This window comes from Ruminococcus sp. YE71 (assembly GCF_900119155.1).
In the GTDB taxonomy this organism is placed as follows: Bacteria; Bacillota; Clostridia; order Oscillospirales; family Ruminococcaceae; genus YE71.
Genome location: NZ_FPIR01000009.1, coordinates 1 through 57,671, shown reverse-complemented (window position 1 = coordinate 57,671; position 57,671 = coordinate 1). Strand labels below are relative to the sequence as shown.

The window sequence follows — 57,671 nt, the reverse complement described above, 5'->3', positions numbered from 1 at the left end:
GCCCCGCATATCAGCATCGGCATCGCGCAGGGCGTTATGCCGCTTATCGGGTACAGCTACGGCGCGAAGAACCACAGGCGCGTCCATGAGGTTTGCAGGCTGTCGTTCATCATCCTCATGATCTTCTCGGTGGGGTTCCTCGCAGTGGTTCATCTTATGCCCGAGACCATCGTAAGAATGTTCATCGACCATGACGAGACCGTCCGCGTTGGCGGCGATTTCATCCGCTGCTGGTCATGGTGCGTGATCGGCATGAGCCTGTTCAATATGTACAACTCGATCTTTCAGGCGGTCGGCAGGTGGAAGACCTCGCTGCTGCTTGCGGTGCTGAGACTCGGCGTGATCTTCACGGCGCTGACGATCATCTTCGACGCTATGTTCGGCGTGAGGGGTCTGATGTGGGTGCAGGCTGTCACCGACACCGCCGCCTGCGTCCTTGCGGCATTCATGTATGAACAGTTCAAGAGGTCGATCTTCAGAGAGTTCACAGCCGAGACCGCGACCCCGTCGGCAGTCATCGGCAGCCGTATCATCACCATCAGCCGTGAGTTCGGCAGCGGCGGCCGCACGATCGGCAGGCAGGTGGCGGAAGCGTTGGGCATACCCTGCTATGACGGCGAGATGATCGGGAGGATAGCCGAGGAGAGCGGTCTTGCGAAGGAGTATGTCGCCTCGAAGGACGAGAGCGTTTCGGTCATGAACCTCTACGACAGCACCGAGGGCGCGATGACCGACAAGATGTGGTTCGCGCAGAAAAAGGTCATCACAGGTCTTGCCGAAAAGGGCGCCTGCGTCATCGTCGGGCGGTGTGCCGACCATATCCTCCGCGGCAGCGCCGACTGCCTGACAGTGTTCGTTCACGCTTCCGACGAAAAGCGTGCCGAGCGTATCGTGAACGAATACGGTCAGCGCGAGGCGGAGCCCTCAAAACGCCTCGCCGACAAGGACAAGGTCAGAAAAGCCTATTACGAGCTGTACACGGGCAGCAAGTGGGGTTCGAGCGATAATTACGATCTCTGCCTTGACAGCGGACGCATCGGCATCGCAGAGTGCACCAAGACGATCACCTCGCTGTATCTCAGTAAAAATTCGGCAGCGGGCGAAACGGCATAATAACCGAAACAGGCAGATACCTCATTTGAAGTATCTGCCTGTTTGTTTTGCCGATAGCTGCATAAAAGTTTATCATGTTCACGTTTTCGGGATAAATGATTGAAAAACCGCACGGAATATGATATAATGGAACAGGAAGGTTCTGATAAACAGGGAGTTGATGATCTGTCCATGACTGCGGCTTTGTCAATTTATCGGAAAATGAAGATGATTCGGGGCTCGGAGAGCTTGTTGAGACCGAGGAATATACGTCCTGCACAAAAACGTGCTCATCAATTCAATAAGTGAGGGGAAAATATGCTGAGATCAGGAAAACTTAATATCGACCGAAAAAAACACATCAGTTACAGCAGGCGTGCCGAAAAGAAGCTCAGAGAGCGGCTTGCCGAAAGGTATGGAAGGGAAGAACAGCAAGCGATATGGAATAAAGCCGTGTCGGTCTACGAAAGCTATCTGACCGACCTGCCCTATATCGGCGGAAAGAAAAACCCGATGGCTTCGCAGCTTTACGATTCGCTGATATGCTTTGCTTACTGGGAAGCGCTCCCTGTCAAAGAATCGGTCGGCGAATTCAAGCTCACGGTCGATCGTGTGTTCTTCGGGCAGGATATAAAGACATTCCCGCGCTGGTTCTCGGTGCAGAACCAGAAGCTGCTGGATATCGCCGCTTTTCTCGTGGGGGCGTTTGCTGAGTATACCATGAACCGCCATGTGCGTTCGGGCGAGTGGAACAACGCGTGGAAGCTGCTCGTAAACCCGAAGAAGAGACCGAAGGAAGGGCTTCGTGCGGTGCTCGTCGGCTGTCCGATATATGATTTTGCTAAGGCTCACGATCTGCTTTTCCTCATGCCTGCGATGTGCAACGGCGACTACGGCAGTATGCCCCACCTCCGTGCCGATACGATACGTCCGAAGACCGTATCGCGGGGATACAGGTGCTGTGATAATTATATCGTGAACAACGAGAGCGCAGTGTACGACAAATATCCCGTCAAAAGAGACAAGAATGGCTTCCTGTACAATGACGAGCCTGCGGACTTGAAATGACGGAGAATGACGCATCGCGAAACAATGTTATCGGCATATTCATCTGAAACTGCCGCTGTGATAAGTACAGCGGCAGTTTTTTTGCGCTGTCACCGTCTTGCCCGAACGGTCACAGCTGTTCGGACAAGTGTACGCTTTTTCGGACTGACGCGATACCTGACTTCAAGATACCCATATTTAGTATTGAAAAACTTTTCAAAAACAGCACCATGCTGATACGAAACTCGCAAAGCTATTTTTGAGCAAATTCTATCTTTTCCATATTATCTGTCTGTTCCATAATTAACCTCCATATAGAACACAATTTCCGCGAGAAAGCCACTTTCCGAAATCGCCGTCATCAAGAACGATCCCGATATGTCAGTGAAAAGGCACTCATGTGCGAGAGGGCGTGACTTTACGCGGAGAATGGGCAGCATGATATAAAACGTATAATTTTCTGTCTGTCTTATTTCGATTTATTATAGGAAATCGAAAAAAATACTTTACAGGTATTGACAAATCGGAAATAATATGATATATTTGCAACAGTGTTGTGCAACGCTGTTGCAAATATGGGAGGTGTATTATGGCTAACAGAGTTGAGGGCGTTACCGAAAAGCTGCTTGAATGTGCTATGCAGGAATTTCTTGCGAACGGTTATAACGGCGCTTCGATGCGTACTATCGCCGAAAATGCAGGGACTACCCCTCGTTCGATCTATACTCGGTACGAGGACAAGGAGGGGCTTTTCTGTGCGCTGGTCGAGGGATCGGCTGTCGAACTGAAAGATTATTTCGAGAAGCATATGCAGGCATACAGTCAGCGTCCCGTAGAGGAACAGAGGGAGCTTTTCCATGACGAGGAGTTCGACCGTGAGCATAAGGGATATATGCAGGAAATAATTGACCTTATGTATCGCAAGCATGACGAATTCAAGCTGCTTATCTGCTGCTCCGAGGGTACGAGATATGCGGATTTCGTCGAGGATATCGCCGAGCTTGATGAAAAGTATACCCTGAAATATATCGAGGATACAGGCAACGATGTGATAACCTCGGGGCGTGCGGGAACACGGCTGATCCATCTTTTGTGCAGCTCGTATATGTACGGTTTTTTCGAGGTGATACGCCACGATATGAGCAAAGCCGAAGCAGGGGTGCATATATCTCAGCTTCAGGACTTTTTCTCCCACGGCTGGGATAAGCTGTTCAATCCGTAACAAACAGGCAGTGCTTTCGGGCATTGCCTGTTAAAATGAAATATAGTTAGCCGTATCTAACTATTTGAGAGGTGTTTTGATTGGAAAAGAAACGATCGCCGTTTGCCATGATAATGCAGTATGCAGGCGCACACAAAAGCAAATATGTATGTTCGGTAATACTTGCCGTTATATCGGTAGTGTGCGGAATGGTGCCGTATTTCGCAGTTGCGAAAATGGTGACGGCTATGATAGGACATGAGGAAAAAGATATGTCTTTCTTTGCGGTATGGTGTATAGCCGCGGCGGCAGGATATATCGCAAAAGGGATATTCAACGGTATCTCAACGAGCGTATCACATACGGCAACTTATCTCACGATGAAAGAGATACGTCAGAAGCTGATCGCCAAGCTGACCCGTATGCCGATGGGAACGATACTTGAATCGCCGTCGGGATACTACAAGGACGTTATCGTTGACAGGGTCGAAGGCATCGAAGTTCCGCTGGCGCACCTGCTCCCCGAAATGACAGCAAACGTGCTTGCACCCGTGCTGATGCTGATATATCTGTTCACGCTCGACTGGCGGCTGGCGCTTCTTTCGCTGATAACCATCCCTGTCGGCATGGCTGTCATGAGCACCACCATGAAAAGCTACGGCGAGAATTACGGCAAGTCGGTGGAGATAGGCGGCAAAATGACAAACGCTATCGTTGAGTATATGGGCGGTATCGAGGTCATAAAGGCATTCAGCCAAAGCAAAAACTCCTATGAGAAATACGAATCAGCTGTCAACGAAAATGCGGCTTTTTTTACGGCTGGATGAAAAGCGCCCAATGGGCGATGTCAGCATACAATGCGATAACTCCCTCCGTTCTGCTGACAGTGCTGCCCTTTGGATTCCTGTTCTATTCATCGGGAAGTCTGACAGCAAGCGCATTTGTCACGGTGATAATTCTCTCACTCGGTCTGCTTGAACCACTGATAGCCGCAATGAATTATACCGACAACATAGCAAGAGTCGGCACGGTCATGGGGCAGATAAATGAAGTGCTTGCAAGTTCCGAGATAAACAGAACAAATAAAAAAACAGATATAAACGGAAATTCGATAGAATTCAGAAACGTGACTTTCAGCTACGATAACGAAAAAGAGGCTCTCAAAAATATCAGCCTGACTATTCCCGAGGGCAAAGTTACAGCTCTTGTCGGGCATTCGGGTAGCGGCAAATCGACAGTCGCAAAGCTCATTGCAGGCTTCTGGGACGTGACCGATGGAGAACTGCTGATCGGCAGCAGTAATGTCCGTGATATTCCTCTTGAAGTTCAGGCTGAGAGGATAGCCTACGTTGAGCAGAACAATTTCCTGTTCGATGAAACTGTTATGGAGAATATCCGCAAGGGCAGGTCGGGTGCGACCGATGAAGAAGTGACTGCCGCCGCAAAAGCCGCAGGCTGTGACGAGTTTATCAGAGGTTTGGACAAGGGCTATCAGACAGTCGTCGGCAGTGCAGGCGGACATCTTTCGGGCGGTGAAAGACAGCGTATCGCTATTGCAAGGGCTATGCTTAAAGATGCGCCGATCGTCATACTCGATGAAGCAACAGCATATATCGACCCCGAAAACGAGGCTGTTATCCAGAATGCTATTGCAAAGCTCGTGCAGGGTAAGACGGTCATAGTCATCGCCCACAGGCTTTCGACCATTACCGATGCGGATAACATTATCGTCATGAATGACGGAACAGTTGCCGCACACGGAACTCATAAGAAGTTGCTTGACAGCTCACAGCTTTACCGCAGTATGTGGCAGGCGCACACTGGTACAAAGGGAGGTGCGGTATCATGATAAGCGCGTTCAGAAAGATATGGGATTTCGCAGGAAACAAACAGAAAAATATTAAGACTTCGATAGTGCTGGCACTTCTGCACTCGATATTTTACGCGTTGCAGTTTGCGGCGGTGTTTGTGATACTCAAAACACTGACGGGCGGGGACAAGTCGAAAATAAACGCATTGTACGCATTCGGCATTATGGCTGCAAGCGTTATCGGGCGGATAATCCTCAACACCTACTCGCAGTTACAGCGTGTCCACGCAGGCTATTTCATGGTGGCGAACAAGCGTATTTCCATCGGCAACAAGCTGAGGACTGTCCCGATGGGTTATTTCAACAAGAACAATCTAGGGCAGATGACGGCGATAACCACCACAACTCTCACAGACGTTGAAAATACGGCACCCGTTGTGCTTGTGACGGTGCTGGGAGGGTTCATCAACTCGGTGGTGTTCGCGCTGTCGGTTCTGTTATTTGACTGGCGTATCGGCATCATCGTTTTCATCGGCATGGCGGCGTTCATCTGGACGACCTCCTTGCAGGAAAAGCGCTCTCGCAAAGGCGCTCCCGAAAGACAGCGTGCACAGGAAACGCTCGTTGAGAAGGTGCTTGAAGCGGTGCAGGGCATCAGCGTCATCAAGAGCTTTCACCTCGGCGAAAGCTCGTCAAGTGCGGTAAATTCCGCAATTGAGCAGAGCTGTGACAAAAACCTTGCCATCGAAAAGCAGATGACCCCTTATCAGATATTCCAGCAGATAGTGCTGAACCTGTTTGCGGTTATCATCATGATCGTGACGGCGGCGCTTTATCTGAACGGCTCGATGGAGCTTGCCAATGCGGTGATGATGTTCGTGGCGTCGTTTATGGTGTTCGAGCAGATGAAAAGCGCAGGCATCAGCATTGCAACCCTTCGTATCGCCGAAAGCTCGATCGACAAGGCGAACGAGACAGACAATGTTCCCGTTATGGACGAGGGCGGTAAAGACATATCCCTCGAAAACCATGACATATCCTTTAAAAATGTGGATTTCTCCTACGGTGAAAGAAAAATACTTGACAATATATCCTTTGAGATAAAAGAAAAGACCACAACTGCCATAGTCGGTCCGTCAGGCTCGGGAAAGACGACCATGTGCAGTCTCATCGCCCGTTTCTGGGACGTGAACAGCGGCAAAGTGACCATAGGCGGAAACGATGTCCGCGAGTTCACCCTCGACAGCCTGATGAGGAATATCAGCATGGTGTTCCAGAATGTGTATCTTTTCAGCGACACGGTGGAGAACAACATCAAGTTCGGCTTCCCGAATGCCACTCATGAACAGGTAGTCGAAGCCGCAAAAAAGGCTTGCTGTCACGATTTCATCATGCAGCTGCCGAACGGCTACGACACGGTGCTTGAGGAGGGCGGCTCGTCCCTTTCGGGCGGCGAACGTCAGCGGCTTTCCATTGCAAGAGCGATACTCAAAGACTCCCCGATCATCATACTTGACGAAGCCACCGCCAACGTTGATCCCGAAAACGAAGACAGGCTGCAAGCAGCGATCGAAGCGCTGATGAAGGACAAGACCATCATCATGATAGCCCACAGGCTGAAAACCGTCCGCCGCGCAGATCAGATACTTGTGCTTGACGGCGGTCACATCGTTCAGCGGGGAACTCACAGTCAGCTTGCAGCGCAGGACGGTATCTATTCGAGATTCATAAGTCAGCGTGAGCAGGCGGAAAGCTGGCACATAGCAGGGCAGAACGCATGATAAAACGCATCATATCAAGGCTTGCTGTTCTGTTGGTGGTGCTGTTCGGTGTGACCTTGCTGACGTTCTTTTATACGAGCCTTTCGCCAGTTGACGCAGGGCAGGCGCTCGCAGTGCGGCGGTACACACGTCCCACCGCCGAGCAGGTCACCGAGGTCAGGCATGAACTGGGGCTTGACAAACCTTTCGGGGAGCAGTATATCAGCTGGCTCGGCAAAGCTGTCAAAGGCGATTTCGGGAACTCCTACAATACGGGAAAACCGATCATTGACGAGCTGACAGCTTCACTGAAGCCTACGGTCACGCTGGCGTTCATTTCCTTGCTGTTCACAGCTCTGCTGAGTATACCTCTCGGGGTTCTTTCAGCCTCACGCAAGGGCGGATTTGCGGACAAGACGATATATCTTTTCGGGATAGTTTGTATGTCCGTGCCGAATTACTGGATAGGATTTATGCTGATGATCGCATTTGTGGTGCAGCTTCCGTGGTTCAGCATCATGGGTGCGGAGAATATCAAAGATTTTGTTCTTCCGTCACTTGCGATAGCGATACCGACAGCCTCGGCAAATATACGGGTGTTCCGCTCATCGCTCCTTGACGGCTACAACAGCGATTTTGTCATGTACGCAAGGGCGAGAGGCATTTTCGAGAGAAAGATCGCAGGAATGGTCAGCAGATATGCACTTCCACCGCTGGTGACATTACTCGGGCAGAGCTTCGGCTTCACGATAGCGGGAAGTGCCATGATAGAATTTGTGTTCTCTATCCCGGGTGTCGGCTCGATGCTCGTCACGGCGCTCGGTTCGAGGGATACGGTGACAGTCAACGCCTGCGTGCTTGTGATCGCTGTCATATTGGTTGCTGTGAATTTCCTCGCTGAGGTCATCAATACTGTTCTGGACCCGAAGGAGCAGGCTAAGGAGCGTGCGTATGACAGGTAAAATACTTCGTAAACCGCAGGCGGTCATCGGACTGCTGATGATGCTTGCAGTATTATTTGCTATGATATATGCGCCGCACCTTACACCGAACGATCCGAACAAAGTGAATATCATGCAGAAATTCGCCGAGCCGTCGGAGCAGTATCCTCTCGGCACGGACGATATGGGGAGATGTATCGCTTCAAGGCTCATTTACGGTTCGAGAGTGTCGATGGCGATAGCACTTCCGACGATAGCAGCGATTGCGGTCATAAGCGTCCTGCTTGCGACTGTGTGCGCATATATCGGCGGTATCGTTGATAAAGCGTTTGTTATCATATCGAATATTTTCATGGCGCTGCCGCCATTTCTTGTGGCGATGATGCTTGTGGGACTGTTTGAATCGAAGGCTCTCAGCATAGTTGTCTCAATAGTTATCGCGATGTGGGTATGGAACGCGCAGGTGGTTCGCACCTATGTGCTGCGTGAAAAATCAAAGCCGTATATCATCGCCTGCCGTATGTCGGGCTGTTCGGAACTTCGCATCATCATGAAGCATATCATACCGTATATCTTTCCGCATCTGCTGGTGCTGTACAGCACGGGGCTTTCGGGGGTCATCATCATGATATCGAGCTACGCATTTCTCGGGCTGGGGCTTGAAACGGGTACTGCGGAATGGGGCGCTATGCTCGTTAATGCCAACAAGCTGATATTCAGCCACCCCGAGCTGATACTTTATCCAGGGCTTTGTATCCTGTTTGCGGCAGCAGGCTTCAACCTTTTCGGAGAAGCGCTCCGTGACATCTGTGACCCGAGGGAGGGCTGATATGCTGAAAGTAAACGATCTTGAGATAACGGCTCGTTCCACAAAGGAACAGCTGGTAAAGGGTATCAGCTTTGAGGTCGGCAAGGGTGAAACTCTCGGTCTTATAGGCGAAAGCGGCAGCGGAAAAAGTCTGACAAGCAAGGCTGTCATGAGGCTGCTGAACAGTCGGATATTCAGAGTGAACGGCAGTATAAGATGGAAGGATCGGGAGATGCTCGGCAGAAATGCGAAGCTCCCGAAAGGCTATCGGGGACGGCAGATCGCCATGATAACACAAAACCCCATGACGGCATTTGCGCCGATGATAAAACTTGGCAGGCAGATAGAAATGGGCTTTGAGCTTAAAGGCAGCAGGGCGAAGCGGGAGTTTTACGAGCGGCTTGACAGCGCCCTGAAAAGCGTCAATCTTACCGATCTGAGAAAGATCACGGACAGCTATCCCGACGAGCTTTCGGGCGGTATGCTTCAGCGTGTGATGATCGCGGTCACGATAATGCAAAGCCCCGAGCGAATACATGATACTCGGTGAGCTTGAGCGGCTGAGGAAAGAGGGAATGTCCATGATAGTTGTCACTCACGATTTCGGAGTTGCGTCAAGGCTTTGTGATAAAGTCGCTGTCATGGAGTCGGGCAGTATCATCGAGCAGGGAAGAACCCTCGATGTGTTCAAAGATCCTCGGCAGGACTACACAAAACAGCTTGCGGAAGCAAGTCTGCTGTTTCGGGAGGGTCCATCGCGCTGAACGACGATGTAAAGGGGCTTGACGATGTGAACGTCCGCACCGCTATCCAGATGTCGCTCGACAAGGCGGCGGTCGCCGAGAATATCTATTCGGGACTGCGTACCCCTGCCGATTCGGTCATGCCCTCGGATATGCCGTTCTGCAAGTATGATACCAGAACTCCCGAATATAACTTTGATGAAGCCGTGAAGCTCCTCGAAGACAACGGCTGGAAGGACTCAAACGGCGACGGTGTCCGTGACAAGAACGGCACGGAACTTTCCTACACGATAACCTATCCCGCAACGGGTGTTTATGATGATGTGGTGCTCTACTATCAGCAGACGATGCAGGAGCTCGGCATCGAGGTCAAGACCGACCCTCTCGATCTGATGACCTTCTTTGACAAGGTATTCTCGCAGGTGAACTATGAGATGACCGCCTACATGAGCTACTGGTTCCCGTATAACCCCTACACCTTCGTGGCGAATATGTACCCCTCCACCGACTACACGGCGACAGACGGCATCTACTCCACCGACCCGCAGGTGGCAAAAGCGCTTGCTTCCATGTCGGACAACGAGGCTAAAGAGCTTATCAAGGGGCTTTATACCTACGATGACAACGCAAAAATACAGGAGATATATACCAAGGCTCTGAACTCTGCCAACGAGAGCAGTGTTATCATTCCGCTGAATTACCGCAACGAATATGCGGTCTATAACAGCGATAAGATCGCTTCGTACACCTTCAACAGTATCCCTAATCATGTTGATGTAGCTGCGATCAAATTGAAGTAAACCGATATTTGTGCAGCAAAACAAGCTCCGAGCGCGGTTCAGTGAACAGCGTATCGGAGCTTGTTTGTTATTCTGTCCAATAGGGTATCTGTCGGTCGCGGTATGCTCCGCAATTCCGATCATGACTTGTGCGGAACGGTTTATAGGTGCGCCGAGTCACATAAAAGCCATTGATATATGCCCGATCTTACTTTATACGGTAAATATAATTCTCTTTTCTTGGCGGAGCATCCTTTGCAGGCTCAGCGGCATAGCCCAGAGCACAGTGACCGATACCCTCGTAATCGCCGCTGATACCGAGGCTTTTAAGTATTTCCTTACCGAACTCGGACTCGAATTTCTCCTTTGCTCTGTGTATCCAGATGCTTGCCACGCCAAGGCTCTCAGCGGCATTCATCAGATTCCCGAGTACCAGCGAGCCGTCATAAACATAGGTGGGAACACTCTTATCCGCAAGCACGATCAGGATCACGGGTGCGCCGTAGAACGGGTCAAATCCTTCGTTCCAGCCGCCTGTCTTTCTGTTGGCGTCCGATATTGCATCTCTGCACTTTTTGTCCGTCACAGCGATTATGACAGGGCTGCCTTTTCCGTATCCGCTCTCTGCGGATATCGCTCCGCCGTGAGCATCAATTATTGCCTTTGCGACCGCGAGCCCCACGCCCGAGCCGCCTGTGCTGCGGTTTCGTGACTTGTCTGCACGGTAAAATCGCTCGAAGATATGCGGCAGATCATCGGGCATGATGCCGATACCCGTGTCATTTACTGTCAGTCGGAAAGAATTGTCAGCATTTCCGCAATGATATGGATATGTCCGCCCTTTTCGGAATATTTCACCGCATTGGACAGCAGATTCGTCACGACCTGTGCTATCCTGTCATGGTCGGCACAGACCGTGATATCACCGCAGTTTATACTCACGGTCAGCCCTTTTGCGGCCGTTTCGTTCTCAAACAGCGACACTGTGTTCTCAATAAGCGGCTTTATGCCGAATACCGTCTTATTCAGAATGAGCTGCTCGGCATCTATCCTGTGCAGCTTTTCCATATCGTCCACAAGTCCCGAAATGCGCTGTATTTCCTCATAGCAGCCTGTCAGCCGTTCGGGTGTCGGCTCCCATATCCCTTCGCACATCATCTCTAAATGCGATGCGATATTCGTCAGGGGAGTGCGCAGCTCGTGAGCCACATCGCCCGTCAGACGAGTACTCAGCTTTTCCTGACGTTCAAGCGTTTCCGACATTGTCGTGACAGCCCTTGACAGCTCGTAAAGCTCGGCGGAATTGACGCTGTTTTCATCGGGTGAGCTGAAATCGCCCTCCGCTATTTTTTGCGTATGCCAGATCACATCATGTATCGGTGCGGTGATGCGCCTTGCAAACAGTATACCCGTGAAGACCGCCGCAAGGACAGAAACAATGCCTGTCAGCGGAAGTATGATGTTCAGCGAATCCATAAACTGAAACGCATTCTCATTCATATAATACGGCGTGTAATACATGATCTCGGCATATCCCACAAGCATCTGACTGCTGTACATATGATATTCATGAGAAACAAAGCTTCCGCCCGAATCTCTCAGACGCTCCATATCCGCCCGGATCGTCTGCATCATGTCCTCACAGCAAGCCATATCGTGCTGCTCGATATCCCACAGCACATTTTTCTGGCTGTCGAGAATTTTCAGAAAATAACCGTCATTCACCGCATACATTCCCACGCCGTGGATATCATGTTCAATTCTCTCACCGTGTCCTTTCGGGGTCTGTCATTTTTTGTATCAAATATTTTCGCAAGGTTGAGCCTGAGTGCGTTCGTCACCACCGAAACGCTTGACAAGCTCATCGCTGCTGCCCCGAACATGGGTTTGAGCTCCCAGCCGAACAGCCTGATATAAGCACCCGCCGCAAGAGGTATACCGATGACATTGTAAATGAACGCCCAGAACAGATTCTGCCTGATATTGCGCATAGTCCTGCGGCTGAGTCTGAGCGCTGCGGCAGCGTCGGTCAAACGACTTTTCATCAGCACAACATCTGCGGCATCAATTGCAATGTCAGTTCCTGCGCCGATAGCGATACCGATGTCAGCCCTTGTCAGCGCGGGGGTATCGTTGATGCCGTCACCGATCATTGCCACCTTGCCCTGTTCTTGCAGTCGGCGCACAACGCTCTCCTTCTCATTCGGCAGAACGCCTGCGATGACCATATCCACGCCGACTTGTCTGCCTATCGCATTTGCCGTGCGCTCGTTGTCACCCGTCAGCATTACGGTTTTCAGCCCCATTTTTCTGAACTGAGCGATCGCTTCGGGAGAATCCTCCTTGATCGTATCGGCAACGGCGATCATGCCGAAAAGCCGCCTCTCGTCCGCAAAGAACAGCGGCGTTTTGCCCTCGTCCGCAAGTTTTTGAGCTGTCTCTTTCACTTCATCGGAGATCGTTACCTTGCTTCCGATAAACTCCGCGTTTCCGCCGAAATATGCGGTGTTCCCGAGCCTTGCGGTCAGTCCGCTGCCGTAGAGTGCCTTGAAATCCGTGACATTTGACAGCACAGTTTCATGCCCCTCTGCATATGTGACGATCGCTTTCGCAAGTGGGTGTTCGCTTTTCTGTTCAAGTGCGTACGCCGTTTCGATAAGCGTTTTTTCGTCAGTATTTAACGGGATAATGTCCGTGACAGAAGGCTCACCTTTCGTGATCGTACCTGTCTTGTCGAGAACAACGATCTGCGCCTTGCCTGTTTCTTCGAGGGAAACCGCAGTCTTGAAAAGAATACCGTTCTTTGCACCAACTCCGCTGCCCACCATTATCGAAACAGGTGTTGCAAGTCCGAGGGCGCACGGACAGCTGATGACAAGAACAGAGATCGCACGGGCGAGCGCATAGCCGACCGTCTGCCCGACGGCAAGCCAGATCACCAGCGTCACAAGCGAAATGCCGATGACCGCAGGCACGAATACCCCCGACACTCTGTCTGCAAGTTTGGCGACAGGTGCTTTTGTTGCGGCGGCATCGCTGACCATTCTGATGATCTGTGAAAGCGTTGTGTTCTCACCCACCTTGACCGCCCTACACCGCAGAGATCCCGACTGATTGACCGTGCCTGCCGAAACGCAGCCGCCCGTGATTTTGTCTGCGGGTATGCTCTCTCCTGTCAGTGCCGATTCATCCACCGCACTGGTGCCGTCAATGACCACGCCGTCAACAGGGATATGCTCCCCGGGGCGCACCACAAACACATCGCCGATCTGTACCTGCTCCGCAGGGATCGTCTGCTCCCTGCCGTTACGCTCGACCACCGCCGTTTTCGGGGAAAGCTCCATAAGCCCTCTGAGCGCGTTTGTGGTCTTTCCCTTGGAGTAGGCTTCAAGGGTTTTACCGACTGTGATGAGCGTAAGTATCATCGCCGCCGCTTCAAAGTAGAAGTTCATCATATCGCTCATGACGGCTTCTTCATCTCCTGCGGCGACTGCCCCCGTCATGTGGAACAGCACATATACGCTCCGGAGAAACGAAATTCCCGAGCCCGTCGCCACAAGTGTATCCATATTCGGGCTTCTGTGGATAACAGCCTTAAATCCGCTGATGAAGAATTTCTGGTTTATTACCATGATAACCGCTGTCAGCAGAAGCTGCACAAGCCCCATTGCCACGTGATTTCCGTCAAAAAACGGCGGTAATTTCCAGCCCAACATCATGTGTCCCATGGAAAGATACATCAGCGGCAGCAGCACGATGACCGATGCGATGAGGCGCTTTATCATCATGGGCGTTTCCTTGTCGTCAAGCTCGTCAGCGCTCTTTGCCGATCTTTCTCTGCCTTTTACTGATGCACCGTAGCCGGCATTTTCCACGGCTCTGATGATCTCAGACGGACTTGCCGTACCCTCAACGCCCATTGAATTTGCCAGAAGACTCACCGACACAGAGGAGACTCCTTCCACCGCCGAGACTGCCTTTTCGACTCTTGTGCTGCAAGCGGCACAGCTCATTCCCGTTACATTATACTGTTCCATTTATCCTCACTCCGTAACGTGTATTTTTCCGTATACCATTCCCATCCGGCAGGAATAAGTGAAATCGCCTTTGCTTTTCGGGACAAATTCTATTATATTATTGCCCTCATGAAATTCATATTCCAGACCGAGGTCTTTACAGACGATCATGTAGTTGCAGCCGTTGATGCTGCTTTTTTCGGCGTGGATATTCCAGCGGACGGGAACCCCTGCCTGAACGGTTATCTCGGGATATTTGCCCGATGTCAGCTCGCTTTCGGCTATCTGCACGCCGCCGATGTTCACCGCTGTGTCGGCAGCCCTGCCTGCCGATACAAGCGCTGTCGGCAGAACACCGCTCAATACGCCGCCCTGTGTCAGCAGTGCAAGTCCCATACCTGCTACGGTCACCGCTCCAACGCTCTGTACTGCGTGAGCAAACTTCTTTCCGAGAGCCGTCACAAGAGAGCCAAGCCCCAGCATCAGCGGCAAAGTCCCGAGACTGAACAGCAGCATTGACAGCGCCCCCTTTAAGGGACTTCCGCTTGCAAGAGCGATCAGCCACATCGCCTGCAACGGTCCGCAGGGCATAATTCCGTTCAGCAGTCCGATCAGAAAAGGGGTCTTTGCTTTTGCCGAGGCTCTGCCGAACATTCTGATGAATGTCTTCGGCAGCGGCAGAGAAAATCTTTGCAGCCATGAAAACGCACCGACCAGCCGAAGCCCCACGATAAGCAGCATGGCTCCTGCAATAATTTTGATTAGTCCTTGAACCGTCAGCGGAACCGATACCGCCGCCCCTCCGCCGATGAAATATCCCGCCGTGCCGAGGACTGCTCCTATTGCCGTATATGACACGACCCGTCCGAGGTTGTACAGAAGCGGTCGGGAGAAGGAGCTTTTTCTGTCTTCTTCATCGGGTATGCTCTGGGAAAGGCTGATGCCGCCGCACATGGCGATACAATGCACCGAGGTCACAGCGCCTATGAGAAACAGCGTCCCGTAGCCCATTCCCGACTGTGCAAGCTGTGAGGGGGCGAGTTTGTTCAGCAGCCCTGTATATTGCAGCAGCACATAGAGTACCAATATCGCCGCAAGTGATAATAGTCCTTTGAGCGGCAAGCCGCTGTCCGCCGTGCCTGCGACCTTGTATCCCTCATCTTCGATCACTTTTACGATGCTGTCATAGGTGACGGAATCGTCGCTTTCAAAGTCTGCTTTTGCCTTTTTGTAGCTGACGTTGATATTATGGACGCCCCGAATATTCTGCAAGGCTTTGGCTATCCTATGCTCGCACTGAATGCAGTACATCCCCGATATTTTCAAATGACAGGCTGTTCTTTCTGCCATAGACCTCACCTCACGATATATCATTACAGGCAATTATGTGTTTTTTATGTGCATATCGGATTCGGAAAATTTTTTATTGACACACTTGATCTTTTGCAAAACCCTCTTCCGAGCTCAGGCGTCACATAACACGATAAAAAGGCTATGTCATCCGTGGTTTCGCGGAAGACATAGCCTTTTATTTCGGAAATTTGCGTTTTTGACGGCAGTGTGGTATAATAACAGAAGACCTGTACGATCCCGAACAACCTGACGGAGCATCTCCGACAGCTCCGCAAACGTCGGGAAAAGAGAAAAGGGCGGTGAAAACATGATAATCAACACGGGCATGAGGACGGATATCCCTGCATTTTATTCCGAGTGGTTCATGAACAGGATACGGGCAGGTTTCGTGCTGGTGCGCAACCCTTACCGCCCCGATTGGGTCACGCGGTACGAGCTTGACCCCGAAGTGGTGGACTGCCTTGCGTTCTGCACGAAGAACCCCGCGCCGATGCTGAAACACCTTGACGAGCTGAAAGCGTTTCATCAGTATTGGTTCGTCACCATCACGCCCTACGGCAGGGATGTCGAGCCGAACGTTCCGCCGAAGGAAACGGTCATGCAGGACTTCATCGCGCTTTCAAAGGCGGTCGGAATTGACTGCGTGGGCTGGCGTTACGACCCGATATTCATCGACAGCACCTACAACCTTGAACGCCACATCGCCGACTTCGGGCAGATGTGCCGCACCCTTTCGGGCTTCACGAATGTCTGCGTCATCAGCTTCATCGACCTCTACGAAAAGGTAAAGCGGAACTTTCCGCAGGCTCGGACGGTGGCACCTCAGGAGCGTATCACCATCGGCAGGACGTTTGCGGAGATCGGCAGACGTTACGGCATCACCATCAAAGCCTGCGCCGAGGGCACCGAACTTGCGCCCTGCGGCGTGGACTGCGGCGGCTGTATGACACAGCAGACCTTTGAAACTGCGATAGGCTCCCGCCTGAACGTGCCGAAGAAAAAGTCGCAGAGAGCCGAATGTGCCTGCGTCCTCGGGACGGACATCGGCGCATACGACACCTGCGGACATCTTTGCCGCTATTGCTACGCAAACTACAACATCGGGAACGTTCGGCGGAATATGCGGCTTCATGACCCGAAGTCGCCCCTGCTTGCGGGGAATTTGCAGGAGGGCGAGGTCATTCATCGGGCTGTTCAGGAGCGCTGGACGGACGACCAGCTTTCATTCTTTTAGGCGTCAGACAGGTCTGTTCGTCACTTGATTATCTTGAAGCACACGGTCTTTGCGTTTATCAGCGGACTGTTGTAGGCAAAATATACCGTCCCCGAAACGGGCGTTCTGATCTCGGCGACAAGCTCACCGTCGAGCGGGTCGTATATCATGCCCAGCACATCACCGTGCTCAACAGTTTTGCCGATCTCTGCCGTTCTGAAAAACAGCCCCGCCGCTTCGGATTGTATCTGCTTCGTTTTCCCCTCTTTCAGTATCTCGGTGATATATCCGGGGGGCGTTTTGGCAGTGACGATGCCGCGGTTGTTCATGAAGCGGAGTATCGCATTTACCGCCTCATCTGCGGCCTTTACGTCTATCTCGTCGGTGGCGTTGGCGTAGACCGAGAACGCCTTGGTCTCCCACACCTGCCAGTTGTAGTTGAGGGTGGTGGTGTCGTAGGGACGGGGCTTGCGGACGATGCCGAACTCCAGCCCGAAATCCTTCATTATCTCGGGGTCGGTGAAGCCCGTGTCCATCATCTTGACGTGGGGCAGGAAAATACCCGGCTGGTAGAAACTCGCCAGCTGAATGCCGTACTCATACCCCTGCAATTTGCTGAAAACGCCGTCGGCAATGCGCTGTGTAGTCTCGCCGAGGTCATAGCCGGGGAACATCCTGTTGATGTCGGTGTTGTCCATCGCCCAGAAGCGCTTGCCGATATTCATGGAGTAGTAATTCACGCAGGGCACCACAAGTATCTCGGTGTCCTCAGTGAGCCTGCCCTCGCTTTCGAGCTTTTTGAGCGCCTGCACCATCCGTGAGCAGACATACATCTGCTGGACTTCGTTTCCTCGCATGGCACCCACTATCGCAAGCGCCTTTTTGCCGTGTCCGAAACAGAAGCCGATAATGTCGAGCTGTTCGCGATAAGGCGATCTGAGCGAAAAAAGAATCTTCTTTTTCATTCGGTATCACCTCCTGCGGGCTGTAATATCCTTGCGAGGAGTGAGCCGCCGTAGACCACGGGATATTCACGGAGCGTGAATATCATCCCGTCGCAGACAGCCTGAACCTTCTCGACCACTTTTGAGGTGAGCGGATCGACCACATCGCCGATATGATCCCCCTGCTTCACGGTGTCGCCGAAATTCGCACAGGGCACAAATATCCCTGCCGCATCGGAGTTGACGAAGCCGACCTCGCGCCCTTCCGAGATAACGGGTTCGCGCACGGGCGCAGTCTCGCCCTTCCACATCCCGAGCTCCTTCATAAGGTTGAGCACGCCGCCGAAAAGCTGCTGACAGTACTCCTTCGTGATGCGCATACCCACGCCCATCTCCACCACAAGGGTCTTTGTGCCCCTGCTGTTGAGGGTGTGGGCGAGGGTCGATTCAAGCACCGTTGCGGCGTCGTGTATCCACACAAAATCCACGTTCAGCATTTTTGCGTAAGGGACGAGCGTTTCCGCAGTCGGCACGCTGATGCGTATCTGCGGTATCTCTTTGAGGAAGATGTTGCTCGAATGGACATCGACGCACACGTCCGAGCCCGACAGGTCGTCAACGATCGACGAGCATATCACCTCGACCATGGTGCCGTTTTTCGTACCGGGGAAGACCCTGTTCATGTCCAGGTCGAACATGGGTATGCCGCGGGTTATGCTGTCGATGCCCATCGGGTTCAGGGCAGGGTAGATGTCGAGGATGCCGTCGAGCAGGTCGATGTGCTCGTCGATGTAGCTGCCCACCATGTATGTGAGATACTGCCCCTCAAGCTCATCACCGTGAGTGCCTGTCACAAGACTGAGGCGGGTCTTGCTGCTGCCGTTCTGTATGCGGCGCTTTTGTATGTTGAGATCTTCGTTCACTGCAAGCGGAATGCTTGCCACACGTTCTGTCATTGGTCACACCCCATTATGTCAGCACCGAGCGCACGAGCTGGAGCTGCTTCGTATATTTTCCGAACATCACGCCTCTGTCGATGGCGCAGTCACGGAAGTCTCTGCCCTGAGAGATCACAAGGTAATCGTCGCTGACAGGACAGTTGTTCGCAGGGTCGATGCCCTCCCAGTGGTCTCCTGTCCAAAATTCTACCCAGGAATGTGTCTCGCCGTCGCAGAAAGCAAGCCCCGCGATGTATCTTGCGGCTATGCCGTCCAGTCTCAGAAGCGAGATAAGGATGTGCGAAAAGTCCTGACATACGCCTTTTTTCAGTTCAAACGCCTGCGCCGCAGTGGTCGTCGTGGAGGTGAAGCCCTTCTCGTACTCTATCACGTCGGAGAGACAGTCGCAGAGATATGCGGCTCTGTCCTGCACCGTGCCCGTGCATTTGCCCCTGATGCTGTCATAGAACGTTTTCAGCTCATCATCGGGCTTGGTGTACTGGGACTGATAGAGATAGCAGGGCATATAGTCGGTGCGGTGCTTTGTGTGATCCACCTCTGCCGAGCCCTTTATCTCGAAATCGAGAAAGCGGTGGTCGCCCTTCAGATAGCCCGTCGTCACGTTGTTCCCGAAGGCATCGGCCGTCTGCTGTGTGGAAACATAAGGCGAGATGTTCAGGCTGCACGACAGGATATGCTGCGTTTCGGTCTCGGGCGGAATGATGCGCAGGGCGAAGCTGTGGCCGTGAACATAATCGTCAAAGGTCAGCTTGGTCGAGTAGTAGAAATTCACGTGCTTCATGCAAATACCTCCTGCCTTTCAAACAGGTGCCCGAGACTGTCGATCGCCTTTTCGGTCTCACGCTTGTAATCTTCTTCCGTGCCGAGTATCTCGACCAGATCGGAGAGATACTTAGTGTTGTAGCGGTAGGGGGTCCCCTTCGGCACGCGGTTCAGGTTTTTCATCAGCCTGACGAACTCCTTCTCGACCGTGGAAAAGGGATATTTCATGCGCATGAACAGGTCGAGCCGTTCGACGGTCTTGCCGATGTAGATGATGTTTCTGATCTCATCGTCGTAGATATGCTCGTTGACGCTCCCCCAGAAGCTGTAGACGATGTCCTCCAGCGGCAGCAGCGCCAGCCTGACATTACCGCTCTGTTCCGCCTTTGAGAGGGTGTCCTTCGCCATTTGCAGGAAGGACAGCGAGTCGGTGGAGATCTCCTCGCGAAGGACGATGCCGTTGTCGTAGGCGCGTTCTAAGCTGTACGCCGCGGAGTGAGCGTTGTTCGTATCAAAAAGCAGACTGCGAATGAAGTCCCTGTTGTCCGTGTAGATGTCGGTCAGCCCGAAGCATTCGAGATATTCGGTGTAGCCGTGCTGTTTGCCGAGCATCCTGTCATACTGCCTGCCCAGCGCTTTTAATGTTGTGAAAAATCTTTCGGTATAGCGGCCCAGCCAGTAAAGGCGGTCGCTGTGTTCTAACGAGATAGTACCCATGTGTCTTTGAATCCTCCTCCTTGTGATGAGTTGACGACGAATGAATCGGGGTTGCGCGAGAACCTTGTGAGTCCCGAAGCCCAGACCCTTGTTGTTTCTCCCGAAAGCACGAAGGCCCTCAGGTCTGCCTTGCGCATGACGGTCTCGCCGTTGTCGAGTATAGGCAGGTCGAGGAAGTCGATGACCTCCTGCGCAATAAAACGGCGGGGCTCTGCGATGATCGTTCTGCGGAATTCCTCCAGTTTTTCTTTTGTAAGGTCGCTGCCGAACACGACCCCGTAGCCGCCTGCTTCCGCAACGTCCTTGATGACCAGCGTGTCGAGATGCTCCATGACATATTTCATATCCTCCTCGTAGAAGGGCAGGTAGGTCGGCGCGTTCTTGAGTATCGGTTCCTCGCCGAGATAATATTTTATCATCTTCGGCACGAAATAGTATATGCCCTTGTCGTCCGCCACGCCGTTTCCTGGAGCGTTGATGATGCCGACGTTTCCGCTTCGGTAGGCTTCCATCAGGTTCGGGATGCCGATGAGCGACTCGGGATAGAATGTCAGCGGGTCGAGATATTCGTCCGCGATACGGCGGTACAGCACGCCTATCCTCGTTTTCCCGCCAGAATATGTGCGGTGGTAGAGGATGTTGTCCTCAACGAACAGCTCGTCGTTCTGAACCAGCACCGAGTCGGTGTGTTCGGCAAGGTAGGAATGCTCGAAATACGCCGCGTTGTACCGCCCGGGGGTGAGGATCGCCCTGATGCCGCCGCAGTTTGCATTTTCCATGGTTTCCTTTAACAGCTCAGCATAGCCGCGGTTATCGACCACGGCATTTTCCTCAAATGCCTGAGGCGCGGCGATACGGGTCAGCTCCCTCGCGATAAGCGGATAGGACGCCCCCGAAGGGATGCGCAGATTATCCTCTAAAATGTACCACTCGCCGTCCTTTGCCTGCACGAGGTCGATGCCCGAGATGTGGCTGTAGACTTTGTTTTTCGGCGTGATGCCCTCACATTCGGCAAGATAGCCCTTCGAAATGTAGATGAAATCCTCGGGGATCACCCCGTCGCGCACGATATTTTTTTCGTGGTAAATATCAAAAAGGAACTCATTCAGGGCGTTTACACGCTGAACAAGTCCCTTTTCAATACCCTGAAAATCCTCTGCCGAAATGACTCGGGGGATAGGATCGAACGGAAAAAACTGCTCATTGAACACGCCGTTTTTGTATATGCCGAACTTCACACCATATCTTCTGAGAAGCTCATTGATCTCATTTGCATTGCCCACTGCCTTTGTGAACTGCTTTGTCTGTGTCATTTTTTATCACTCCTATCGTCAATAGTTTATCGGATAAAACAAAAAAGGCGCTTGCTCCGATCACGGAGAAGCGCCATTGCTTTTTGCTTTTTGATGTTATTATTGTATCACTTGTTCTCTGATTTGTCAAGCAATTTTTATGGATAAGTCTAATATTTATGGGATTTGCGAGTATCGATGTCATCATCGTGAGGCTTACAAATCGCGGAGAAATATGCTGCGAACGGTATACTTACAGGTTGATTATGTTATCTCCGATCGATTTGAGTTCCTCATCATGAGTCACCATTATAACGGTTTTACCGTCTTTATTCATTTTTTTCAGAAGCCGTATCACTATTTCGGCGTTTTCTTTGTCTAAAGAACCCGTAGGTTCATCCGCAAAAACTATCTCACATTTTTTAAACAGAAGACGTGCAAGTGCGACCCGCTGCTGTTCGCCGCCCGATAAAGTGTAGACCATCGAATCTCTTTTGTCGAGCATGGAAACTTCATTGAGAACATCATCCACAGTTTTGTCAGTACGATTCTTTCGGGCGATGATCTCAAGGTTTTTCTTTACAGTCTTGTTATCGATAAGAGCGAAATTCTGAAACAGAAAACCCGTTTTTTGTCTGAGATATTCGATCTTTCTCTTGTTTTTTGTGATATCCGTGCCGTCTACTATGATATGACCCGATGTGGGCTTTTCCAGACCGCCTATCATATTGAGCATTGTGGTTTTACCGCAGCCGCTTTTGCCCGAAAATACAACAAAACTGCCGTTTTCGATATTGAATGATACATTGTTGAAGATAATATTATCACCATATACCTTTGTTAAATTTCTGACTTCTATCATAGCGCACCGCCTTTAAGTATCTTTATTGTATTTCTTTTCTCGTTCATATATGCGATGAATGAGAGCATCAGCAAGTCTGTAAGGATGACCTCAGCCATTATAACTGCGATCATACCCGCTCTGAACTGATGTATATTGTACAGGATATATAACGATATTGCCCCCGAAAGTATCGCCGAACCCGTGAGCTTTAATATAATATCGGCATATCGGCTGAAGATGCTGTTTCCAACTGAGTATGAAATAGCTCTTTCTTTTTTGTTCAGCTTTATATCAAGAAATACCAATGATAACGAAGATGTCAGATAATAAAACGCACACGATATGAGCAATATCAGATATGTTGTTATTTCTGAATACTGCTTTCTCATATAGCCGTTTGATAGCGTTTCGACAGTCGATATATCGGTAAATAAAGATGCAAGACCTTCATTTTTTATCAGCTGATTTGAGTCATTCTTGCTCATATTCGTCTGTATCGACTGATAATAAAAAAAGCCGTATTCTGCCGCTTTCGGGAAATATATGATTATAGGCGAATCGACCGAGCTTATAATATAATCGTCCTTTATGAGCGAATCGCCTGATATATATTCAAACGATATGAACCTGGCTGACGAGTAGTGTTTCTCATCGACCGTCAGGTTTTTATTATTTTCTTTATTGATATACTTCACCCATTTTTTCGCAGCGTGAAGATCTCCAAGGTTATAGCTGGCGGGGATAAGGATCGTTATATCTTTGTCTGAAAGGTCGATATCTGTGCATGAAGATATATATTTATCCGCACAGTCGGACGCAATAATGATCTTTCGTCCTCTGCTGCCTGTCTCAAAATTATATCCGTTCATAAGAAAGATATCGCTCTGTTCATCGGTGAGCTGAAAGAATCTCAGCTGTTCTTCAAACTCCTGATCGATAAGTTTGGTTACATTATTTGAACCTCTGTCAGGTGTGTCGGTGATATATGAATCTATCTTACGGACCCATAACGGACTTTCACTCAGCTCGACCCTTGAATATCCGCTGAAGTATTTATTGAATTTCTCAGCACATTCATATTGGCTTTTAAGTGTCTTTATCTTTCCCGAAAATATAATAAGGATCATCAGCGTACAGCAGGATATAACTTTTAGAGTATAATTGATCGGCATTATCGTATCGGAATCATTTTCATTCTTTATAGATGAAGATATATTTGTAAAATAATACGATAAATATAAAGCTGTATTCGCGGCGAACAATACCGCAAGATATATGCATATCTTATCTTTTATAAGAACTACAGCGGTATATCCTGACAACACCCATATCAGTAATGCACCTGTCGCAGTATATATGATGATATCCCTGACCGCTTCCTTGAATATTATACCGCAAAGCGAATTTCCGACTGAGACCGATATACATACATTACGTTTCTTATTGATGATATCATATATATCAAGAAGCAGTATCAGAAGTATACATATCGCACCGACATATATACATTTATCCGAGTTTTTCGTTGTGCCTTCCCATGATACCTCATATTTACTATCCAGTTCCTTATATAGCGAATATATATCATTTACATCTCCGTCGATCAGTATTTGCTGAATAATACAGTCGTTTTCGGTATATTTTTCTATATCGCTCATATCCGCAAATACCAGCTTATATGAACCGTTTAATATCGTATTGAATGAGCAGTTATCGGCTCCGAGCTTTTTCTTTATTCTTTCCGTATCACCTTCGGAACAGCAGTATATTTCGCTATATCCGTCAGAGTAGTCATATATCGTCAGATATCCATAACAATCGTGTTTTTTTGTCAGAGCGGCGAAATCTTCGATGATCTCGTCATTTTCATATACTTTTTCAAAATATATAGAATTAAACTCATCAAATGCTTTGTCAATAAAGCTTGTATATGCTGTTTCGCCGCAGAAAACAAGAAATATCAAAAATAATATAGCTGCGGCCGAATACTTTATTCCTTTTATCAAATCAAGTCCACCTTCTTAAAAAAAGACGTGAACACAATATCGCTCACGTCTTAAATCTCTCTGAAATCCCTGCGCTAAAATATTTATATATTTTGCGGGATCATTATGCCGATATCCGAGATATGATACGAATACATTATGATAAGATCTTATCTATCTCGGCTTTGAGGTCAAGAATATCTTTCCTGAAATATTCAACGATCTTACGTTGTTCGTCGGTGATCTCGGGTGAATCTTTATCATCGTATACAAAAGTACCGTCTTCCTTCAGAACAACACCGAAGGTATCATATGACCAATCCGGATTATCCAAATACTCCCATAGATTAAAGAAATACTTTCTATTACCGAAACGATCAATAAAACAACTCATTCCATATTCATATCGGTATTCACTGAGCGGAGTTTCCAAATAAACAGGTTTTAACTTTGCCAAAGAATATCCGCCTGATCGCAATCTTACCTTAAAATTGTATTTATTTTTTTGCGGCTCATCAAACTCTAGCGTAAAGTCATAACCATGATATTTATATACAAGATATCCTATCCTTAATCTTTGATCCATACAAGACTCGTCCACATTGAATTTATTCACAAAATGCAGATAATATTTTTTGTTATAGTTGTTCCACATTATGCTGTTGATTATATGGCTCAAAAGTACAAGAGCAACGATTATCGGGAAAATATATTTTCCAAACTTGGAAAAGAACTTTCTCGTTTTGCCCTTGATAGCTCCGCCACCGCTGCTCAATGCCAAGATAGATGTTTCTTTCATATCCTTATATTTCAACCCATCCTTCAAGTCTTGCCTTGTTATTTTTCAGGGGGATATAGCCTGTTTCGACCGCTATACCTTTACTTCTTCTGGATTCTTTGTATTTTCCACCGGAGCCAACTCTGGCATAATGCTTAAAAGGACAATAACCGCACCAAGCTTTTACTCCATTGCTATTATAAGCTCCGCCATATTCTGTAAAGCCATTAATTTCACCGACACTTTCAGAAAGAGAACCATTATGAATTTCATTTTTTTTCAGCCATTTTCCACCGCAATACTCTATTGCACTTGTACCGATAGAAGCCACAGAAAGCGCCATTACCATAGCAGCACCAAAAGCTGCAATTCTTTTTTCATTTTCATAAAAAGATCATCTCCAATTTTTGCTTTTTAAGCTGATAAAATATTTATAGCATACTGTTTATTATTTCACGCGCTTTCATAAACAGAAACTATCAGAATAATATTTCCAAACCGGGTATCATCAGCCTGATTCTATAGATAGTGAAACCATAAGTTTAGATATATTTTGTATAACTTAATCCTTATAACATAATCATTATAACATGATGGCATTTTCTTGTCAATACTTATGCTCTGCTAATTCCGCATTTATATATGATATATAACAATTTGTATGTGATTTGATGAACTATTCCCATTCCATTATTGGATGACATGACTTGCAAAACGGTCGTGACTGCCTGTCATTTCCAGGATCCATGAACTTCGCAAATGATAAAAGTCTGATATATGCGAAAATATTGTCTCTTTACATCGGGAGAGATATATGCTATAATTTCAGTGAAAGCGGCTCTTCCTCCGCTTATCTCAGGGAGTGATATGAAAATATTATAAGGTGTGATTTTTTATGATGGAAACTATCGCAAAGAAAAATGTACACGTTACGGGCGGTATCTTCCGTGAACGTATGAACGTTGACAAGGCTTATCTGCTGGAGCTTGACACTCAGTGCCTGCTTCAGAATTTCTACCTCGAAGCAGGTGTCATCCTTCCCGAGCTTCAGGTGCTTTCCGACCCCACGAGTGCGAAACTGCACTGGGGCTGGGAATCGCCTACCTGTCAGCTCAGGGGGCATTTTCTCGGTCACTGGCTGTCGGCTGCCGCCGCTTTTATCGCATCTGATGGCGACACTGAGCTTAAAGTCAAGCTTGACAAGATCGTATCCGAGCTTGCGAGATGTCAGAAGCTGAACGGCGGCGAGTGGGTCGGCTCTATTCCCGAAAAATACCTCAACAGGCTTTCGGGCAGCGAGTACATCTGGTCGCCCCAGTACACCATGCACAAGACGATAATGGGGCTTGTTGACGCCTACCGTTTCGCAGGCAGCGAGCAGGCACTTGAGATCGCCGATCATCTTGCCGACTGGTATATCAGGTGGATAAAAGCCGCTTCAGATCGTGACCCGTATATCGCGTACAAGGGCGAACAGGGCGGAATGCTCGAACAGTGGGCGGAGCTCTATTCGATAACGAATGACAAAAAATATCTCTGGCTGATAGATGCCTATATGCACAACGGGCTTTTCCAAAAGCTCGCGGAGGGCGGCGATGCGCTCTCCAACGATCACGCCAACGCAAGCATTCCCGTTTCTCACGGTTCGGCAAGGCTTTATGAAGTGCTCGAAAATGACGACGACAAGCGTTTCTACAAGCAGCTGACCGAGAAATTCTGGAAGAATGCCGTCACCGACAGAGGTATGTATGCGACGACAGGCGCCAACGCGGGCGAGTTCTGGATACCGCCGCACAAGATGGCGCAGTACATCGGGGATAACGATCAGGAGTTCTGCACCGTATATAATATGGTAAGGACTGCCGACTATCTCTACAGGTGGTCGGGCGACACAAAGTACGCCGATTACATCGAACGCGCCCTGTACAACGGTTTTCTCGCACAGCAGAACAAGGACAGCGGTATGCCGACCTATTTTCTGCCGCTCAGGTCGGGCGCGAAAAAGAAGTGGGGCAGCAAGCGTCATGATTTCTGGTGCTGTCACGGTACGATGGTGCAGAGTCAGTCGCTGTACCCGAGCCTTATCTATTACACTGATGAGAACAGCATCACCGCGGCGCAGTATATCCCCTCCGAAGCCGTGGTCGGCATTGGGGACAGCACCGTCAATATCTCCCAGACCACCGATATGCTGAGCTACGGCAATCAGGTGTACTTTGACGAACACTCGGACGGCGAGAAGTCGCGCTGGTCGGTCAAATTCGTCATCTCCTGCGATGATCCCGCGCGTTTTGCGTTAAGGCTCAGGATACCCTGCTGGTGCGTTGGAAAGCCGAAGCTGATAATCAACGGCAGTGAATCGGGATACGCCGTTTCGGACAACTACATAGTCCTTGAAAACGAGTGGACAGGACGCACGGAGATAAATCTCGTGTTCGGCTCAAAGGTCGTCGCCGAGCCGCTGAAAGACCGTCCCGAGCTCTGCGCCCTGGTTGACGGCCCGATAGTGCTTGCAGGTCTGACCGCGAACGACTGCGGCATAGTATGCGGCGGCAACATCGAAAAAGCGCTGTATCAGAGGACCGAGCATACCTATGGCACCTATGTGTGGAAGCAGAACTGCTACACCACGGTGAACCAGCCCGTGAATTTTGAGTTTAAGCCGCTTTACGACGTTACCGATGAGCAGTACACGGTATATTATTCGCTGAAGTGACCCATACAGCATATCAAAACACCTCGACCGCATCTGCATCGGGGTGCTTTTTGTATAAAAACGGCATAACGTATGTTCGCTAGTGTTCTCTCCGTATTTTCGGTGAAGGTCAATCACTTATATGATGATAAAAATTCAACCAAAGTGATAAGTCGGTACTTTCGCACAAAATTGACATATGCAAAAATATGGTGTATAATATAATGTATGAACATCAGGGAGGAAAAAATATATGTACAAAATTTTGATTGCAGATGATGAACCCGACGTGGTCAGCCTTGTGCAGGACTACTTCGAGCTGAACGGCTATCATGTCATGACGGCGTCTGACGGACTTTCGGCTGTGGAGCAGGCTTCAAAAAAGCCCGATATAATACTGCTCGACATCAATATGCCCCACGCGGACGGCATAGAGGTCTGCAAACGTATCCGCGACCACGTTTCGTGCCCGATAGTTTTCCTGACAGCCCGAATCGAGGACAGCGACAAGATAGCGGGTTTTGCGGCAGGGGGCGACGATTACATAATAAAGCCCTTTTCGCTCGATGAGCTCGGCGCAAGAGTTGCGGCACACATCAGGCGCGACCAAAGAGACAGCGCAAAGCACGACGTACTGATGAACGGCAACTTAACAATCGACTACAGCACAAAGACCGTGACTGTCGGCGGAAAGACGGTGGATCTGGCAAAGAAGGAATTTCAGATACTTGAACTTCTGTCGGTGAACGCGGGGCAGATCTACGACAAGGAACGCATTTACGAGAAGATATGGGGCTTCGACGCAGAAGGTGACAGCTCTGTAGTGGCTGAGCATATCAGGAGACTTCGCTCAAAGCTCGCAAAGGTCGGCGAGGACAAGCATATCGAGACAGTGTGGGGCATAGGCTATAAATGGGTAACTTAAAGAACAGTATGAAGTCGCTGAAAATGGCGCTTCTGAAATATCTTCCGCTCTGCCTTGCGGCGTCGCTGCTGGGTATCAGCCTTATCAGCAAATTTACAAGCGCGGCTGCCGAAAGATACCGCTCCGTACACCCTATCACCGCAGTGAATGTCAACGGCAGTGCAGTCACATGGGAAAGCACGGGCAGCCCGACTATACTTTTTCTGATAGAAAAGGCGGACTATCTTCTGATACCGCTCTGGGTGATATTCTGTGTGGCGGCGGCAGGCTTCATTTTCTACAGCCGCGAACTGAAAGAGCCGATAGGGATACTCATGAAGGCTTCAAAGAAGATAGCGGATAACGAACTGGATTTTCATGTTCAGTACCATAAGGATAACGAGCTCGGCATCCTCTGCACCGCTTTCGAGGATATGCGCGGAAAACTCTTTGACAGCAATCTTGAGATATGGCATCATATCGAGGAGCGCAGGCGGCTCTCGGCGGCATTCTCGCATGACCTGCGCACGCCGCTCACCGTGCTTTCGGGGTATGTCGAGCTGATGCAGAACTACGGCGACAGACTCACTGCGGAAAAGCGCGATGACATCCTGAACAAAATGCAGCAGCAGGTGTCACGGCTGACCCACTATACCGAAAAGATGAACGCCGTGCAGAAGCTCGAAGACATCTCACCCATGCCGAAGGAGGTCGGGCTTGAGGAGTTGTGTTCAGCCCTCGGAGAAACGGGCAGGCTCGTGGCGGCGGATAAGGAGTTTTCTATATCGCGCTTCGGGAATGGCGCGGTGTATACCGATACCGAACTGCTCATGCAGGTCTATGAGAATATGGTCTCGAATGCGGTGCGCTATGCCGAAAGCAGGATAGATGTGACAGTCAGCACTTCGGACTATAAGCTGTGCATTAGCGTGTGCGACGACGGCAGGGGATTTTCGGAGGAAGCTGTCGAAAAGGCTTCAAAGCCGTTTTTCCGTGATGAGCAGAATTCGGATATGCATTTCGGACTCGGGCTGTATATCTGTAAGATACTCTGCGGCAAACTTGGGGGCGATCTCATTATAGAAAACGGCGAAAACGGCGGCGGAAAAGTTACCGCAGAAATTTTTTTGCAAAAGTTGATAAAAAGTTGATAATTATGCTTTATTATAAGATCACAGCGGGAGAGACCGCTGTGATCTTTTATTACAGCCCTCTCACGCCGAATTTTTACAAAGTGTTCCCACGATAATCAGAAAAAAAGACAAACGAGACGCTCAACCGAACATTCCGAGCTCAAAATAAAAGCCCCGCACAAACAAAGCTGCGATATAGGCGGTCCGGCTGCCGAAGCTGGTCAGAGTCCTGAGGCGGAAGCCTTTGGTCAAAAGCGCGAGAGTGAAACTCTCGTATTGCCGTAAGGCAATCAAAAACGAGGGAAGTTAACAAACAACCCGTAAGCGCACAAATATAAAATCGGCAAATCCAAGCCCCACATCCCGAAAGGCACAAATTTGGCGCAAGCCAGATCTTTATCCACAGCAGGTTCACTTTTTGTAAAAGTAAAAGGAAAAAAATAAAAGCAGGTGATACTATGAAAGAAAAAAGAAAGGCAGACGACAAAATAATCATCAAGAACGTGAGCAAATTCTACGGTCAGAAAAAAGCGCTCGACAGTGTTGACCTCACGATAGAGAAGGGTATGTTCGGGCTTCTCGGAAGAAACGGCGCGGGCAAGACGACGCTTATGAAGACAATCGCCACCCTGCACCCGAAAAGCAGCGGCGAGATAAGCGTATGCGGTGTGCCGATAGAAAAGGCGAAGGATATCCGCAGTATGACGGGCTATCTTCCGCAGGAATTCTCCATGTACCCCTCGATGAAGGTGGACGAATGTCTCGATTACCTCGGCGTGCTTTCGGGCATGGACAAAAAGCTGAGACAGGAACGCACGGATATGCTGCTCAAAAAAGTAAACCTACAGAAACACCGCAAAAAGAAGGTCAGGCAGCTTTCGGGCGGTATGCTCAGAAGGCTCGGCATCGCACAGGCGCTTCTCCACGACCCGAAGGTGCTGATTGTCGATGAGCCCACAGCAGGCCTCGACCCCGAGGAACGCATTCGTTTCAGGAATCTGCTGGGCGAGGTCGCAGAGGAAAGGATAGTCATCCTCTCGACTCACATCGTCGGGGATATCGAAGCCTCCTGCAAAAAACTTGCGATACTTAATGACGGAAAAATTCTCTGGAATGGCAAGGTCCGCGACCTTGTGGATGAAGCCGACGGCAAGGTTTGGTCGGCTGTGGTGGACAGCCGCTTTCTCCCGCAGGTGAAAAGCGCCTGCACCGTAACGGGCATGGTGATGCAGGGCAGCAGCACTCAGGTCAGGATAGTTTCCGAGAGCAAGCCCGATATAGGCGGCGCAAGACGCGAAGAGCCGAATATCGAGGACGCCTATATCTACTGCCTTTACAGGAACAACTGCATCGCAGAAGGGGGTGGGGAATGATGCTTTATACCAAGGAATGCAAAAAGATATCGCGCTCCGTCATATATTGGATATTCTGCGCGATAATGGTCTTGTTTCTGGTTTCACAGTTTCTCGGCGAAGAACTGCGGGATGACAGACTTGTGTTGAATGAGCCTCAGCAGGGCTGGCAGGATTACGGCACAGCATACACCGATGACCCCGAAATAATAATGCCTGCGGCAGCAAATGCCCTTGTACGCTGTTATCTCATCAATGAGTATCGTACATACCCTCTGGGCTTTATCCATATCGTTCATCTGAAAACGGCGGAAAAAGAGAAGATGTGCATGATATGTGAGAAGATAACAGGCATGGACGAAAACGAGCTGAAGGATATACTGAATTCCGTTGAGAACGGTAATGATATGTATCACGATCAGCCCGACTACGATATACAGTCAAGACTTACCTATGAGGAGTTCAAAGCCTTTATGACAGAGGCGGACAGCATCCTCGGCGGCGGCTCTTCGTTTGCACCCGAACAGCTGAGCCTTCAATTCGGAGGCGTCCCCAAGACCTACGAGCAGGCAAAGGCCGAATACGATGAGCTTGCCGAAAAAGACAGGTTCACAAACGGCTACGCGAGACTCTTCTGCGATTACGGCGGTATCTTTCTTTCGCTTCTGCCCGTGTTCGTGGCGGCGGCACTCTGCACCTCAGACAAGCGGAGCAGGATGTATCAGCTCATCTATTCAAGAGAGGTATCCTCGTCAAAGATCGTCCTTTCAAGATTTGCGGCGCTTGTCACCATGCTTATGCTGCCCGTGCTCGTCATGGCTCTGTGGTCACATATCAAGATAGCCATGTTCTACACGGTGAGCAGGGTAGACAACCTTGCGTTCTTAAAATACACGTTCATCTGGCTCCTGCCTACCGTCATCGCCGCAACAGGCATGGGTATGCTCGTGACCGAGTTCTTCTCGGGTATCGCGGCGGTGTTTGCGCAGTTCGTCTGGTGGTTCGCAAGCGTTATGACTACTCCGATAGCAGGAAAGATAAGCACGTTCGGATTTGTAGTCCGTCATAATACCATCGGTGAAAGGGATGTCTTTATGGGACAGATGCATCAGTTCACGGTGAACCGTCTGTTCTTCACCGCGGTCGGACTGGTCTGCGCACTTCTTACAGCCTTCGTATACGATCTCAGGAGGGGAGGAAAGTTCAATGGCATCAGAATGTCTGAGAAGATGCTTCGCCATCAATCTCAAAGCTAATTCACTTCCGCACATCATAGTGATGGTGCTGCTGACTGTGATGACCCCCGTTGTGTTCGGGCTGTCATCCCTCACAAGGGAGAATGCGGCACAGCCCCTTGAAATGTACCTCGTCCTGACGGGAACAGTCCTCATGACCCCTGTTTTCCTGCCCGAACAGAACGAGAACATCCGCGACACGGTACGCGTCCGCAGGATGTCCTACCTCAGCGTATGTATGATGCGCATCGCATATCTTGCCCTGCTGACAGTTGTCCCCTACGCGGTGATAACGGCGGTCATGCATCTCAGCGAGAGCGCAGTCACCGCAGGCATGATGTTCGGCGGCATCGCTACAGCGTTGTTTCTCGGAAGCATCGGTCTTGCCGCGGCAGGTATCAGCGGGAATGTTTTCATAGGCTATATGGCGTCCCTGATATACTATGTGCTGAATTTCTTCGGCAAGGATAAGCTCGGTGTGTTCTATATGTTCTCCATGTCATCAAGGGAAGACATCAGCAAGCTGTGGATGCTTGCCGGCGCACTGATACTGACGGCAGGCACATTCCTGTATCTCAGGCTCGTAAAAAAACAGTAACGCGAGCCCGCTTTCAGACAGATAAAGAGACATATTACGGATAATGATAAAAGCCCGAGAACACGCAGTTTTCGGGCTTTTTTTAAATTCGGTGTATCAACAGCATGACGTTCCCGACAGGCTGTAATTATCTGATCTCTTCGATAAGATCGGCAATTACCTTCGCACATTCCTCGGGTTTTCGTGGTTTCCATCGTAAATACAATTATAGCACTTGATGCAACGTCAATGTCAAGCTTCTGAACGCGGAATGTTCGACAATAATTCGTCTCGGCATTTGTGCAGGATGACTATTCGGGCGCAGAAAGCCCTCATGGGCGAAAAAATCCCTGCGGCGCTCATTTATCCCGATTGACAGAAATGTCATAGTGTGGTAAAATAAATATAATGAACATCAAGATGGAGGTGGGTGCGATGCGCCGCAGGAAAATAGCGTTCATTACTTCTAATCCCAACAGTATTTTTGCACAGCGACTGCTGAAGGGCGTTTTCAGTCAGAGCCGTGTCTATGGATTTGACGTACTGGTGTTCACCTCGATGGTGCAGGTCTGCCATTTTTTGAAGAACTATCTTGTGGGTGAGCTGAACATCTACGAACTTATCAGAAGTCCCGAGATCGACGGCATAATCGTGGATACCGTCTCGCTGACCGAGGATCATATCGAAACGGTCAGGGATAAACTGCTGGACATCGTGAAGGATATCCCCGATAAGCCCATCGTGTCCATAGATATGAGTTTCGGAGATCATGAGATCGCGCTTACGAACGATACCGCCGCTTTTGAGCAGATCACCCGTCACATCATCGGGACTCACGGCTGCAAGGATATCTGCTTTCTTGCGGGCCCGAAGGACGAGGATGTTTCGTTCAATCGTCTTGAGGGCTTCCGCAGTGCGATGCGGAACTGCGGACTCACCGTGAACGAGGACAGGATATTCTACGGCATATTCTGGTACAGCTTCGGTGAGGAGATAGCGGAAAAGGTCGCAAACGGCGAGATAGCCCTGCCCGAGGCGTTCATCTGCTCGACCGATTACATAGCTATCGGGCTTGTGAACAGGCTCGCGAAGCACGGCATCAGAGTTCCCGAGGACGTGCTGGTGACAGGCTATGATGCTTCGGCTGAGGCGGCTTTCAACGCCCCGACGATAACGACTTTCATCCCGCTGACCTCTCATACGGCGGCGGATGCGGTCAATATCATCGCTCAGAAGATAGCACCCGAGTCGGGTAAAAGACCTGTCGCACTCTCATCGGGCGAGAACCTCATCACCTGCCGAAGCTGCGGCTGCAAGGACAACAAGGACGATATCATAAACCAGTTCGACCTGTCGCTGATGATGAAAAACCCGAACTTCGGGGAGGAGCGCGTCAAGAACGAGATAACCCTGAACCGTCTGCTGAGCAGCTATATGTCCGAGCAGATAAACAGCGCCGAGACTCCCGACCGCTGCCTTGAAAACATTAGCCACCAGATATATCTTCTCAGACCGTATGAGCGCTTCTGCATCTGCCTGCGCGAAGACTGGGGCGACCATGAGAGCCTGCTCGAAAACGGCTATCCCGAGAGGATGAAGCTGGTTTTCGACACAAAAGAAGACAGCATCGTCTGTTCCGATACGAGCGGTGTTTTCTTCGACACCGATAAACTGCTGCCGTATCTTGACGGCGGCGATGACGAGCCTATGGTCTACTATTTCACGCCCGTGCATTACATCCAAAACGCGCTGGGCTATGCGGTGCTGAAAAGGCGGCTGACCGAAAAGAAGGGGCTTGATGAGGTCTTCTCCCTGTGGCTGAGAAATATCGAGACTGGTCTTGAAATGATAAGGGTGCGCAACAAGCTGATGAGCTTTTCTGAAAAGGACGCGCTGACGGGTCTTTTCAACCGCCGCGGCATGGACAGATGGATAAAGGAAAAGCTCAGGACTGACGAGGGCTCAGCGGTCACGGTCTATATCATCGACCTGGACGGGCTGAAATTCGTCAACGACAATTTCGGGCACAAAGAGGGGGATATAGCCATAAGAACGATCGGCGCTGCTCTTCAGAGCGTCGAGAGCGATGCCGAGATAGCTGCTCGTATCGGCGGTGACGAGTTCTGTATGATAAGCGTCTGCGGTGTCCCTGCCGATGAAAAGCAGCAGAAGATCGCACAGATGATAGAAAAAGCAAACGCTCTTGCGGACAAGCCGTATCCCATTTCCGCAAGCATAGGTCACGCAAGCGGAAAGCTGCTCCCCGATACGCTGGACGCGCTCATCTCAAAGGCCGACGAGGATATGTATTGTAACAAGAAGCTGAAAAAACAGCACAGAAGCTGAAACGCGAAGTTGAAAACGAGTGAGGAGGACAGACTATGTTAGACGCAGGCACAAAAGCTCCCGATTTTTCACTTCCCGACCAGAACGGGGAAGTGCGCAGGCTCTCGGACTACAGAGGGCAGAAGGTGATACTCTATTTCTATCCGAAGGACAACACCTCGGGCTGTACAGGACAGGCCTGCGGTTTCCGCGACCGCTATCCGCAGATACGCGAAAAAGGCGCGGTGGTGCTGGGCGTGAGCAAGGACAGCGTGGCGTCGCACAAGCGTTTCGAGGAAAAGAACGGCCTGCCGTTCCCTCTGCTGTCAGACACGGAGCTTGAGGTAATCACGGCGTATGATGTTCGCAGGAAGGACAAGGACGGACAGCCGCTCAGCGGACTGATACGCTCCACCTACCTCATCGACGAGGAAGGGGTTATCGTTAAGGCTTTCGGCGCTGTGAAGGCGAAAGAAAATCCCGAGCAGATGATGAACGAATTGTAAGAAAAAAGATGATGGTTTCTCGGCGTGCCTTCGGGTGCGCCGAAATTTTTATCTGTTTTTTGGGGAATGTGCAACACTTTCGGTTTTTTTCTGACTATAATAGTGAAAGGCTCATGAACCTTCGGAAAGAAAAGAGGTGAACGGCATGGACGACAAGGAGCTGATCGGGCTATACTTCGGACGCGATGAACGTGCTGTCGCGGAAACTATGAAGAAATACGGCACTCAGCTCGGGTATCTGGCAGGCAGACTGCTTTCGGATAAGAGCGATGTTGAGGAATGTCTGAACGATACCTATTTCAAGGTCTGGAACGCTATTCCGCCGCATCGTCCCGACAGTCTGTATGCTTTTTGTGCGGCAGTTTGCAGACGTACCGCTATAAACATGATAGAAAAAAGAACGGCAGACCGCCGAAACGCCTGTGTTGTCGAACTGACCGCCGAAATGGAGCAGTGCATCCCCGATGATTCGGATACGCGTTCGGAAGATGACGAGCGGCTCGAAAAACTGATGAACGATTTTCTCGGAACGCTCGATGACGAAAAGCGCTCAGTATTCATCTTGCGTTACTGGTATGGCGAAAGCTCGGCTTCGATAGCACAAAAGTACGGTTATACGGAAACGAAGATCAGGTCGATGCTGTTCAGAACAAGAAAACAGCTGAAAAAATATCTGAAAGGAAAGGACGTGGAGTTATGAACGGATTTGAATTATTCAAGGCAATGAACGGAACGGATGAGAAATATTTAGAGACAGCAAGGAACTATGCTCCCGCGAAAAAAAGAGCGGCTGTTAAACCGTTCAAACTGATGATCGGTTTTGCGGCAGCGGCAGCGATGATGATACCTGTGGGGTCGTATGCGTACGATCATCTTCGGCTTACTCATCGAGAAAAGGTCAGCATATACTACACCGAGGATGGCGCTCAGAAGCTGGAGGAAAACGGACTTGTGAACGGACGAACGGTGGAAAACGGACAGATACGCCTGACAGTTGATACCGAGATGTGTGACGGCAATTTTACACAAGGTGTACTGACTCTGACTGCTCTGACCGAAGATGCTAAAGCGCATCTTGAATCGGGCGGGTCGAAACTCGTATATGCAGATACGGGTGAGGTAATATCTCCCACAGGGGGTGGATTCGAGGGCTGGAACGGCGAGGCTCATACTGAATTTGAGTTGACGAGAACATTCACATTTCCTGTGAAGAACTCTTACATCGACAGTTCCAGACCTATACGACTGGAGTTTTATGAATTTGTCGAGACAGGCGAAACTGACGATTACGGCGGCAGAGTTGTTGTTGAGGACTATACCTATTTTCACGATATAAGCTTCGACCTGCTGACCACGCCCAACGTTCCGACAAAAATGCTGTATTCCGATAACGGTGGTCAGCTTACTCTCAGCGCTTACGGCGTCAGTGAGCAGGACGAAAACTGGGCATATCCCGAGGACGGTCACGAAGAAGTCGTGTATTTGAATTCTTTTGTCATCATCTCAACTGACGGCGAGAGAATAGATATTGAGGATACCATCAAGGATTCAGATAGTGTGACTCGTGAATATTCGGGCGCACCAGGTACAGGCAGCTTCACTTACCGCTTCGGAACGATACTTGATATCGACAACATCAGCGGCGTTGAAATAAACGGCGTAGAATATATGGCAGAATGATACTTTCTCGGCGTGCCTTCGGGTGCGCCGATTTTCGTTATGCCGTCGGGATCGCAGAAAATATAGAAGCGCGGAAAATACATTTTACTCTGATTTTTATACCGTTTGCTCCGAAACGGTAGTATTTGAACAAGTGCAGGATTATAATAACAACTGTCAGGTATGCGGATCAGAGTTATCATCAATGAGATGCGCGCGGTTCGGAGATGACGGGCTTTGATACAGAATAATGACCGCGGTCGTTATCGGCATATCGGCGAAAGAAGAACATTATTCAGGAGGAAATAATCATGAACGCAAATTTTAAGAAGAAGATCGCAGCAACTCTCGGCGCTGTAATGCTCAGCACATCTTTACTTACCGTAAGCGCATCTGCAAGAAGCATCGCAGACGGCGACCTGGACTACTCCGGCGGACAGACCGACAGCTATGTATACTCCGAGGTTTCCCGCAGACAGAATGTAAGAGACTATATGGTTAAGGCTACTGTTAAGGTAGGCGGCAATACATATACCTCGGGCTGGAAGAAGAACTACGCATACAAGCAGGCTGATCGTAAGTGGTATGCTAACGAGACATCTTACTACGATTACTACCGCATCTGATAAAAGATCGGGCTCGAAGCAAAGACGGATGTAAGATCAGCTGACCCTATATCCGCGGCAGAGAGATCAAAACCGCGTTTCCTGCCGATATTACGGCAGGAACTGCGGTAATTTTTTTTAGATATGATATTGCAGCATTAAGATATCTTTAAGATTTATGTTTATCAGAAGTTAAGGATCATATGATATCATATCTTCAAACAAAAAAACTGCTGTGTGCAGACTTACATTTTCCCATAAAGAATGAGGACAACATATGAAACATTTTCTTAAAATATTTATTCTCATCGAAGTATTGCTTTTTTCCTATATCTTCGTAACGTCGATATACAACATATATGAAAAGAATCATGTTGTGAGCGGCAGTATGCAGGGATATGCGATACAGGAAAACGATCCCGAACGGTTCGGAAAGTTTTACGATGAGATAGCGGCTTCTGCTGAAGGTCACAAAGTCAGGATGTTCGTAAATACCGTTACAGAGACCAAAAAAACGGAGTATGACATCTACTGCCTGCCTTTCGACAGCTCTGACAATAAACAGCCTGTGACGTCATCTATGAGATATAATTATAAAGAGCTTACCAAGGATGACTTTACAGACAGCACGGGTCTGTTCTATACCGATATGCCCGAGGACGAGATAAACAAGCTGGCGGCAGACGCGGGTCTTACTCTGAAACAAATATTTGAAGAAAGTATTTCATACTCGGTTTTCTTTAAGCTGTTCCTGATAGATTTTATCGTGCTTCTGGCGGTTATCGAGATAGTCTACTGCATCTACACCTCGTACAGCCTGAAAAAAATAGGCATCAAGAAAAGCATGGGCTTTTCAAACGGCAAGATACTCAAAGAACAGATAGAGAGCGCGGTATTCTGGCTTACTGCCTGCTCGCTGGCGACGACCGCGGTCATGTTGGTATATCTTCTGATACGCAACAGAATGTCGCTGACATTCGTAGGTTTCATCCTCGTTTATTTTGCGGCTGTCATAGTCGTGAATGTGCTGTGCATACTCAGCACCTCCTTCCTTGTGGGTCTGGTATCGCTGGAAGCGATGGTGAAAAACAAGAGCATGAACCGCTCCATGAACATCACGGCGCAGTTCATAAAAGTGCTGTTCACAATACTTATCTCGGTGACGGTGATACTTGTTCTTGACAATGCGAAGGACTACAGGGAGAGCAATCAGAAGATACTCGATTACAAACAGCTCGACAGCTACTACACCTCAAATGGCTTCTACTCGACCGCCTATGAAAAGGTGGCGAGAACGCCCGAAATGCTGGAAAGCTCGGCACTGGGCGTCAAGAAGATGTATTCCGAGAATGATGCCATGCTCTGCGATGCTTCGTCCCTCGACCTGAAACACATCGAGGGTATCGAAGACCAGCTCGCCGAATACGAGCTCAATAAAATAATAATAAACAAGAACTACTTCGATGAATTCACCGACATCACAAGCGGCGGCAATAAGATAGCCCTCAAAGACGGTGTGTATACTGCGCTCGTTTCGGAAAAATACAAGAATATTGACGCGCAGATAAAGGAATTCCTGGACTTTGAATTCCGCAGTCTCAGCACCTATGACGAACTATACGGCTTAAAGACAGACAACAGCGAAACTCCCGAATTTGAGGTGATATACACAGACACAAGCTCCACGATAAAATGCTGTACCGAGAACGGCTTTGAGAGCTTTGAAGCTCAGATGGTGCTCATCGACAACGGAAATTCTGGAAACACCTTCTACTTTGACAATCTGGGCGGCACTCACATCTTTTTCAGACTGGGTTCGCGCGAGGAATTTTCCGCTCTGCTGGCAAGAAACGACCTCGACGGGCTCGTTTCCCCGGGAACTCTGCTGACTCCCTTCTACTCCAGAATGGAAAACGTAGAATTCACACTGAAAACCCTTTCCGTATTCGCAGGCGTGTTCGTTGTATCCCTCGCATTCATAATCTATATCTCGTGCTATATCGACATCATAGTAAATAAGTCAAGATACGCGATAAAGGAGACCTCGGGCTTTTCACACGGAAAGATACTGAAAAAAAGATATATGCTGCTTGCAGCCGAACTTTTGCTGATACTGGTGCTGAGCATCTTCAAGCAGGCGATACTCTGTTCGGCGCTGGCGGTACTGATGGACGTCATGCTTTATGAGGTGCTTTACCGCGCATTCATCAGCAATAAGATATACGAGATAGTGAAGGGAGCTTAGTACCATGCCAATCATCAGTTTGAAAAACGTAAGTAAGAAATATAAAAACGAGAAACAGATATTCGATAACTTTAATCTTCGGATAGAGCGGGGCGAATTCGTCGGTCTGGTAGGCAAGAGCGGCGCAGGAAAGACCACTCTGCTGAATATGATCGGTCTTATCACGGACGTTTCGGGCGGAACGGTCAATATCGCAGGCAGAAAGGGGCTCACCCCGAAAAGCAGGTCGGCGATGATGCTGAGAAGGAACACCATAGGCTATCTTTTTCAGAATTACGGTCTGATAGAGGATGAGACAGTTGAATGGAACCTGTCTCTCGCCCTCGAATACAAAAAGCTGAGAAGATCGGAAAAGCAGGAAAAAATAAATCAGCTTCTTTGCAAATTCGGGCTGGACGGCTACGAGAAGAAATATGTATACCAGCTCAGCGGCGGCGAACAGCAGCGTATCGCCATAGTCAAGCTAATATTGCAGGAAAGCAGCATCATCCTTGCCGATGAGCCGACTTCGGGACTCGACAAGGCGAATGCACAGCTTGTAATGGATCATCTGACAAGACTCAACAAGCAGGGCGCGACCATCGTTATGGTGACTCATGACCTGGGTCTGTGCGAATACTTTACAAGAGTGATCGAAGTAAACGGTGCAAGACCCGAGCCTGCCCGAGCATAAAACGTTCAGAGAAAGCCAAAGACCGACAGTTTCCAAAGAAGCTGTCGGTCTTTTTGAAAAAGATCAATTATGAAAATGATAGGGGGTAGTATGAATTATCGAAAATAGAAGGGAGTCGGTGATCTCAGATCACTTTACCGTAACGGTGAACGATCTGCTGCTGAGGTTGCTGGTATCCCAGGTACCGTTGACCTTCGCGCCGATGACCAGTCTGAGGGTCTGTCCCGCGGTGAGCTTGGGCGAAGTGAAGGATGTCGTGTCGGCAGGGATGGACTGGGTAACTATCTTCCATTTGCCCGATATGTAGACCGCGATGGCGTACTTCTCTGCACCTTCAACAGCGCTCCAGTTCAGCCTGAACTGATGAGTAGCCGAGCTGTACTGTATCGAAGTCACGGTAGGATATATGCTCTGGGTCTCGGGCTCTTCGGGTTCGGTAGGATCGGGATCCTGAGTTTCTTCTTTCTCGACTGCCGTGCCCGTGAGGGTCGCAGTTGCGGTACTCTGACCGTTCACATAGAGCGTGTAGGTCTCACCCGACTTGAGCGAATCGGACGCGAGCACAATGTGATTTGCGTTCTTGACCGCAGTAGTCTCATAAACGGTGTTGCCGCTGCTGTCCTTGACCGCGATAGACGCGCCGCTGCTGATGCTGATGGACGTGCCGCTCTGTCCGCCCTGATCTCCGAATCCGCCGAATCCGCCGTGTCCGCCGGGACCGCCGCCGGGGCCTCCCATGCCGCTGCCCGCACCGAACGAAATGTAAGTGCCTGCGGTCGGAACTACTGCCATTCCGCTCATGCCTACCGCCGCGATGGTGCCGCCGCTGTAGGTCAGCGAGCAGCCGTAGTCACCGATGTCGAGCGCTCCGTTGCCGTTGTCCGCTGAACCGAATACCTGAGTGTATCCGCCCGAAACGGTCATGTTGCCGTTGGAGTCGAGACCGTCGCCGCTGGCGTTGACGTACCACTCGCCGCCAGTGATCTTCAGCTCGTAGGAGTAATTCTTGAGCTCGCTGTTAGCCGCGTTCATGCCGTCATCCGAGGAGAGGATGGTGCCCTTGCCTCCGCGCAGAGCGATGGTGGCACCCTCAAAACCTTCATAGGACTTCTTGACATTTATCTCGGGGCCTGTGCCGTTTGTCTTGCCGACAGTCAGCGCATATTCTGCCTTGAGTGCGTCGTCGCCTGCGGTGATGGTCAGGTCACCGCCGAGAACGTTCACCTGCTCGCCGTGAACAGCGTCATCGGAAGCGGTGACGTTGATCTTGCCGCCGTTGATCGTGATGACGCCCTTGGATTCGGTGTCATCGTCGTCGGGGGAAGCCTTGATGCCGTCGTCGGAAGAGTTGACGTTGATATTACCGCCGTTGATTATCAGCTCGCCGTCAGCTGCGAGAGCGTTGTTTGCGGCATTGACGTTCAGCGTGAAGCTGTCATTTGCGCTTTCGCCGACGGTCACGGTCGAAGTCGCGCCGCCCTTGATGCCGTTCTTGCAGGAACTGCCGTTGACGTTGAGCGTTCCGCTGCCCGTGAGAGTGAGCGACGAGCCGCTCTTCACCTTGATGCCAGCGCCCTCAAAAGCGTCTGCGATGGTCTCATCGGTGGAAGTCTCGTTCGCGGGATCCTCCGAGTCGGTGAGGGTATTGGTGCCCTTGATGACGATCTCAGCCTCTGCGCCCTTGTTCACCGATACGGGTGCAGTTGAGGAGCAGGTCAGGGTCAGCGTGTCAAGGATAAGGACAACGCCTGTCGTGCCTTTCTTCACGGTGATGCTTCCTTCAACGCATTCGCCGCTGACAACGTATGTACCCGCAGCGTTTATGGTGAGGTCGGTGCCGCTGATCTTGAAGCCTGAGCCTGCTTCGTCCGAAGCACTGATACCGCTGTTGGTGAAGGTAAAGGTGTTGTCATACGAGCCGCTGTCGGTGTAAGCAAAAGCCCCGAACGGAACCATTCCGCTCACCATAGATACCGCAGCTGCCGCCGCCGTGATCTTCCTCATCGTAAGTCTTGCCTTCATAATTGATACACTCCTGTCATTGATTTATTGACCTGCCGCTTAAAAGGTCTTGGATTTTTGCCGCGGTCGGAAGCCGTTCGTTCCCGAATCGGACCGTATTTTTGCTTTTTTCCTGACCGCACCTATAGTATAAACCGCCAAGGTTAGAATAAGGTTAGAAAAATGCGCCTTCATAAATTATTTTACATTATTTTACTTTTTGTTCACTTTACACATTCCGAACATTGAACACAAAATAACCCTCGGAAATCCTGCAAGCGTTCCCGAGGGTTATTTGTTTTGTGCGGTGCTGTATTTCGGTTGACTGATCGTCGGCGGTATGCTATAATTTATCTGAGCAACGCCAACAATTACAGTTTTCATACCCCGAAAGGAAAACGTTATGTTTGAAGAATTCTACCAAAAGACCTTCCCGTTCTGGGATATATTGTCCGATGAAGACCGCCGCTTTATCTGCGACAAGTCTTCAAAGAAAACCTACTCAAAAGGCACGAACCTGCACAGCGGCAGCGACTGTTCGGGGGTGTTCTTCGTCAGCTCGGGAAGTCTCCGCGCCTATATCCTCTCCGAGGACGGCAAGGACGTCACCCTCTACCGCCTGCACAAGGGCGAAATGTGTATGCTGTCCGCTTCCTGCGTCTTGCAGTCGATAACCTTCGATGTGGCGGTCGATGCTGAGGAGGACAGCGAGTGCATCGTCCTCAGCGGCGCGGCTTTCAAGCAGATGTCCGAGAAATACCCCGAGATACGAATCTTCGCTCTTGAGACCGCCGTCTCGCGCTTTTCCGATGTCATGTGGGTCATGCAGCAGATACTTTTCATGAGCATGGACAAACGCCTTGCCATTTTCCTGCATGACGAGTCGGTCAGGATTTCCTCCGACACCATCTCCCTCACTCAGGAGCAGATCGCGAAGTACATCGGCTCGGCGCGCGAGGTCGTTTCACGAATGCTGAAATACTTCGCAGGCGAGGGCATTGTCGAGGTGTCCCGAAAGGGCGTTCGCATCCTCGACAAGTCTCGCCTGCGTGAATTAGCTCTTTAACATATCGAGTATAGCCGCTTTCGGTCTGAACCCGACTTCCTGCGCGGTCACTCTGCCGTTTTTCATGACAACGAGGGTCGGGATGCTCATGACCCCGAACTGTGCCGCGAGCTCCGCCTGTTCGTCAACGTTTATCTTGCCGACGGTGAGGTCGGAGCGCTCGTCCGCGATCTGATCGACCAGTGGCGAGACCATCCTGCACGGACCGCACCAGCCTGCATAAAAGTCCAGAAGCACGGGCTTTGCGCCGCCTGCGATCTCCGCGAAATTTTCTTTTGTTACGTTCATTACTGCCATAGTGATACTTCCTTTCTGTTTTATTGTGGCTTAATTATACACTATTATTCGCGCGGTTTCTGTGACTTTGTCACACAGACCAAAGATTATTTTTGTAACTGTCATCCACGTCTGTTTCAGGATTGTTTACAATAACGAAACAATCCTGCGAAAAATAGGGTATTGACAAATCATAAAGAACGATGTATAATAAACAGGCAGTAAGGTACTGCAAATACATTTTGAAGAGTAAAATTACGTTCGTTAAGTGTTGGCTGAACGGGGAGTTGTCAGTCAAACGAAAAGCCGTGGAGAGACCTCGGCTTGCGGTTCGTATTTTGCATCCCGCTTCATAGGACAATGGAATAAAGAAATTCAGGGCGGTACCGCAGGTATTGTCCCAAGCCTTCTTTTCCGTCGTATGATGTGGAAAAGGAGGTTTTTTGTTTATGAGTACAAACAACAGAGAAACAGCAGTAAGCACGAGACTGAGGGTCTTCGGCACCACGCGCATCATGATTCTGGCGGCGCTTTTCACCGCTATGAGCATCGTGTTCGATAAGTTCCTGGCGGTCAATATCGGTGACAGCATCCGCATCGGCTTAGGCGGTCTGCCTCTCCAGATGGCAGGCATCATGCTCGGACCCGTGGTAGGTGCGGCAGTGGGCGGCGTGTCCGATATAATCGGCTGCCTGCTCAAAGGCTATTCCATCAACCCCGTCATCACGCTGGGCGCGGTGAGCGTGGGCTTTCTTTCGGGCTTGATGTACCACAAGGTCCTCGCAGGCATGAACAAGGCATCGCTGCCGAGGATAGCGCTCTCCACCCTGACCGCTCATGCTGTGGGCTCGATGCTCATCAAGTCTGTCGGAATGTTCGTTTATTTCCACACCCCCATGCAGACTCTGGTACTGCGCGTGCCTATCTACATCGTCACCGCAGCTATCGAGACGGCAATCATCGCTGTTCTCATGCAGAACAAGGGCTTCATGTCCGAGCTTGAAAGGATCCGCAGATGACCTTCGCTGAGGCGGAAGAGTGCCTGAAAGAGGCGGCTTCGAGGGGCAGCGTGCTCGGTCTTGACCGTGTGAAGGAACTGCTCCGTCTGCTGGGTGACCCGAAGGAAAAGCTCAGGATAATACACATCTCGGGTACGAACGGCAAGGGCTCGTTCGCGGCTATGCTCTCGTCGGTGCTGCGCTGTTCGGGGCTGAGGACGGGGAGCTTCTGCTCGCCTGCCATGACGGGCGTTACCGACAGCTACCGCATCAACGGCATTGAGATAACGAAGGAGCGCTTCGCTGAGCTGATCGGCATTATCAAGCCCGTGATCGACACCATGACCGAAAAGCCCACCGAGTTCGAGGTCATCGCGGCGGCGGCGTACCTGCTGTTCGTGCAGGAGAACTGCGACGTCGCGGTGGTCGAGTGCGGGATGGGCGGCGACGGCGACGCGACCAACGTCATGAACGCACCGCTGCTTTCGGTCATCACAAACGTTGCTCTCGACCACTGCGGATTCCTCGGGGACACCACCGCCGAGATCGCCGACCACAAGGCTGGCATCATCAAACACGGCTGTCCCGTCTATTTCGGCGGCAGCGACAGCGATGCCCTTCGGGTCATCCGCGAAAGGGCAGAGCAGCAGTCCGCACCCCTGACCCTCTTCGACGACAGCCCCCTTTCCGACGTGACCTACAGCCTTGAAGGTATCTCCTTCCGCTGGCGTGGTGAAATCTTCACCGTGCCGCTGTGCGGGACCTACCAGCGCGAGAACATCGTGAACGTGATGCGCTGCACCGAACTGCTGAAAGACGCAGGTCTGCCGCTCGGCACCGACTCCATCCGCCGAGGACTTGCGGAGACGGTATGGCAGGGCAGGTTCGAGGTGCTTCGCCGCGAGCCTTATGTCATCTACGACGGCGCTCACAATCCCGACGGCATCATCCGTGCGGCGGAGAGCATCAGGACGTACTTCGCGGGGAGGGTGGTGCTGCTCATCGGCGTCATGGCTGACAAGGATTATCGGCTCTACGCGGATATGCTGGGCGGGCTCATCGACAAGGCGTTCACCGTCATCCCCGACAACCCGAGAGCGCTCGACAGCGCCGCGCTGGCAAAGGTGTTCACCGACAAGGGGATCGCTGCCGAGAGCTTCGGCCATCTCCCCGACGGTGTGGCTGCCGCATACAGCCGCGCAAAAGAAACAGGTCTGCCGCTGGTCGCGCTGGGCTCGCTGTATATGTACCGCGAGTTCACCGAAGCGCTTTCGGGCGTGGTCTGAAAGACAGCACCGATCACAAATTTGCATAGAAAAAGACCCGACCGCCCGAATGGCGATCAGGTCTTTTTTTGTTTCATATTTTGCTTTACAATGAGCTTCATCGGGCAGCTTGTCATGGTCTGACCATCGCGAGGTACGCGGGCAGTCCGTCGGAAGTCACTATCGCACCCAGCGCATACTGACTGCCGTCCGCACGCCACAAGTTGTTTATGGAAATTTCCGCATCCCCCGACGCATATATCCCCGTGTCGGTAACGCTGCCGAAGAAAACGCTGTCCTCCATGTCCTCCTCGCTGTAGCTTCCCGAGACGTCCGTTTCCATCAGATACCAGTCTATCGTGATGACAACGGAATCGCCGTTGACTTCTATGCTGACATTGTCGAGCTCACGCATGAAAGTCCCTGCTGAGTTGGTCGGGTTGTAAATGACCATAGCCTTCCAGCCGCCGCTGTATCCGAGAGGTTCGGTCATCATATCGGCGCCCGCAGGTGCTTCGTACACAAGTCCGCCCTGACCGAAGCACCATTCAAACTCGTCGAATTTCGGTCTGTCGGCTGTGGACAGGGACATGGCTTCCGAATAAACGGCGTTCTTTTCTTCAAGTCCCTCGTCTGCGGCGGTCGTTGTCTGCTCAGTCGTTGTCTCCGTCGGAGCCGTGGTCTCGGGAGCTGCTGTTGTAACTGTAGTTGTGGTGGTCGCTGTCACGGTCTCGGCCGCCGTATCGGTTTCCGCAGGCTCGGCTTCGGGGCTTTCGGAAGTCGGAGCGGCAGAACTTTCGGCGGTCACGGAAGAGTTGTTTTTCTCCCTTTTCGGCCTGCTGCTGTCATCATCGTCCCGTTCGAGAAGGTACCCGGGGTTTATGAACAGCATGAAGCCGCCGATAAGCACCAGTCCGACCGCCAGAGCAGAGAAAAAAACGACCAGCGGATTCGATCTTTTTGCCTGCACAGTATCGTTCGGAACCGATGTGGGAGACTGATACTGAGTCGGTAAAGGCTGAGCCGCACCGACGTTATTGTTCAGAGGTTCCCCGCAGAACGCGCAGAAAGTATCCCCGTCATTGAGCTGTTTACCGCATTTCGGACAGAACATAAGATCACCTCAAACGTTTAATATGCATAAAAAGTTAACCTTTTATTCATTATAACATACTTTGCTCCAAAAAGCAAGAGTATAATAAAAAAATCAACCTTTCTCCCGAATGCGGCACCGATCGCGTCGGGAAAATGAGCAGAAACGAAAAGCGGTATGCCGTAACAGCATACCGCTTTAGGTGAAATTATAAGAAGCTCAGGTGTATTTGTTATTTGTCGGGCTGTTGTCCGTCGTGCGCTTTCCACGCGCATTCGGTGACCTGCATATCGCTGAAAACGGCGGTGAATGAGGAATCCTCGGGGGAGCAGGCGTATATCCCGAAGCGTATCCTGCCGCCGCCCTCGTGAAGATGACATACCCTCATCTGCCGCCAGCGCCTGCCGTCCTCCGAGCACTCGATGCAGAAATCGTCCTGACGGCGGCTCAGACGGTACCACATCACCTTCACGTCGGCAGGTATCTCGGTGGTCGCCCAGTCGGAGTAACCGTGGTTGGTGACCACGCTGCCGAGGTGCTGGAACTCCTCATTCTCGTACTCCACAGAGCCCTTTATCCAGTTCCCGCTGTCGAGGTAAAGCACCACTCCGCACTGGTCGAAGCGGTGATGGCTCCCCGTAAAATCGGTCCTGACGACAAAGCTGAAATACCGTTCGTCAGTCTCCGTCTGGAAAACGGGTGCGTTGTCGTTGCGGAAATGATAGTACGTCCGCTGCCAGAGGTCGGTGTGGGGCAGGGTTGTAACATACACCTTGCCATCCCTTACCTCATAGCTTTTGGGGCTTCTTGTCCATTGGAACTTTTCTATATTCATGTTTTTCACTCCGTTCGTTTAGTGTGCGGCGCTGATGCACCACGCAAAGCCTTTAGCCGTCCTTATCTCGGGCTCGGTGAAATGATTGCCCTCGTTCCATTCGAGGACGGTGCCGATACCCTGTGTTTTCAGCATTTTGTACTGCCTGCGGATGTTTCCGCCGACCGCGACCATAGTTTTGTTTCGGGTCTTTTCTTCTTTCTTTCCAAGGCTGAGGTAAATGCTTTTCGCGGCAGGGGAGCGGCTTCCGATAAAGTCGCTCCACCCCGAAAACCATACCGACGGCGACACCGCCGCCACAGCATCGAACCTCTCCGAAGAATAAGCCGCCCACAATGCGAACAGCCCCGCAAGAGAATATCCCCCGAGAATTACGGGGATATCCTTGTTCGGAGAATACGTTTCCGTCAGCTTCGGGATAAGAGTGTCTTCAATGAAAGCGAGCGTTTCGCCTGCGCCGCTCCCGAAGGGTTCGTTCTCAAAAACAGGCGGCGCTTCCCACGGGGAAAGCTCGCTGTTCCAGTCGGTTATCTCAAACGCCGCGAAGACAAAGGGCGCGTCGGTCAGTGACCTGATATGCGCGGTCTCTTTCCCGAGCAGTTCAAGTTCGCGTCTGTCGGCAGGCTGTATCAGCAGGTATTCGGGAGCTGTATCGGCGTGAACGGTGCATGATCTTACGCCGCAGGTCAGGTTTTCGATTTTCATTTGCGTTTTTCCTTTACTTTATTCGACTGCTCGATCACAGTCTCAGACAAACTTCCGAGTGGAAACGGTTCTCCGTCGTCTTGAACTCCGCGCTTCCGTCGTGCGATTCTGCAAGTGAGCGGACAGAGTGCAGACCTGTGCCCAGTCCCTGACGCTTGCTTGAAAGAAATTCGCCGTCTTTAATATGCACGACGCCGTTGAAGCTGTTGTCCATGCTTATGAAAAGCATAGCGCCGTTTACTTTTGAGCACAGCTTGATGTATCTGCTCTCGGGTCTCATAACGTGGCAGGCTTCGATGGCATTTTCAAGCAGATTTCCGAAGATAACGCACAGACTGCTGTCCGAAATGTTCGGATTGAATGCAGGCAGCTCCACGAAAACGTCGAGCCTGATATGCGCGTCTTCGGCAAGCTGAGCGTAGTAGCCGATGGTCGAATTTACAACGGAATTCTTGCACCATTCCTTTGTCGGGTAGGTGGGTATGGTGTCGGTGACGTTGCTGATGTAGGATTTAGCCTCGGAAAGGTGCTTTTTCTCGATCATATCGTCGATAACATGAAGGTGATGACGAAGATCGTGCCTCTGTTTCCTGATCTCATCGGACATGGAGATAAGCATTTCAAGCCTGCTTTTCTGATAGGAGAGTATCTGATCCCGAATTCGGAGCTCGCCCTCAAGCTCGGCTTTTTTCCGCTGATCCCTCAGCAGGTCGGTTATATACATCACGGACAGCGCCAGCAGGATGATCGTAAATCCAAACACTCCGATCTGGAAGATCGAGGAGTATATCCTCACGAAATTGAGATAGTAGTTCAGCAGTTCCAGAACAGTCGAAAGCGAAAGAACCAGGAAAGGTATCATAAAACGCTGTGCATTTTTGCTCCTGAACCGTATTGCTTCGAGGAGAGAATATCCGAAAAGCAGCAGCATCGTTAACGGCAGTATGATATGGAATGCGAACAGACTGCGGTGGAAGGATACCTTTCCCGTCAGCTGCAAGATGATCGCGGCAGCATCGGCAGCTTCGATGACGCACAGTACGGATTCAAGCAGGATGTCCCCCTCTTTTTCAAGGTGGAAGATCGCAGTCCTGTACATAGGTATCATCAGAAGGAACAGCCCCAGAAAGTCTACAAAATACAGCAGGCTCGGCATTTGCAGGAGATACACCGAGAGGGTGTTCTCTCCCAGCTGCCACATTCCCGCCATGATTGAGAACAGCCCGGGATATATCATCGCAAGTCCGAGGTCGTCTGTCTTGACAAATGCCAGCGACATCACCGAAAGCACCGTGCCGAACAGGATAAAGAACAGCGACATCACCAGTGAAAGTCCGCACCTCAGAAACAGGTGTCGGAAGATCGCTTTCCTTGAACCGACCATAGGTTCATGTACAGACAGCGTATCACGCTCGTTCGGCGAAAGATATACCATTTCGATATGCGCGGTTTCTTCATCGCAGGGGAGTATCACCGAGTCGTAGTGCGTCGGCGGATCTTTCATGAACGAGGGGTACGTGCCGTCCTGACCATATTCGTAGATCAGCGAACCGTTGGCATATACTTTCAACGGTGCATACACGCTGCCGAAGAACATAAGATCGTTCTTCCTCACGGGCGTGTCGAAGGCGACCCTGACCTCTGTCCTGTGTGCAAGACCGCTCTGCGAAAGCGGCAGACTGTCCGAGACCTGTTCACCTTTGACGGTTATCTCGGCGCTTTTTATGATGATATTATCCTTGTCCGTCAGTGAGTAGGGGACTGCTTTTATTATGATGAACGTTACCGAGATGATAAGGAACGCCACGACGGCGATACCCTTTTTCCTCGTTTTCGTCGGCAGAGGTCTGTGCAGCTTCATATGTTCTGCCCTCTTGCAAGGTCGAACATATACTTGCGGTAGACGCTTGCGGCCTGCGACCTGCTCTCACGGCGGATATAGGCAACTCCGCCCTCTTTCATCTCGAAAATGCCTTCCTTTTTATCGACCCCCTCAACAAACTGCAAGTTCACGATGTAGCTCTTGTGGCAGACGAAAAACGGCGGCTGAGGAAGCATAACCGCAAGGTCTTTGAGCTTCAGCATAGTCCTTTCGACAGCGCCGCCAGTCAGATAGACATACACCGAATCCGCCTGAGACTCCAGATAGCGCACACGGGAGAGAGGCACTCTCTTCGACTTGCCGCCGAAGGGGATGTTGACCGAGGGAGCGTTTTCCTTGTTCAGCCGTGCCTTGTGTATAGCCTCCGCAATATCGCCTGTACGAAGCGGCTTTGTGATGTAACGGTCAACGTGATAGCGATAACCGTCAAGTGCGTGGTCGAGACTTGTGGTCAGAAAAGCTATCGGCACATCGTTGTCCATTTTTCTGATGCCTGCGACGGTATCTATCCCGTTCACGCCCTCCATATAAATATCTATAAACAGCAGGTCGTATCTTCCGCTGTAGTATTTCTCCAGCAGTCCCGAGCCGTCCGTAAAACGCTCTACCGCAACATCCGTACCGCTTTCCTCAAGAATTGCGGACAGCTTTTTATATTCCTCCTCATCGTCTTCTCAAACTGCTATTTTCAAAGATTCCATAGAAAATTTCACCTCATTGAGTATTACTATTTATATTATAGTGTATGGCAGAAGTTTTGTCAAATGGGGAACAAATTCTGAACGAGCGCCGATTGCACGGGATGCACGATTTTGTCGTAAAATGTGCATAAAAACTGTGATAGAACGATAAATTTTGATTTGTCAAGTACGAATTTTGGGTCAAAGCGACCTAAAATCCGTAATTGCCAAATGAGGAAAGTTGTTGTATAATATTAATTATCAAAGAACAACTTGTGTTCTTTAGGCTAACAAAATGTATATGGAGGGATAGAAATGAATAACATTTCTAAGCGGATCGTTGCGGCGGCAGTCAGCCTGTCTATCGTCGCAGTCGATTCGGGACTTGCAGGTCTATGCATCAACAGCACGGAAGTTGTGCCTGCTGTAAAGGCAGCTGCTGATGAAACTGTACAGGAGACCGACAGCGGATCGGTAAAATCGGATAATGGCGGCTTATCGGGTATAGTCTTTGATCTTGATGCTCCTATTTCGGATGTTACGAGCGAGCAGAAAGCAAATGACCCCTACCAGACCTACGGCGACAGATGGAAGTCGGTGTACTCCGTACCCGAGGTCTACATCAACGCAGGTGTAGATGACGGTCATGAGAAGAGCTTCCTGCATGATGTCAATAACGGATCAACTAAAACTGTCAATGATACCGAATGGTCCTATACGGCGAATGTTATGGATTCCCTGAATGTCGGATACGGCAAGAAGGATGCAATAGCAATGGTCAGAAGCGACAGCAACGGCGGTGTATCACTGCACATTCTTAATGCCGAAGGTCACGGCAGAACTGAGGGCAGTGTAGTCAACATCCTTAAAGAATATCGTAAGGATGAGATTACCAAAAAGATCACTTTACGGGGTACATACAACAGAAATTATGCTAGCGGATACAGTATCAGCGTTGGTTCAAATAATTATTTAAAGAAGAGCGTGGGTGCGATCGACCCGTATTCTGCTGGTCAGTATCTTTCCGTTGCAGCAGGTGACTTCAGCGGTGAGGGCAAGGATACTATCATCGTTTACGACGGCAATTACAATAACCCTGCTCTGAAGCAGTACGGTACCGAGCTGTTCTCAGTTGACACTTCTTACGATCAGACCGAGGGCGGCACAAAGGAAGGCTATGTCGGTACTATGAAGTACGACATTTACAGACCTGTTCAGATCGGCACCATTATTTCAAACCTCTACACTGAATTTGGTCTGAAAAAGATAGGTGCTTCTTCGGATGCTGACATTTCAAGAAACGTTCCTATCGTTGATCTGGTCGCAGCCGATGTGGACAGAGACGGCAGAGATGAGCTTATCGTCACCGCAGGTCTTGGCAATACTACTTCGGATAACAGCAGCGTCACCAAGATGAAGATCTATGATTTCTACAACGGTGAGTTCCATGAGACATATTCTCTTGATCTGAAAGGCACCTATTACTCGAATAAATCGGGCAGACTTATGTGGTGATCCTCTGCGGTCGGCAATATAAGCCTTGAGCAGGTCGGAACGGCAGGAGACCTTGATTATCCCGAGATCGTTTCAGCAGGCTGGGTGAACCTGAAAGATAAAGGCATGAACTTAAAGCATGACTACGGCATCCACACCACCAAGCTCATTGGTCTTGAAAAGATCGGCGACAGCTATGTCGGCAAATATGAGTCGGGCAACACCTACCACACAAGTGACGAAGTACTCAGTGCAAAACACCCTGACGGCGTTTCCGAGCAGATGCGTGACGGTTTCCACGCTGATGACGGCGCACCCGCTGACAGAGTAAAACGTGATAAGCTCGCAGTTGCGGTCGTTGCTGCAAGAGGTCTGGGTGCAGAGAGCTATGTAGTTCTCGGCGACACCGTTTATGAGCTCGGCAAGGACGGTTCAAATGGTCTGTCCTACGTAATGACAAGTACAAAGAATAAGGATTATTCTATCCGCAAGGCACTGACAGGTAACTATACGGGCGATGCTACCGAGGGCGTCTACTTCCTCGCGATAGATGACGAAAATCAGTATCATATATTCTACTACACCTATAACGGCACAGACTGGAAGACGACAGACGGCGCCTACATCCGTTCAAAGGAAGATGCCTGCAATATCTGCAACGTTGACGCCGATGATGACGGTATCACCATCAGGCTGAAGGACGTCAAGCAGTCCTGGTGCGACCCGAAGCATATCTATGTACTCGAAGCTGCACCTTACTTCAAGGAGTTCCCCGACAATCTCGGTTCTACTTCCATCTCGAAGTCGCAGACCTCGGGCAGCACTGTAAGCTACGGTGCAACTCTTTCAACAGAGCTTGAGCTTTCCTACAAGCAGGAGATCACAGAGATCATTTCGTTAGCAAAGGTGCAGATGGGTGCAACATTCTCCGCAGCACTCACCTATGAAGGTGCTACATCTACCCAGAAGACCATCTCCTGCGAGTACGAGGACGATAACTGCGTGAACACTGTCATGATGGCTCGTACCCCGATGCTCGTTTACGAGTATGAGATACTGGGCAGCGACGGAAAGTCTGCTCCTTTCGCAGTACAGACCAGCGGACTTCCTCAGATGGCAGGCGTTACCGTTGAGGAGTACAACAGCTTCGCGAAGGATTACAACGCTTCGGGCAGAAGCAGCGAGAAGCTCCCGATCGTAGGCGATAATTTCAAGCTCGGCGTTGCGGGCGACCCCTTCACCTACCGTACAGCCTTCCCCGAAAATTCCTCGGGAAGCGTTGCAAGCAGCGGTTCTGGTCTCAACACCACAAGCTACTACAGCTCCACAAGCACGACCAAGACTATCTCCAATGCGCATACCACCGAAAACGGTGTTGACATCGAGCTCGGTGCAAGTGCATTCTCGGGTCTGAGCCTTTTAGGTGCTACCTGTACGCTCACATATAGTGCAAGCGGCAAGACAGGTTACTCCACCTTCCACACCACAGAGCTCGGAAGAAGCGGCAAGGCAGGTTCACAGATCGAGGACAGCCGCTACGACTTCAACTGGGATGTAGGATTCTGGGATGTGAACGGACTTCCCGTAGTCGGCTACAAGCTCTGGAACATCAAGTCCCCGACAATGACTCCCGAGAACTTCTCGGTAGTAAAGAGCAGCATCACCAACCACGAAGCTACTCTGACCTGGGACGCTCCCGTATTCTCTCACGGTCTGAACAAGGAGAATACCTACTCCAGAACAGTTCCTACCCATGTAAGGATCTATCAGAAGCAGAACAACAATGAGTATGATGATAATTACATCGAGGTCCCTGTAAAGAACGGCAAGGTAGAGCTTACAGGTCTTGAGCGCAACAAGGTCTACACCTACCGCATCGTAGGCGTTGACTGTCTTGCGGGTCACGAGTCCCGTCCGTCTCAGGAGATCACATTCTCCACAACAAACGCTGCCGAGAAACTGAACGTATCTGTTACAGCAGGCAAGGGTCTGACCATGCTCGCAACGAGCGGCCCTGAGACTCAGTCTGTTGAGAAGGGTATCACACCTGTTCTTTACAAGATCAACAAGGGCTATACGCTTCCCGCCGACTTCACGAACAGGGTCATCAACGGACTGACTGTAGAGTACACGGGCGGAAACATCAAGGTATCGGGTACACCGACCGCTGAAAGCACTATCGTTATCCCCGACATGGTACCGACCAACTACAGCATCAGCTATATCCTGGACGGCGGCACATTACAGAACAAGGTAACGAGCTATACCATCGAGTCTGACACCATCACTCTCCCGACACCCGTGAAGTTCGGATATGAGTTTGTCGGCTGGACTGATGCAGCAGGCAACACCGTGACCGAGATCGTTTCTGGCAGCACGGGCAACGTTACCCTGACCGCAAACTGGAAGGCTTCCGAGAATATCCCCTACACAGTAGAGTATTACTTACAGGGTCTTGACGAAGAGTATCCCGATACCCCTTCCGAAGTACAGAATCTCTTCGGCACTACGGGCGAGACTGTCGCTGTTACACCAAAGACGATAACAGGATTCAACAAGCCCTCGAAGCAGACCGTTACTATCAAGGCAGACGGCACTACAGTCGTACAGTTCTATTACACACGTAAGCAGTTCACACTCACTCTGAAGGATAGCGCATTTGCTTCGATAATCGGCGACAACGGCAACTACTATTACGGCGAGCCGATCACCATCAAGGCTAATGTGGCTAACGGCTATACCTTCACAGGCTGGTCGTATGACAATGCGACTGTATTCTCCACCGAGAATCCTCTGACTATTGAGATGCCTGCAAAGAACATCACTATCTATGCTCTTTCGGAAGCAAAGGGCAATGAGTACGGCGAAGCTGCATATAACTGGTCTGACGATCTCAGCACCGTTACCGCAGTCAAGAAGTCTCTCAACGGCGGCGCAGATATTACCGAGACCGTAAAGACCACCTCGAAGGTAACTAAGGAAGCTACCTGCACCGAAAAGGGTGAGACTACCTACTATGCAGTATTCACCAATGACGCTTTCGTTTCTCAGGAAAAGACCGTTGCCGATATCCCTGCAACAGGTCACACCTACGGCGAACCCGAGTGGATATGGGATGTGAACAACAACGCATTCGCAACGTTCACCTGCGAGACCTGCGGCAGCGAGAGGTTCGTAAAGGCAACTGTTACTTCCAAGACTGCTGAACCTACCTATGTTTCGGAAGGCAAGACCGTTTACACCGCAACTGTTAAGGTCAACGGACAGATCTACACCGACACCAAGACCGTGACCATCAGCAAGCTGACCTACACCGCTCCGACCGTTACTTATGAGAAGGGCGAGAAATCCGTCAAGCTGAAATGGACCAAGGTCGAAGGCGCACAGAGCTATGCTGTAGTTACCTATCTCAACGGCAGCTGGGTCAAGCTCGCAGAAGGCAACACCGACACCTACACTGTTAATAACCTCACCGCATGCAAGGAGTACAAGGTAGCTGTCATCACTAAACTGAACGGCAAGTGGTTCAATGATGTTTCCAACGCTATCGTTGTCAGCCCGAAGACTGTAACACCTGTATATCCTGTTGTAAAGAGTGTTGACGTTGACGGCAACGCGTTCAGACTTACCTGGGACGCAGTTGATGGTGCTGAGAAGTACTGTGTGGCTTACTATTCCGCAGGCAAGTGGAAGCTCCTCGCACAGATGACCGCGAAAGAGACCACATACGCAAAGACCAAGGTACCCGCAGGTACTTTCAAGGTAGTCGTAGGCACCAAGTTCAACGGCGAGTGGGACATTTCCAATCTCAACAAGAGAGCGGTAACTGTTACGATCAAGTAAGTGTTCATCAAGTCTGATCTTAGATGATCCATAAAAAGGCCGGCAGCCCTCCCTCTGGGGCTGTCGGTTTTTTTGTGTGAGCGGCGACCGAACTCTATTATTTATATATACGAGCGGGGCTTTTTTAGGGGGGCGAAAAAGAGGTTCTTCTGTACAAAAATTATCTTAAAAACGTTCATTAATTGTTTACAGCAAAAAGTATTGACAATCATAGGATTATTTGCTATAATAGATAAGCACTCGGCGAGAGGAACTAAAAACCGAAACGATGAGGGCGCAGCACCTTGAAAATTGAACAGCTAAACGAAACAAAACCCTTGGAAATACTTTGAGGAAACTCTAAGTAACGAGAAAGTCAGAAAAGACTTAAAAATCGGTCAGTAATTCGGTTTAAGAAATCGAATGTTTCTGAGATCATAATTCTATCGAAAGATAGATTAGGATACAACTTTATTAAGAGTTTGATCCTGGCTCAGGACGAACGCTGGCGGCACGCTTAACACATGCAAGTCGAACGGTGAAAGTACTTCGGTACTGGATCAGTGGCGGACGGGTGAGTAACACGTGAGCAATCTGCCTT

Annotated in this window: 50 protein-coding genes, 1 rRNA gene, 1 pseudogene and 1 riboswitch (1 of these 53 running past the window's edge); of the genes and pseudogenes, 31 read left to right on the top strand and 21 right to left on the bottom strand. The window is 50.3% G+C overall.

The features are described from left to right. The 11 genes from BT142_RS09900 to BT142_RS09860 form a co-directional block, all read left to right on the top strand. On the top strand, positions 1-1,113 hold the 3' portion of the coding sequence (locus BT142_RS09900; RefSeq protein WP_072418039.1) for an MATE family efflux transporter. 882 nt of this gene lie to the left of the window's left edge; 1,113 of the gene's 1,995 nt are visible here — the last part of the coding sequence; its start codon lies beyond the left edge, outside the window; the stop codon is at positions 1,111-1,113. A 297-nt stretch (positions 1,114-1,410) separates the two neighbouring features. Beyond that, entirely contained in the window at positions 1,411-2,160 is a 750-nt protein-coding gene (locus BT142_RS09895; RefSeq protein ID WP_072418038.1) for an L-2-amino-thiazoline-4-carboxylic acid hydrolase, read from the top strand. A gap of 568 nt (positions 2,161-2,728) precedes the next feature. Next, positions 2,729-3,361, top strand: coding sequence for a TetR/AcrR family transcriptional regulator (locus BT142_RS09890; protein ID WP_072418037.1), 633 nt, complete (start codon positions 2,729-2,731; stop codon positions 3,359-3,361). Positions 3,362-3,441: 80 nt separating this feature from the next. Continuing rightward, positions 3,442-4,167, top strand: a complete 726-nt coding sequence (locus tag BT142_RS20000) for an ABC transporter transmembrane domain-containing protein (RefSeq protein WP_347497654.1) — start codon at positions 3,442-3,444, stop codon at positions 4,165-4,167. A 17-nt stretch (positions 4,168-4,184) separates the two neighbouring features. After that, the gene (locus BT142_RS19995; RefSeq protein WP_347497653.1) at positions 4,185-5,189 is read left to right on the top strand and encodes an ABC transporter ATP-binding protein; all 1,005 of its coding nucleotides are present in this window, start codon (positions 4,185-4,187) and stop codon (positions 5,187-5,189) included. Further along, complete coding sequence (locus tag BT142_RS09880; RefSeq protein ID WP_072418036.1) at positions 5,186-6,931, top strand: ABC transporter ATP-binding protein; 1,746 nt, start codon at positions 5,186-5,188, stop codon at positions 6,929-6,931. Before BT142_RS19995 ends, BT142_RS09880 begins: the two co-directional genes overlap by 4 nt. Continuing rightward, positions 6,928-7,872 carry an ABC transporter permease gene (locus BT142_RS09875; RefSeq protein WP_072418035.1) on the top strand — a complete coding sequence of 315 codons (945 nt, stop codon included), beginning with the start codon at positions 6,928-6,930 and terminating at the stop codon, positions 7,870-7,872. The genes BT142_RS09880 and BT142_RS09875 overlap by 4 nt, the downstream gene beginning before the upstream one ends. After that, entirely contained in the window at positions 7,862-8,680 is an 819-nt protein-coding gene (locus BT142_RS09870; RefSeq protein ID WP_072418034.1) for an ABC transporter permease, read from the top strand. The genes BT142_RS09875 and BT142_RS09870 overlap by 11 nt, the downstream gene beginning before the upstream one ends. A 1-nt stretch (position 8,681) precedes the next feature. Beyond that, positions 8,682-9,209 (top strand): ATP-binding cassette domain-containing protein, encoded by a 528-nt coding sequence (locus BT142_RS09865; protein WP_242871992.1) that lies wholly within the window; start codon positions 8,682-8,684, stop codon positions 9,207-9,209. Next, a complete protein-coding gene (locus BT142_RS19585; protein ID WP_242871993.1) occupies positions 9,196-9,423 on the top strand; it encodes an ATP-binding cassette domain-containing protein in 228 nt (75 codons plus the stop codon). Before BT142_RS09865 ends, BT142_RS19585 begins: the two co-directional genes overlap by 14 nt. A gap of 26 nt (positions 9,424-9,449) precedes the next feature. Continuing rightward, entirely contained in the window at positions 9,450-10,202 is a 753-nt protein-coding gene (locus BT142_RS09860) for an ABC transporter substrate-binding protein (RefSeq protein ID WP_242871994.1), read from the top strand. Between the two features lie 187 nt (positions 10,203-10,389). Here BT142_RS09860 and BT142_RS09855 read toward each other — a convergent pair whose 3' ends face one another. From BT142_RS09855 to BT142_RS09840, 4 genes are read right to left on the bottom strand one after another with little or no spacing between them, the layout of a single operon-like run. Next, positions 10,390-10,944 carry an ATP-binding protein gene (locus tag BT142_RS09855; protein ID WP_072418033.1) on the bottom strand — a complete coding sequence of 185 codons (555 nt, stop codon included), beginning with the start codon at positions 10,942-10,944 and terminating at the stop codon, positions 10,390-10,392. Between the two features lie 26 nt (positions 10,945-10,970). Continuing rightward, entirely contained in the window at positions 10,971-11,915 is a 945-nt protein-coding gene (locus BT142_RS09850; protein ID WP_072418032.1) for a sensor histidine kinase, read from the bottom strand. Next, positions 11,903-14,218: a heavy metal translocating P-type ATPase gene (locus BT142_RS09845; protein WP_084659420.1), complete on the bottom strand. Its 2,316-nt coding sequence runs from the start codon at positions 14,216-14,218 to the stop codon at positions 11,903-11,905. Before BT142_RS09845 ends, BT142_RS09850 begins: the two co-directional genes overlap by 13 nt. 6 nt (positions 14,219-14,224) lie before the next feature. Continuing rightward, the gene (locus BT142_RS09840) at positions 14,225-15,547 is read right to left on the bottom strand and encodes an urease accessory protein UreH domain-containing protein (protein WP_072418031.1); all 1,323 of its coding nucleotides are present in this window, start codon (positions 15,545-15,547) and stop codon (positions 14,225-14,227) included. A gap of 310 nt (positions 15,548-15,857) precedes the next feature. Between BT142_RS09840 and BT142_RS09835 the strand changes: the two genes are divergently transcribed. Then, positions 15,858-16,784, top strand: a complete 927-nt coding sequence (locus BT142_RS09835; RefSeq protein WP_072418030.1) for a DUF1848 domain-containing protein — start codon at positions 15,858-15,860, stop codon at positions 16,782-16,784. A 20-nt stretch (positions 16,785-16,804) separates the two neighbouring features. Here BT142_RS09835 and BT142_RS09830 read toward each other — a convergent pair whose 3' ends face one another. The 9 genes from BT142_RS09830 to BT142_RS18715 all read right to left on the bottom strand — a co-directional run bounded on the left by BT142_RS09830 (position 16,805) and on the right by BT142_RS18715 (position 25,393). After that, positions 16,805-17,728 carry a M14 family metallopeptidase gene (locus tag BT142_RS09830; RefSeq protein WP_072418029.1) on the bottom strand — a complete coding sequence of 308 codons (924 nt, stop codon included), beginning with the start codon at positions 17,726-17,728 and terminating at the stop codon, positions 16,805-16,807. Next, complete coding sequence (locus tag BT142_RS09825; RefSeq protein WP_072418028.1) at positions 17,725-18,663, bottom strand: M14 family metallopeptidase; 939 nt, start codon at positions 18,661-18,663, stop codon at positions 17,725-17,727. Before BT142_RS09825 ends, BT142_RS09830 begins: the two co-directional genes overlap by 4 nt. A gap of 13 nt (positions 18,664-18,676) precedes the next feature. After that, positions 18,677-19,447, bottom strand: coding sequence for a transglutaminase family protein (locus tag BT142_RS09820; protein ID WP_072418027.1), 771 nt, complete (start codon positions 19,445-19,447; stop codon positions 18,677-18,679). Beyond that, on the bottom strand, positions 19,444-20,145 hold the full coding sequence (locus BT142_RS09815; protein ID WP_072418026.1) for an alpha-E domain-containing protein: 702 nt from the start codon (positions 20,143-20,145) through the stop codon (positions 19,444-19,446). Before BT142_RS09815 ends, BT142_RS09820 begins: the two co-directional genes overlap by 4 nt. Further along, complete coding sequence (locus BT142_RS09810) at positions 20,127-21,458, bottom strand: circularly permuted type 2 ATP-grasp protein (protein ID WP_072418025.1); 1,332 nt, start codon at positions 21,456-21,458, stop codon at positions 20,127-20,129. Before BT142_RS09810 ends, BT142_RS09815 begins: the two co-directional genes overlap by 19 nt. A 232-nt stretch (positions 21,459-21,690) precedes the next feature. Beyond that, the gene (locus tag BT142_RS09805) at positions 21,691-22,299 is read right to left on the bottom strand and encodes an ABC transporter ATP-binding protein (RefSeq protein WP_072418024.1); all 609 of its coding nucleotides are present in this window, start codon (positions 22,297-22,299) and stop codon (positions 21,691-21,693) included. Further along, positions 22,296-24,287: a hypothetical protein gene (locus BT142_RS09800; protein WP_072418023.1), complete on the bottom strand. Its 1,992-nt coding sequence runs from the start codon at positions 24,285-24,287 to the stop codon at positions 22,296-22,298. Before BT142_RS09800 ends, BT142_RS09805 begins: the two co-directional genes overlap by 4 nt. A gap of 136 nt (positions 24,288-24,423) precedes the next feature. After that, positions 24,424-25,065: a hypothetical protein gene (locus BT142_RS09795; RefSeq protein WP_072418022.1), complete on the bottom strand. Its 642-nt coding sequence runs from the start codon at positions 25,063-25,065 to the stop codon at positions 24,424-24,426. Between the two features lie 4 nt (positions 25,066-25,069). After that, complete coding sequence (locus tag BT142_RS18715; RefSeq protein WP_139182251.1) at positions 25,070-25,393, bottom strand: hypothetical protein; 324 nt, start codon at positions 25,391-25,393, stop codon at positions 25,070-25,072. A 546-nt stretch (positions 25,394-25,939) separates the two neighbouring features. Between BT142_RS18715 and BT142_RS09790 the strand changes: the two genes are divergently transcribed. The 13 genes from BT142_RS09790 to BT142_RS09730 all read left to right on the top strand — a co-directional run bounded on the left by BT142_RS09790 (position 25,940) and on the right by BT142_RS09730 (position 40,953). Next, complete coding sequence (locus BT142_RS09790) at positions 25,940-27,760, top strand: beta-L-arabinofuranosidase domain-containing protein (protein WP_072418021.1); 1,821 nt, start codon at positions 25,940-25,942, stop codon at positions 27,758-27,760. Between the two features lie 232 nt (positions 27,761-27,992). Beyond that, positions 27,993-28,664 (top strand): response regulator transcription factor, encoded by a 672-nt coding sequence (locus BT142_RS09785; RefSeq protein ID WP_072418020.1) that lies wholly within the window; start codon positions 27,993-27,995, stop codon positions 28,662-28,664. Continuing rightward, a complete protein-coding gene (locus tag BT142_RS09780; RefSeq protein WP_072418019.1) occupies positions 28,652-29,794 on the top strand; it encodes a sensor histidine kinase in 1,143 nt (380 codons plus the stop codon). Before BT142_RS09785 ends, BT142_RS09780 begins: the two co-directional genes overlap by 13 nt. A gap of 440 nt (positions 29,795-30,234) precedes the next feature. Beyond that, the gene (locus BT142_RS09775; protein WP_072418018.1) at positions 30,235-31,149 is read left to right on the top strand and encodes an ABC transporter ATP-binding protein; all 915 of its coding nucleotides are present in this window, start codon (positions 30,235-30,237) and stop codon (positions 31,147-31,149) included. Next, positions 31,146-32,384, top strand: a complete 1,239-nt coding sequence (locus BT142_RS09770; RefSeq protein WP_072418017.1) for an ABC transporter permease — start codon at positions 31,146-31,148, stop codon at positions 32,382-32,384. Before BT142_RS09775 ends, BT142_RS09770 begins: the two co-directional genes overlap by 4 nt. Next, positions 32,335-32,961 carry a hypothetical protein gene (locus BT142_RS09765; protein ID WP_072418016.1) on the top strand — a complete coding sequence of 209 codons (627 nt, stop codon included), beginning with the start codon at positions 32,335-32,337 and terminating at the stop codon, positions 32,959-32,961. The genes BT142_RS09770 and BT142_RS09765 overlap by 50 nt, the downstream gene beginning before the upstream one ends. Before the next feature lie 387 nt (positions 32,962-33,348). Then, positions 33,349-35,286, top strand: a complete 1,938-nt coding sequence (locus tag BT142_RS09760) for a diguanylate cyclase domain-containing protein (protein ID WP_084659418.1) — start codon at positions 33,349-33,351, stop codon at positions 35,284-35,286. 35 nt (positions 35,287-35,321) lie between these two features. After that, positions 35,322-35,771, top strand: coding sequence for a peroxiredoxin (locus BT142_RS09755; RefSeq protein ID WP_072418014.1), 450 nt, complete (start codon positions 35,322-35,324; stop codon positions 35,769-35,771). A 145-nt stretch (positions 35,772-35,916) separates the two neighbouring features. Beyond that, positions 35,917-36,471, top strand: coding sequence for an RNA polymerase sigma factor (locus tag BT142_RS09750; RefSeq protein WP_072418013.1), 555 nt, complete (start codon positions 35,917-35,919; stop codon positions 36,469-36,471). Continuing rightward, positions 36,468-37,451, top strand: coding sequence for a hypothetical protein (locus BT142_RS09745; RefSeq protein WP_072418012.1), 984 nt, complete (start codon positions 36,468-36,470; stop codon positions 37,449-37,451). Before BT142_RS09750 ends, BT142_RS09745 begins: the two co-directional genes overlap by 4 nt. Positions 37,452-37,741: 290 nt before the next feature. After that, entirely contained in the window at positions 37,742-38,056 is a 315-nt protein-coding gene (locus tag BT142_RS09740; protein ID WP_072418011.1) for a hypothetical protein, read from the top strand. Between the two features lie 256 nt (positions 38,057-38,312). Then, on the top strand, positions 38,313-40,280 hold the full coding sequence (locus BT142_RS09735; protein ID WP_072418010.1) for a hypothetical protein: 1,968 nt from the start codon (positions 38,313-38,315) through the stop codon (positions 40,278-40,280). A 4-nt stretch (positions 40,281-40,284) separates the two neighbouring features. Beyond that, positions 40,285-40,953: an ATP-binding cassette domain-containing protein gene (locus BT142_RS09730; RefSeq protein WP_072418009.1), complete on the top strand. Its 669-nt coding sequence runs from the start codon at positions 40,285-40,287 to the stop codon at positions 40,951-40,953. A gap of 129 nt (positions 40,954-41,082) precedes the next feature. Here the strand turns inward: BT142_RS09730 and BT142_RS09725 are convergent, their stop codons facing one another. Next, a complete protein-coding gene (locus BT142_RS09725; RefSeq protein WP_072418008.1) occupies positions 41,083-42,975 on the bottom strand; it encodes a carbohydrate-binding domain-containing protein in 1,893 nt (630 codons plus the stop codon). 382 nt (positions 42,976-43,357) lie between these two features. Between BT142_RS09725 and BT142_RS09720 the strand changes: the two genes are divergently transcribed. Continuing rightward, entirely contained in the window at positions 43,358-44,020 is a 663-nt protein-coding gene (locus BT142_RS09720; RefSeq protein WP_072418007.1) for a Crp/Fnr family transcriptional regulator, read from the top strand. On the opposite strand, the gene trxA is transcribed toward BT142_RS09720, so the two are convergent. Then, positions 44,009-44,317, bottom strand: a complete 309-nt coding sequence (trxA, locus tag BT142_RS09715) for a thioredoxin (RefSeq protein WP_072418006.1) — start codon at positions 44,315-44,317, stop codon at positions 44,009-44,011. The genes BT142_RS09720 and trxA overlap by 12 nt on opposite strands. 222 nt (positions 44,318-44,539) lie before the next feature. Further along, positions 44,540-44,649, top strand: a riboswitch (THF riboswitch). Positions 44,650-44,745: 96 nt separating this feature from the next. Here trxA and BT142_RS09710 point away from each other — a divergent pair. Beyond that, positions 44,746-45,315, top strand: coding sequence for a folate family ECF transporter S component (locus BT142_RS09710; protein WP_072418005.1), 570 nt, complete (start codon positions 44,746-44,748; stop codon positions 45,313-45,315). Further along, complete coding sequence (locus tag BT142_RS09705) at positions 45,312-46,580, top strand: bifunctional folylpolyglutamate synthase/dihydrofolate synthase (protein WP_072418004.1); 1,269 nt, start codon at positions 45,312-45,314, stop codon at positions 46,578-46,580. Before BT142_RS09710 ends, BT142_RS09705 begins: the two co-directional genes overlap by 4 nt. A gap of 112 nt (positions 46,581-46,692) precedes the next feature. Here BT142_RS09705 and BT142_RS09700 read toward each other — a convergent pair whose 3' ends face one another. The 6 genes and pseudogenes from BT142_RS09700 to BT142_RS19860 all read right to left on the bottom strand — a co-directional run. Continuing rightward, on the bottom strand, positions 46,693-47,673 hold the full coding sequence (locus BT142_RS09700; protein ID WP_072418003.1) for a zinc-ribbon domain-containing protein: 981 nt from the start codon (positions 47,671-47,673) through the stop codon (positions 46,693-46,695). A 211-nt stretch (positions 47,674-47,884) separates the two neighbouring features. Next, complete coding sequence (locus BT142_RS09695) at positions 47,885-48,487, bottom strand: DUF1349 domain-containing protein (RefSeq protein ID WP_072418002.1); 603 nt, start codon at positions 48,485-48,487, stop codon at positions 47,885-47,887. 18 nt (positions 48,488-48,505) lie between these two features. Beyond that, positions 48,506-49,192, bottom strand: a complete 687-nt coding sequence (locus BT142_RS09690) for an alpha/beta hydrolase (RefSeq protein ID WP_072418001.1) — start codon at positions 49,190-49,192, stop codon at positions 48,506-48,508. A 34-nt stretch (positions 49,193-49,226) separates the two neighbouring features. Next, on the bottom strand, positions 49,227-51,053 hold the full coding sequence (locus BT142_RS09685; protein ID WP_072418000.1) for a GHKL domain-containing protein: 1,827 nt from the start codon (positions 51,051-51,053) through the stop codon (positions 49,227-49,229). Then, positions 51,050-51,361 (bottom strand): LytTR family DNA-binding domain-containing protein, encoded by a 312-nt coding sequence (locus BT142_RS19865; protein ID WP_278277325.1) that lies wholly within the window; start codon positions 51,359-51,361, stop codon positions 51,050-51,052. The genes BT142_RS09685 and BT142_RS19865 overlap by 4 nt, the downstream gene beginning before the upstream one ends. An 81-nt stretch (positions 51,362-51,442) precedes the next feature. Beyond that, positions 51,443-51,736, bottom strand: a pseudogene (locus BT142_RS19860) (response regulator); the annotation flags it as partial. A 333-nt stretch (positions 51,737-52,069) separates the two neighbouring features. Between BT142_RS19860 and BT142_RS09675 the strand changes: the two are divergent. The 3 genes from BT142_RS09675 to BT142_RS09665 all read left to right on the top strand — a co-directional run. Further along, complete coding sequence (locus BT142_RS09675) at positions 52,070-53,269, top strand: hypothetical protein (RefSeq protein WP_072417998.1); 1,200 nt, start codon at positions 52,070-52,072, stop codon at positions 53,267-53,269. Between the two features lie 105 nt (positions 53,270-53,374). Then, positions 53,375-57,091: an InlB B-repeat-containing protein gene (locus tag BT142_RS09670; protein WP_139182252.1), complete on the top strand. Its 3,717-nt coding sequence runs from the start codon at positions 53,375-53,377 to the stop codon at positions 57,089-57,091. A gap of 449 nt (positions 57,092-57,540) precedes the next feature. Next, positions 57,541-57,671 (top strand): 16S ribosomal RNA (locus BT142_RS09665); the annotation flags it as partial.

Excerpts from the sequence above, each read along its gene's own strand:
- BT142_RS09745 (WP_072418012.1), top strand. The coding sequence starts at position 36,468 with ATGAACGGATTTGAATTATTCAAGGCAATGAACGGAACGGATGAGAAA.
- BT142_RS19995 (WP_347497653.1), top strand. The coding sequence starts at position 4,185 with ATGTCAGCATACAATGCGATAACTCCCTCCGTTCTGCTGACAGTGCTG.
- BT142_RS09815 (WP_072418026.1), bottom strand. The coding sequence starts at position 20,145 with ATGGGTACTATCTCGTTAGAACACAGCGACCGCCTTTACTGGCTGGGC.
- BT142_RS09805 (WP_072418024.1), bottom strand. The coding sequence starts at position 22,299 with ATGATAGAAGTCAGAAATTTAACAAAGGTATATGGTGATAATATTATC.
- BT142_RS09865 (WP_242871992.1), top strand. The coding sequence starts at position 8,682 with ATGCTGAAAGTAAACGATCTTGAGATAACGGCTCGTTCCACAAAGGAA.
- BT142_RS09735 (WP_072418010.1), top strand. The coding sequence starts at position 38,313 with ATGAAACATTTTCTTAAAATATTTATTCTCATCGAAGTATTGCTTTTT.
- BT142_RS09855 (WP_072418033.1), bottom strand. The coding sequence starts at position 10,944 with ATGCCCGATGATCTGCCGCATATCTTCGAGCGATTTTACCGTGCAGAC.
- BT142_RS09820 (WP_072418027.1), bottom strand. The coding sequence starts at position 19,447 with ATGAAGCACGTGAATTTCTACTACTCGACCAAGCTGACCTTTGACGAT.
- BT142_RS09750 (WP_072418013.1), top strand. The coding sequence starts at position 35,917 with ATGGACGACAAGGAGCTGATCGGGCTATACTTCGGACGCGATGAACGT.
- BT142_RS09780 (WP_072418019.1), top strand. The coding sequence starts at position 28,652 with ATGGGTAACTTAAAGAACAGTATGAAGTCGCTGAAAATGGCGCTTCTG.
- BT142_RS09760 (WP_084659418.1), top strand. The coding sequence starts at position 33,349 with ATGAACATCAAGATGGAGGTGGGTGCGATGCGCCGCAGGAAAATAGCG.
- BT142_RS09840 (WP_072418031.1), bottom strand. The coding sequence starts at position 15,547 with ATGGCAGAAAGAACAGCCTGTCATTTGAAAATATCGGGGATGTACTGC.
- BT142_RS09730 (WP_072418009.1), top strand. The coding sequence starts at position 40,285 with ATGCCAATCATCAGTTTGAAAAACGTAAGTAAGAAATATAAAAACGAG.
- BT142_RS09755 (WP_072418014.1), top strand. The coding sequence starts at position 35,322 with ATGTTAGACGCAGGCACAAAAGCTCCCGATTTTTCACTTCCCGACCAG.
- BT142_RS09695 (WP_072418002.1), bottom strand. The coding sequence starts at position 48,487 with ATGAATATAGAAAAGTTCCAATGGACAAGAAGCCCCAAAAGCTATGAG.
- BT142_RS09700 (WP_072418003.1), bottom strand. The coding sequence starts at position 47,673 with ATGTTCTGTCCGAAATGCGGTAAACAGCTCAATGACGGGGATACTTTC.
- BT142_RS09685 (WP_072418000.1), bottom strand. The coding sequence starts at position 51,053 with ATGAAGCTGCACAGACCTCTGCCGACGAAAACGAGGAAAAAGGGTATC.
- BT142_RS09890 (WP_072418037.1), top strand. The coding sequence starts at position 2,729 with ATGGCTAACAGAGTTGAGGGCGTTACCGAAAAGCTGCTTGAATGTGCT.
- BT142_RS09870 (WP_072418034.1), top strand. The coding sequence starts at position 7,862 with ATGACAGGTAAAATACTTCGTAAACCGCAGGCGGTCATCGGACTGCTG.
- BT142_RS09675 (WP_072417998.1), top strand. The coding sequence starts at position 52,070 with ATGAATAACATTTCTAAGCGGATCGTTGCGGCGGCAGTCAGCCTGTCT.
- BT142_RS09670 (WP_139182252.1), top strand. The coding sequence starts at position 53,375 with ATGAACTTAAAGCATGACTACGGCATCCACACCACCAAGCTCATTGGT.
- BT142_RS09775 (WP_072418018.1), top strand. The coding sequence starts at position 30,235 with ATGAAAGAAAAAAGAAAGGCAGACGACAAAATAATCATCAAGAACGTG.
- BT142_RS09875 (WP_072418035.1), top strand. The coding sequence starts at position 6,928 with ATGATAAAACGCATCATATCAAGGCTTGCTGTTCTGTTGGTGGTGCTG.
- BT142_RS09770 (WP_072418017.1), top strand. The coding sequence starts at position 31,146 with ATGATGCTTTATACCAAGGAATGCAAAAAGATATCGCGCTCCGTCATA.
- BT142_RS09765 (WP_072418016.1), top strand. The coding sequence starts at position 32,335 with ATGGCATCAGAATGTCTGAGAAGATGCTTCGCCATCAATCTCAAAGCT.
- BT142_RS09830 (WP_072418029.1), bottom strand. The coding sequence starts at position 17,728 with ATGAAAAAGAAGATTCTTTTTTCGCTCAGATCGCCTTATCGCGAACAG.
- BT142_RS09710 (WP_072418005.1), top strand. The coding sequence starts at position 44,746 with ATGAGTACAAACAACAGAGAAACAGCAGTAAGCACGAGACTGAGGGTC.
- BT142_RS09845 (WP_084659420.1), bottom strand. The coding sequence starts at position 14,218 with ATGGAACAGTATAATGTAACGGGAATGAGCTGTGCCGCTTGCAGCACA.
- trxA (WP_072418006.1), bottom strand. The coding sequence starts at position 44,317 with ATGGCAGTAATGAACGTAACAAAAGAAAATTTCGCGGAGATCGCAGGC.
- BT142_RS09725 (WP_072418008.1), bottom strand. The coding sequence starts at position 42,975 with ATGAAGGCAAGACTTACGATGAGGAAGATCACGGCGGCGGCAGCTGCG.
- BT142_RS09690 (WP_072418001.1), bottom strand. The coding sequence starts at position 49,192 with ATGAAAATCGAAAACCTGACCTGCGGCGTAAGATCATGCACCGTTCAC.
- BT142_RS09705 (WP_072418004.1), top strand. The coding sequence starts at position 45,312 with ATGACCTTCGCTGAGGCGGAAGAGTGCCTGAAAGAGGCGGCTTCGAGG.
- BT142_RS09790 (WP_072418021.1), top strand. The coding sequence starts at position 25,940 with ATGATGGAAACTATCGCAAAGAAAAATGTACACGTTACGGGCGGTATC.
- BT142_RS09795 (WP_072418022.1), bottom strand. The coding sequence starts at position 25,065 with ATGAAAGAAACATCTATCTTGGCATTGAGCAGCGGTGGCGGAGCTATC.
- BT142_RS09720 (WP_072418007.1), top strand. The coding sequence starts at position 43,358 with ATGTTTGAAGAATTCTACCAAAAGACCTTCCCGTTCTGGGATATATTG.
- BT142_RS09835 (WP_072418030.1), top strand. The coding sequence starts at position 15,858 with ATGATAATCAACACGGGCATGAGGACGGATATCCCTGCATTTTATTCC.
- BT142_RS09825 (WP_072418028.1), bottom strand. The coding sequence starts at position 18,663 with ATGACAGAACGTGTGGCAAGCATTCCGCTTGCAGTGAACGAAGATCTC.
- BT142_RS09810 (WP_072418025.1), bottom strand. The coding sequence starts at position 21,458 with ATGACACAGACAAAGCAGTTCACAAAGGCAGTGGGCAATGCAAATGAG.
- BT142_RS18715 (WP_139182251.1), bottom strand. The coding sequence starts at position 25,393 with ATGGTAATGGCGCTTTCTGTGGCTTCTATCGGTACAAGTGCAATAGAG.
- BT142_RS19585 (WP_242871993.1), top strand. The coding sequence starts at position 9,196 with ATGATACTCGGTGAGCTTGAGCGGCTGAGGAAAGAGGGAATGTCCATG.
- BT142_RS09895 (WP_072418038.1), top strand. The coding sequence starts at position 1,411 with ATGCTGAGATCAGGAAAACTTAATATCGACCGAAAAAAACACATCAGT.
- BT142_RS09850 (WP_072418032.1), bottom strand. The coding sequence starts at position 11,915 with ATGTATGCGGTGAATGACGGTTATTTTCTGAAAATTCTCGACAGCCAG.
- BT142_RS09740 (WP_072418011.1), top strand. The coding sequence starts at position 37,742 with ATGAACGCAAATTTTAAGAAGAAGATCGCAGCAACTCTCGGCGCTGTA.
- BT142_RS09785 (WP_072418020.1), top strand. The coding sequence starts at position 27,993 with ATGTACAAAATTTTGATTGCAGATGATGAACCCGACGTGGTCAGCCTT.
- BT142_RS09880 (WP_072418036.1), top strand. The coding sequence starts at position 5,186 with ATGATAAGCGCGTTCAGAAAGATATGGGATTTCGCAGGAAACAAACAG.